Source organism: Chitinophaga sp. GbtcB8, from assembly GCF_019091455.1.
In the GTDB taxonomy this organism is placed as follows: Bacteria; Bacteroidota; Bacteroidia; order Chitinophagales; family Chitinophagaceae; genus Chitinophaga.
The window spans coordinates 88,241-145,911 of the sequence record NZ_JAGXJN010000014.1; the positions used below are offsets into that span (position 1 = coordinate 88,241).

Consider the following 57,671-nt stretch of genomic DNA (forward strand, 5'->3'; position numbering starts at 1 on the left):
GATCCAGGCAACAAATTCACCAAGGGTAGCATAGGAGTACGTATATGCGCTACCGGCAATTGGTATCACAGCAGCAAATTCCGCATAACATAAACCGGCTAAGGCGCAGCCAATAGCAGCTACTATAAAGGAAAGGGTTACCGCAGGTCCGGCGTGTGCGCCGGCAGCAGCCGCGGTACGTACAAACAGGCCTGCACCAATGATAGCGCCAATACCTAACGCAACCAGGGATCCGGCCGTTAACGTTCTTTTTAATCCTTTTTCTGTTTCGGAGGCTTCAGATAATAATTGACCCAGTGGCTTTTTTACAAAGAGTCTACTCATGATAGAAGTATTGTTGGTTGATTTAAGTGGTTTAGTTTGTCGTTTTGAGATCGCCAAATATAACTATCAAAAATCAAATGAGCTTGTTTTATTTTATGGAGTTATGGGTGAATATTGGCTCAGAACCTTATTTTTGGGAAATTTTAAACACGCACAGCAGCAATAAATTAAGCATGGCATGAAGAAATCTAACCGGCTTACCCTGTACATAGTTCTTGGGATGATATTAGGAATTTTAACAGGGTATATCATATTCAACTCATATGCGAACGATGAAGCAGCCATTAAAAAAATTGCAGACAACTTATCTATACTTACCGATGTTTTCCTGCGGCTTGTAAAAATGATCATTGCACCGCTGGTATTCTCTACCCTGGTAACGGGGGTGGCTAAACTGGGGGATATTAAAGCCGTGGGCCGCATTGGGGGCAAAACCATGTTATGGTTTATTACCGCCACATTTGTATCCCTTTTCCTGGGTTTAATACTGGTGAATATATTACAGCCCGGCCATTCCTTAAACTTACCCGTGCCGGATTCGCATGCCAGCGCCGGGGTTTCCGGAACGGATATGACGCTGCGCGGCTTTTTCCGCCACGTATTCCCGGACAGCGTAATTATGGCAATGGCCAATAATGAGATATTGCAGATCGTAATTTTTGCGTTATTCTTTGGGGTAGCTATTGCAGCTATTGGAGAAAAAGGGCTGCCGGTAGTAAAGCTGCTGGATGCCGTAGCGCATATTATGCTCAAGGTAACTTCATACGTAATGAATTTTGCGCCTTTTGCTGTATTTGGCGCTATGGCTGCCATCATATCGCAGAAAGGATTGGGAATTTTGCTAACCTATGGTACGTTTATCATTCAGTTCTATGGAGGGCTGATCCTGTTGTGGATTGTGCTGTCGCTGGCAGGTTTTTTTGTACTGGGCCGCTCCGCATTCAATTTATTGGGCCGGTTAAAGGCCCCGCTGCTGCTGGCTTTCAGCACAGCTACCAGTGAAGCGGCTTACCCGCGTACTATGGAGGAGCTGGAAAAATTTGGTTGTGACAGTAAAATAGTGAGCTTTGTATTACCCCTGGGCTATTCCTTTAACCTGGATGGTTCTATGATGTATATGACCTTTGCCAGCATGTTCATTGCACAGGCTTATAATATGCACCTGGGCCTGGAGCAGCAGATATCCATGTTACTGGTGCTGATGATCACCAGCAAGGGGATTGCGGGTGTGCCCAGGGCCTCACTGGTAGTAATAGCCGGCACTTTATCCATGTTCCACATTCCGGAAGCAGGTTTGCTGCTGCTGCTGGGGGTAGATCATATACTGGATATGGGCCGCTCCGCTACCAACGTTATTGGTAATGCTATGGCCACTGCTGTAGTTTCTAAATGGGAAGGCTCGCTTGCAAAGGAGCCGGAAGTATTACAGGAAGTATAACAATTCAGTAACAGTAAAATTGCTATTTTGGCAATTCGCCATTTTTGGAAAATTTCTCATAACATAGTAGCATGGACCAGATCATAGAGCTTTTTAAACACCTCATTAACCCGCAATGGATCATTGACCACGGGGGTATTTATTTATTGTTGCTGATCATTTTTGCGGAAACGGGGTTGTTTGTGGGATTTTTCCTGCCGGGTGACTCCCTGCTGTTTGTAGCCGGCATTTATGGTGAAAAGCTGAGCGAAAGCTTTTTTAATATGCCATTTGTAGTGGTAATGCTGCTGATAGCTATTGCCGGTGTGCTGGGTAATATGGTAGGCTTCTGGTTTGGCCGTAAGTCGGGCCCGCTGCTGTTTGCAAGAAAGGATACCTTATTATTCAAGAAAAAATATTTATACCAGGCCAGGGAATTTTATGATAAACATGGTGGCGGCGCTGTTTTCCTGGCGCGTTTTTTACCCATTGTGCGCACCTTTGCACCTATTGTAGCAGGGATTGTACAAATGGAAAGTAAAAAGTTCATGCTCTATAATATTGTAGGCTCTTTTTCCTGGGTATTTTCCATGATGCTGGCCGGCCATTACCTGGATAAAATGTTCCCCGGGTTAAAGGAGCACCTGGAGCTGATTATCATTATAATAGTCCTGATCACCACTCTGCCGGTACTGATAAAACTGTTTTTCGGAAAAACCAAACACCCGGAGCACCTGCACCACGAGGATAGCAAAACACCAACCGATACTACGGTTTCCTAAGAAAACGAACTATTTATTTACTAACCATATGAAGAATGCAAATAACCGTTCCACGTCTATCTTCAATATAGCCGTTATAGTGGCTTCACTGGGCTATTTTGTAGATATTTATGATCTGCTGCTTTTTACGATCGTGCGCGTACCCAGCCTTAAATCGCTAGGCGTACCACAAGCGGAAATTGATGCCGGTATTGGCCTGCTGCTCATTAACGTTCAAATGGCCGGCCTGTTAATAGGCGGCATTTTCTGGGGTATTGTGGGCGATAAAAAAGGCCGCCTGAGTGTGTTGTTCGGTTCCATATTAATATATTCCGTAGCCAATATTGCCAATGGTTTTGTGCACAGCACCAACATGTACCTGTTATGGCGCTTTGTGGCCGGCTTAGGCCTGGCGGGCGAGTTAGGCGCCGGCATTACCCTGGTATCTGAAATATTACCCAAGGAAAAACGTGGTTATGGTACCATGATCGTGGCTACTATTGGCGTATTTGGCGCAGTAGTGGCAAACTTTGTGGCCAAAATAGTGCAGGACTGGCGCACCTGCTATTTTATAGGAGGGGCGCTGGGCCTGGCTTTGCTGGTGCTGCGCATTAGTGTGCTGGAATCTCATTTATTTAATGCCATTAAAACAAGCAATGCCAGCCGCGGTAATTTTTTGCAGCTGTTCACGGATAAACACCGTTTTTTAAAATACCTGAAATGCCTGCTGCTGGGAACTCCTACCTGGTTTGTAGTAGGTATACTCATGGCTTTCTCCAATAAATTTGCCATTGAAATGCATGTGCGGGATGCCATTAACCCCGGCGATGCCATTGCCTTTTGTTACACCGGCCTTACCCTGGGCGATTTTGCTACCGGCCTTATTAGCCAGCTATGGAAAAGCCGCCGTAAGGTAATGCTGCTGTTCCTGTTGCTGACGGCTGCTTTTGTAACGCTGTACTTTCAGCTGCACGGGGCTGGTAAATGGAGTTTTTACGCGGTGTGTTTTGGCTTAGGCTTCAGCGTTGGTTTCTGGACCATCTTTGTAACCATTGCTGCAGAAAGTTTTGGTACCAACCTGCGGGCTACCGTGGCTACTACCGTACCTAACTTTGCCAGGGGCCTGCTGCCGCTTATTTCCATGTTGTTTGTGGCTTTACAGGGCAGCTTTACTTACCTGCAAAGCGGTGCTATTGTGGCAGCCATTTCCATAGGCATAGCGCTGGTAACCTCTTATTACCTGGAAGAAACCTTTGGCAAGGAATTGAATTATGTGGAAGAGATATAACCGCGTTTAATACTGCGCCAGCACTTTATCTACCAGGCTATTGAGCTGGGCTATTTCCAGGGGATCCAATGCTTTTTTCAGCACATCATCCAGCTGTGTTACTTCTTCTTCTATTGATTTCAGCAGCTGCAGGCCTTTGGAAGTGATCTTTACATCCACGGCGCGGCGGTCTGATTCACAGCTTTTGCGTTCCAGGAGATCTGCTTTGCGTAAGCGTTCTACAAGGCGGGATACATCGCTCATTCTATCCAGCATCCTTTCTTTCAGCATATTAATGTTGGCGGCTTTGGGGTGTTGGCCACGCAGTATGCGCAGTATATTAAACTGCTGCATGGTAATGTCAAACTTTTTAAAGAATTGCTGGTTACGGCTTACGATCCAGTTGCCTACGAATACCAGGCCTATCATGCCTTTTGTGTATTCATTATCAAAGGCTTTCTGGGAAAGCAGTTTTTCGATGTTTGACATAATGCAGGTACAGATAGATTTTAAGTGTCAATAATACATGGCCCGTACAAAAAACAGGCCGTAAAAGTGGTTGATATTAGCTGCTTGATGTGTTGTTTTTACACGATCCCCTTTAAAAAGTTACGGTGGCTGATCTGCTTTGAGATCAGCCACCGTATTGTATCATATCAGCATCTGGTGTTATGCTGTTACTTTCATATTATCCAGCACGTCCATTACTTCTTTTACGTGTTGTGCGGAAGTAGAGAGCAGCTCTTTTTCTGCTGCGTTCAGCTGCAGCTCAATAATTTTTTCAATACCGGTTTTACCCAATACTACGGGTACGCCCAGGTAAATATCCTTCAGCCCATACTCGCCGGTAAGCCATGCGCAGCAGGGGAAGATGCGTTTTTCATCTTTCAGGATAGCTTCTACCATTTGTGCGGCAGCAGCGCCGGGTGCATACCAGGCAGAGGTGCCCAGCAGGTTCACAATTTCACCGCCGCCTACTTTGGTGCGTTGTATAATAGCTTCCAGCTTATCGGCCGCTACCAGCTCTGTTACGGGAATACCGGCTACAGTGGTATAACGGGGCAGGGGCACCATAGTATCGCCATGGCCACCCATTAATATTGCCTGAATATCTTTAGGGGAACAGCCTATTTCATCGGCCAGGAAAGCGCGGTAGCGCGCTGTATCCAGGATACCGGCCATACCAAATACTTTGCTGCTGTCTTTTTTTGCAGTCAGGAAAGCGCAGTAGGTCATTACATCCAGCGGGTTGCTTACTACAATAATAATAGCATCCGGAGAGTATTTACTAATGTTCTCTGTAACAGATTTTACAATGTTGGCGTTGGTAGAGATCAGGTCATCGCGGCTCATACCGGGTTTGCGTGGTAAACCGGAGGTAATTACTACTACGTCACTGTTGGCGGTTTTAGCGTAGTCGTTGGTAACGCCTGTTACTTTGGTGCTGTAATAGTCAATGGGCGCCTGCTGCCAGGTGTCCAGTGCTTTTCCTTCCGCCGTGCCTTCCTTAATATCCAATAATACTACTTCCCGTAAGAAATCTCTGTGGGCCAGTACATTAGCACAGGTAGCACCTACATTCCCGGCTCCTACAACAGTAACTTTCATTTTATCTAAATATTTTAAGGTGAAGAATGAAGAATAAGGTAAATGTAAGTAAAAAGCGGAAAGCATAAAGCTAATAAAAGCATAAAGCATACAGGAGAAAGCATAAAGCCTAAACAAATGGCAGGCAGCTTTCTGCTTTGAGCTTTCAGCTTAATTCAGGTACTTCAGCACCTGCTCCAGCTTCACGGTGCCTTCAAAGCCCTTTACCAGCGCCTGCTTTTTATTGTATATAAACAGACCGGGGAAATAATGCATGTCGTAAAAATACATGATCTGCCGGGTAGGTTCGCTGGCCATTATAATATTACGGTAGTTCTGGATCTTGTAATGGTCATAATACTCCTTCATTTGATCCGGTTTAAAAGGCGTTACCATCAGGATCTGCGTTTTCTTAAATTCATCAATGTGCTTCAGCAGGTCTTCGGTCAGCGCTTTACAATGGTCACAGTCTACGCTGAACACAAACACCACGGTAGGGATGTTCTTGCGCAGGTCGTTCTTGGTGATCACATGCCCATCCGGCAGGGTGAGCGGGAAAGCAGGGATGACCGGGTATTGCAGGTAAGGTGATTTAGCGGGTTGTGCAGGCGCATTCTGGGCCTGGGCCAGGAAAGTGGAAATGCAAAAACACAACAAAAGTAAATAACGCATGTCTCGGGCTAGTTTTGGATAATGAGTGCTAAAATTAAGGTAGAACGGGCTGAATGAACCCCGTAAATTGATTTTTTTGCAAAAAAATTACTAGATTACCTGTCCTTACCTTATGTTTGCATTCCTAAAAAAAATAATGAGTGCGCATTTTAGCGTTATTTGGATCTAATTAATTCGCGGAATGTAGTACCACAGAGCAGTTCAGAAAGATTTCGGAGAATGATTTATTTTTGCTGTCCTGACCTAAAATTTTTAAACTAAATTAAGTATCCTATTTTATGGCTACCACTGCAGATATCAGAACAGGATTGATCATAAAGCTGGATAACAGCTTATATTCTGTTGTAGAGTTTGGACAGAACAAGACCGCCCGTGCCGCCGCCAAGGTTTGGGCTAAATTAAAAGGTGTAGATAACAGCCGCTCTATAGAGCACACCTGGAACTCCGGCGATAACATTTTCCCTGTACGCGTTGAGAAAAAAGCATTCCAGTTCCTGTACAAGGATGACAGTGGTTACAATTTCATGGATAAAGAAACTTTTGAGCAGATAGCCCTGGCAGAAACCATGGTGGATGCTCCACAGTTCCTGAAAGACGGGGATGAAGTGTTTGTAATGATCAATACCGAAACAGAGCAGCCTATGAGTGTGGAGCTGCCTGATAAAATAGTGGTGAAGGTCACTTATTCAGAGCCGGGCATGAAAGGGGATACTGCTACCCGCACCCTGAAACCCGCTACTATTGAAACCGGCGCTACGGTAATGGTACCCCTGTTCGTGAACGAGGGAGAAACCATCCGGGTGAACACCAAAACCGGTGAATATATTGAAAGAGTAAAAGAATAATCCATATCAACAACGAACATTTCTAAACCAAAAACTGTCTACATGGATTTTAAACAGATTCAGGAGCTGGTAAAAATGGTCAATAAGTCCAATATCAGTGAACTGAGCATAGAGGAAGATAAGTTCAAGATTACCATAAAGCAAAAGGATAACGAGGTACAGCAGGTCTTTACCGTACCGGCGGTAGCACCCGTGCAGGCAGTTGCACAGGTAGCGCCAGCTGCTGTTCCTGTAGCCACTTCCGCTACTCCTCCTGCAGCGGCTGATACTAAAGCCACCAACCTGCTTACTATCAAATCTCCTATGATCGGTACCTTTTACCGCAGCCCTGGTCCTGACAAACCGGCCTTCGTGAATGTAGGTGATGACGTAACTTCCGGCAAGGTAGTTTGCATCATTGAAGCCATGAAGCTGTTCAATGAAATTGAAAGCGAAGTATCAGGCAGGATCATAAAAGTGCTGGTAGATGATGCTTCTCCGGTTGAATATGACCAGCCTTTGTTTTTAGTAGAACCATAAGAGAACCAATGTTTAAAAAAATACTGATTGCCAACCGTGGAGAAATAGCCCTGCGTATTATACGCACCTGTAAGGAAATGGGCATCAAAACGGTGGCTGTTTATAGTACTGCGGATAAAGACAGCCTGCATGTGAAGTTTGCGGATGAAGCAGTGTGTATAGGCAAACCGCAAAGCAGTGAATCCTACCTGAATATCCCTCACTTGATGGCCGCTGCGGAGATCACCAATGCAGACGCCATCCATCCCGGTTACGGTTTCCTGGCAGAAAATGCCCGCTTTGCTGAAATATGCGGCGAGCATGGTATTAAGTTCATTGGCCCCACCCCGGACATGATCCGGAAAATGGGGGATAAGATGACAGCCAAAGAAACCATGATAGCTGCCGGCGTACCGGTAATACCGGGATCTGAAGGTTTGCTGGAAAGCATGGAACAAGCCAGGGAATTAGCCAAGAAAATGGGCCTGCCTGTGATCCTGAAAGCTACAGCCGGTGGCGGTGGTAAAGGGATGCGCGTAGTATGGCAGGATCATGAGCTGGAGAATGCCTATAACATGGCCAAAACAGAAGCCCGCGCCGCTTTCAGCAACGACGGTATTTACATGGAGAAATTCGTGGAAGAACCCCGTCACATTGAAATACAGGTAGCTGGCGACCAATATGGCAAAGTATGCCACCTGAGCGAAAGGGACTGCTCTATCCAGCGCCGCCACCAGAAGCTGGTGGAGGAATCTCCCTCCCCGTTCATGACGCCGGAGCTGCGTGAGAAAATGGGGGAAGCTGCTATTAAAGCCGCCTCCGCCATTAATTATGAAAGCGTAGGTACCATTGAGTTCCTGGTAGATAAGCACCGCAACTTTTACTTCATGGAAATGAACACCCGTATACAGGTGGAACATGGGGTAACGGAAGAGGTGATCAACTTTGACCTGGTTAAAGAGCAGATCAAGATAGCGGCAGGTATTCCCATCTCCGGCAAAAACTATACGCCGCAGATGCATGCCATTGAATGCCGTATTAATGCGGAAGACCCGTACAACGACTTCCGCCCATCCCCGGGTAAAATAACGGTATTGCATATACCGGGTGGCCATGGGGTGCGGGTGGATTCTCATATTTACGCCGGTTATGTAATTCCGCCCTACTATGATAGTATGGTGGCCAAGATCATAACCGTTGCGCAAACCCGGGAAGAAGCCATTAATACCATGGAACGCGCGCTGAGCGAGTTTGTAATTGAAGGGGTGAAAACCACTATCCCTTTCCACCAGCAGCTGATGCGTGATGAGAACTTCCGTAAAGGTAACTTTACCACGAAGTTCACAGAAACCTTTAAGCTGGTATAATTAGCAAGTAGTATACGAATTTATATGTGCCACATCTTTAAGGTGTGGCACACTTTTTTACTCCACTTTTATAACGGTAGTACGCTTACCGACCCCATTTTCATTGAACGGCTCTATACAGAAATAATAGGGTTGATCTTTTTCCATGGCAGAGAAGTAATATTCGTTATTACCATATACCATAATGCTGGTGTACAGCTTATCCGCTGCGGGACCGGTATAAATAGTATAGCCGGTAGCGTTATTACTGCTTTGCCATTTAAGCCAGGCATTCCGCCGCTCACTGTTGCCCCGCAATGCAATAAACTCTTTTACTGTATCCGGCACGCTGCCTTTACCCAGGCCAAACACGCGTAAGCCGCTAATGGCAAACTTACCGGAGGGCATGTGCACATTTTCCATTTTTATATACCGGGCCTGCACGGGCGTTGCAAGGGGAATATAGTCATGCGGTACATCTGTAGTATTGCGGCTTTTATCGGTTAGCAGCTTCCAGGTGCGGCCATCTGTGGAGCTATAGAGCTTATATTGATGGTACAGGCCGGGTTGCTTGCCCATGATGGTAGCATCCTGGTCTGCGTAGTTGATCTGTACGGCGTGTATGGTGCTCAACTGTCCCAGGTCTGTCTGGATCCATTCCCCCTTATTGCCGGTAGCAGCACTCCAGTAGGTTTTAATATTTTCATCTACCGCATTATTGGGGGCATAAGCACCGTAGGTGGAGGATACCTGTACGGGTTTATTATAGTTCAGCAACATCCAGCCGGTAAACAGGCTTTTAGCTGCAGCAGCAGCCGGCAGGTAATGCGGGTAGTCGCCATAAGCAGTGTTACAGAACAATACATCATCCTTATCAAAACCGGCCGGCCATATGCCGATCCTTCTTTCAAAATTATTTTTGGTACCGATCACGATGGTAGATACATGCCACCAGTTACCATACGTATCCTGGTAAGTAGCCCCATGACCGGCGCCCCGTGCAAACCCGCCGGGTTTGTATGAAAAGGGGTTGTGTGATTGATAGGTAAAAGGGCCCAGGGGCTGTTTGCTTACATACACACCATCCCCATACCCGCTGAACTCTGTACCTGGTGCGCCGTATTGCAGGTAATACAGGCCATTGTGCTTATTCATCCAGGCGCCTTCTATAAAGGGTTTCAGGAAAGTATTATCATTATGCTCTCCAAAACGTTCCCAGCCATGCAAAGTATCGTTTAGCCGTATGAGTGACCTGCGCTCGCCAATGGGTTGTAATGTTTTACGGTCCACTTCCTGCCCGTAAACGGGAAACTCGTTGCTGGAGCCATGGTACAGGTACAAACGTCCATCATCATCTGCAAAAAAAGCAGGGTCCCATGCGCCTGCCTGGAAAGAATCTACCGCCTCTTTCCAGCTGTCTATACGGGGATTCTTACTCATCCACAAAGGAAAATTTTTGGAGTAGGTTGATCCGATCACCAACAAACTATCGCCCAGCACTACCGTAGCCGGTGCGCACAGCTCATCGTACACATGGTGCCATGGTTTCAGGAATTTACGGGGTACAAAATGCCATTGCAGCATATCATGACTCCACCAGTAACCCCATTGGTTGGTAGAAAAAAGATAATAATCGCCTTTGAATAACGTAATGGTAGGATCCGCTGTGGCACGGTGTTTACCCTGGGTTACAAAGTTCGGGATAGGGCAGTACCCATAGTCAACATTAATAGGATTGCAGTAAGTTTTTTGCTGGGCCGTTATGCCGGTAAGCGGTATTAAGCACGGCAATAGCAGCACTAATCTTTTTCGCATGGCTGTTCCGTTTTTGTATCTGTAGTATTAAAAGTAAAAAAAATCCCGTTCACCGGAAGATGAACGGGGATACCTTACTTTAACCTAATTGTTCTTTATTGGAATAGTCATGACTGAGACTAAAATGTTATGTTTTGCCGGGTGTGGTTTTGCCCGGTAGCTGCCGGTCCTGCAGGCGCTGGGCGCGCTGCCAGCGCTCCTGGCTTTTAATCATCCACTGCTGGTATTGTACATACTGTGTGGCGGAGAGCAGGGCTTTTACCTGGTCAGCATGTGTTTGCTGTAAGCGGTGCAGCTGTGCATCTTTTTCTGCGCTGCTGAGCGTTTCATTCCGGCGTATGCTTTTGGCCTGGCGGCGGAAGCTGGTTTCAATATTCTGCAGCTGCCTGCTTTGCGGGCTGGTGAGGGCCAGCTCCTGTTTCATTTTGCGGCTTAATTTATGGTGAAGCATGGTGCTGTCCTGCGCAAAGGCAATACTGCAGGTGCTGAGCATTATAAACAAGGCGGGTAGCAGCTTCATATAGATTGATGGTTTACTTTCATATAGACCGGATGGGGCACCAAAGGTTTAAAAACAGAAAAGCCCACGGTGAAAACCGCAGGCTAATCATACACCAAAACAATCTTACGGTTTTATCGCAAGAAAAGCAGCTCTCTGTACTTGGGCAGTGCCCATAGTTTGTCATCCACTAAAAACTCCAGTTTGTCGGAGTGGTAACGGATCACTTCAAAGTACGGCTTAATTTTTTCACAGTAATCTACCGCTTTCTGACGGCTGTCAGTGAGCTTATTTGTCACTTTACGCGCCTCAATCATAGCCTGTACATTCTCACTGATGACATTAATATGTTCAGCTATTTTACCAGCTATCTGTTTTTGTGCTTTTACGGCATCTTCACCTAAACCAATGTCCTTTAATCCGCGGATGTTTTCGATCAGCGTGTTCTGGTAGCTGATAGCAGCCGGCAGAATGGTGTTGGTGGCCAGGTCGCCAATTACGCGGGCTTCGATCTGTACTCTCTTCACATAATCTTCCAGCAGTATTTCGTGGCGTGCATGCAGCTCTTTTTCATTGTAAACGCCGGTTTCCGTGAACAGCTTGGCTGCTTTGGGAGTTACCAGGGCATCCAGTGCCTGCGGTGTAGTTTTAATATTCGGCAAACCTCTTTTTTCTGCTTCTATAGCCCATTCTTCGCTGTAGCCGTCGCCTTCGAATAAAACTTTTTCCGAATCTACAATATATTTCCGAAGAGTTTGCATGATGGCAATCTCTTTTTTCTCGCCTTTTTCGATCAGGGAATCCACTTCTTTTTTGAACACCTGCAGGGTTTTAGCCATGATGGTGTTGAGGGTGGTCATAGCGGAAGCACAGTTTGCAGAAGAACCTACCGCGCGGAACTCAAACTTGTTACCGGTAAAGGCAAACGGAGAGGTACGGTTACGGTCGGTGTTATCCAGCATCAGTTCCGGAATGTGGCGGTGCAGATCCAGTTTCAGGATAGCTTCATCCTGCTCATCAAACTTGTTGTTTACGCGGGTCTTAACTTCCTGCAATACTTCAAACAGGTACTTACCTACGAAAACGGAGATGATAGCGGGAGGCGCTTCGTTAGCACCCAGACGGAAGTCGTTGCTGGCAGAAGCAATGGAAGCACGCATCAGGTCTGCATAGTCATGCACGGCTTTGATGGTGTTCACAAAGAAGGTCAGGAACATGAGGTTGGTCTTGGGTGTTTTACCCGGGGCCAGCAGGTTCACACCGGTATCGGTGGCCATGCTCCAGTTGTTGTGCTTACCTGAACCGTTAATGCCTGCAAAAGGTTTCTCATGCAGTAACGCTTTCAGTTTGTGACGTTTAGACACTTTATTCATTACGTCCATCAGCAGGGAGTTGTGATCCACTGCAATGTTCACTTCTTCAAAGATAGGAGCGCACTCAAACTGAGAAGGAGCCACCTCGTTATGGCGGGTTCTCAGCGGAATGCCCAGCTTGTAAGACTCTTCTTCAAAATCGCGCATAAATGCGTAGGCGCGTTCCGGTATGGAGCCAAAGTAGTGGTCTTCCAGCTGCTGACCTTTGGAAGGTGCGTGACCTACCACGGTACGGCCGCACATGATCAGGTCAGGGCGGGCATTAGCCAGGTTTTCGTCAACCAGGAAGTATTCCTGCTCCCAACCCAGGGTAGCGGTTACTTTGGTTACATTTTTATCAAAATAGTTACATACGTCTACAGCAGCTTTATCCAGCGCAGACAGTGCTTTCAGCAGCGGCGCCTTGTAATCCAGTGATTCACCGGTATAGGCTACAAAAATGGTAGGTATGCAAAGTGTTTTACCATATCCTTGTTCTATAATAAAAGCAGGAGAGGAGGGATCCCATGCAGTATAACCGCGGGCTTCAAAAGTAGCGCGGATACCGCCGCTGGGGAAGCTGGAAGCATCAGGCTCCTGTTGTACCAGTGCATCGCCGTCAAAAGTTTCAATAGCAGAGCCATCGCTTTTAATGGTGAAGAAAGAGTCATGCTTTTCGGCCGTAGTACCGGTAAGGGGTTGGAACCAGTGGGTAAAGTGGGTTACACCTTTTTTCATGGCCCATTGTTTCAAACCAGCGGCAATCTGGTCGGCCATTTTACGTTCGATCTTAGAGCCAGCTTTAATGGAATTCATTAAGCTTTTATAAGCTTCGTCACTCAGATTCTCGCGCAGAACTTTCCCAGTGAAGACATTACTGCCAAACACTTCGGTGATTTTCCCGTTGAATTGTTCGGGTTTAATTTTTAAATCAACACCGGAAAGGTTTTCCAGCGCATTGAAGCGTAAAGATTGCATGCTGTAATTGATTTTATACTAAGTAAAGTAATTTTACACAAAAAAACATCCATTACGTAATATAAACAAGAAGTTTATTGTTTTTTGCTAAAAAATTTCATTTTGACAGTAAAAGAAGTGAATTTTTTAATTTTTCAACAAAAAAATGGGCGAGAAGGTTTCGGAACTGATACATTAAAAAAACAACTATATGAAATTGATTACTTAGGTAATCAGTAAGAAACGATTGATGGAAAAGTGCAATGATCAAATAAGACAAGCCAGGGGTAAGGGTTATGGCCTGTTATATGCTGTAGCAGCCTCAAAAATGACCTTAAATATATAACGTACGTAGTTTTTCTCCCTCAAACGTCGTTCTATCGCCCAAGGCAACATTAACCAGTGCCATAAAAAAGGGGTTAAAGCCACCAGCCACCCCGTTTTACACAGCTGCCTGCCTTTAATCCGGTTATACCTACCCGTTAGCCCCTTGTCAATTGCAGGAAATTTAGCTAGGTTTGCATTTCTTTCATACTACAAGTCTACAATTACCTAAATACATGCAAAGCACTGTAGAAACTTCCGATAAATTAATAAATACCACCGTAGAAACGGCAGAACAATTAGGACTTACCGCAGACGAATTTGAACGTATAAAAACCATCCTGGGCCGTGTGCCCAACTTTACGGAGCTGAGTATGTACTCCGTAATGTGGAGTGAGCATTGCAGCTACAAAAACTCCATTGTATGGCTAAAATCCCTGCCCCGTGATGGCGAACGCCTGCTGGTAAAGGCCGGTGAGGAAAATGCAGGGCTGGTAGATATTGGCGATGGTTATGCCTGCGTATTTAAAATAGAATCACATAACCACCCCAGCGCTATTGAGCCCTTCCAGGGTGCTGCAACGGGTGTGGGCGGTATACACCGCGATATTTTTACCATGGGCGCACGCCCTATTGCCGCGCTGAACTCCCTGCGTTTTGGCAACCTGAAAGATGCAAAAACACAACACCTGCTGAAAGGTATTGTACATGGCATTGGCCACTATGGCAACTGCTTTGGCGTACCTACTGTTGGTGGCGAAGCATATTTTGAAGACTGCTACGGTACCAACCCGCTGGTAAATGCCATGAGCGTAGGTATTGTAAAAGTTGGGCAAACCGTTTCCGCTACTTCCTATGGCCCCGGCAACCCGGTATTCATAGTTGGTTCCGCTACTGGTAAAGACGGTATTGGCGGGGCTTCCTTTGCCAGTGCAGACATTACGGAAGAAAGCGCAGAAGACCTGCCAGCTGTGCAGGTAGGAGATCCCTTCCAGGAAAAGAAGCTGCTGGAAGCCTGCCTGGAAGTAATTAAGACCAATGCCCTGGTAGGTATGCAGGATATGGGCGCAGCCGGTATCACTTGCTCCACCGCGGAAATGAGCGCTAAAGGCGAACATGGCATGAACATTTACCTGGATAAGGTACCTACCCGCCAGGAGAACATGAAAGCCTGGGAAATGCTGCTGAGCGAAAGCCAGGAAAGAATGCTGATAGTAGTGCACAAAGGCCGGGAGGCTGAAGTGCTGAAAATATTTGAAAAATGGGATCTGCACTGTGTACAGATCGGTGAGGTAACCAAAGAGCCGCACCTGAAGTTCTATATGAATGGCGTGCTGGAGGCAGATGTGCCTGCGGAAAGCCTGGTGCTGGGTGGCGGAGCTCCCCAATACCACCGCGCTTATACAGAGCCGGCTTATTTTGAAAAGATCAAAGCATTTGACGTGCAGAACGTGCAGGATACCCTGCACCCGCGTTTTGTAGCAGAAAGGCTGGTAAAGCTGCCGAACATAGCTTCCAAACGCTGGATCTACACTCAGTATGACAGCATGGTAGGTACGGCCAATGCCAGCACCAATGCGCCCAGCGATGCGGCTATTGTGCTGGTAAAAGGAAGCAAGAAAGCGCTGGCCGTTACCACGGATTGTAACAGCCGCTATGTATTTGCCAGCCCGCATATTGGCGGACAGATAGCGGTAGCAGAAGCTGCCCGTAACATTGTGTGCAGCGGTGGAGAGCCGGTAGCCATTACCAACTGCCTGAACTTTGGCAACCCATATGATCCTGAAGTGTACTACCAGTTTGTACATGCCATTAAAGGAATGGGAGAGGCCTGCCGCAAGTTTAACACACCGGTTACCGGTGGTAATGTAAGCTTCTACAACCAGAGCCCGGATGGGCCGGTGTATCCTACACCTACCATTGGCATGTTAGGTATACTGGACAGCCTGGAGCAGCGTATTACCCTGAACTTTAAAGAAGCCGGTCACCTGGTATACCTGGTAGGCCGCAGCCGTAATGATATTAACAGCTCTGAATACCTGCACAAGATCATTGGTATTGAGCACAGCCCGGCGCCGCATTTTCACCTGGAAGAAGAACACCAGCTGCAGGTGGCTATTGCCAAGCTGAATAAAGCAGGTTTGATTCAGTCCGCACACGATGTAAGCGAAGGCGGCCTGTTTGTAACCCTGCTGGAAAGCGCTATGGCCAGTGGTTTGGGCTTTGATGTACACACCAATAATAACTTCCGTAAAGATGCCTACCTGTTTGGCGAAAGCCAGAGCCGGGTGGTAGTTACCGTAAAACCGGAGAATAAGGAGAAGTTTGAGGCTTTACTGCATGGATTGGTAGATGCTACAGACCACTCTGTACGCAGCGAAAAAATAGGTGTGGTAAAAGGTGAGCATGTGGTTATAGACGGGGAAGACTGGGGTAAAGTAGGCGAGTGGAAAGCGTTATATGACACTGCAATAGAAAACCATCTGCAATAAAGGGTTAATAGTAAGTAATACAACAAGGGCAAAAGGCGGTTTAACTGCTTTTTGCCCTTTGTTCTTTAAAAGCTTTTTGGGGCAAATAACACATAGGTTTGTCCCGGTTTATAAAGCGTTTTTATACATACATAGTCAGCAAACAAAGGGGTGTATATGTATGTTATTGTGGATGATTAACTGCTTGAAAATGTGGGGAGTTTCTCGACAGTGGTTGAGTTTCAGCCGCTATAAATGTATTTTACACACTTTTAACCGGGGTGTTTAACACTACAGATACATATTATTTGTTTATACAAATCACAAATTTTAAGCAAACGCGGAACGTTGTAGCTTAGTATTTTATTATAAGCCATTTAACAGGCTATTAACAAAATGACACGTTCGTGTGATCTTTTGTACGTACAGGAGGCCTAATTTTGACAACAGAGAGAAGCAAAATACTACATTTAACACAAGAGAATCATTTACACCTTATTATAAAGTTTATTAGAACCATTTGGTTGTTTCTAATTCTATGAGACCAGTTAGTTCTACCATGTCCTCTGAAAGCTGCAAGCTTTAATTATTTACACCTAGTGAAAGAACTTGATTTGTTGAAAGGGCCGACTGCAGTCGGCCCTATTTTTTAAAGTTACAAAGTACTGCTATTCCATAAACAGAACGTCCCGTAAATCAATTGATCTACGGGACGTTTGCGTTTACAGCAGCGGGTTTTACACCATGGGTATCTCCGCTACTTTATATTCTTTCCTGTCCAGCTTTTGCTTGGTTTCGCTGAAAGCTTTCAGGGTTTGTGCAATATCATCATCGCTATGCGCTGCGGTTGGTATCAGGCGGTAAATGATCTGCCCTTTTGGTATTACCGGGTATACCACAATAGAGCAGAAGATGTTGTAATTCTCCCGCAGATCCAGGCACATGGCCGTGGCTTCGGGAATATCACCCTGCAGGTAGATAGGTGTTACCGGGGAGTTGGTATGCCCGATGTTAAACCCTTTTTCCCGGAGGCCGCGCTGCAGCTTGTTCACATTATCCCACAGCTTTGCTTTCAGGGCAGGCTGGGTGCGCATGAGCTCCACTCTTTTCAAATGTCCTATTACCAGTGGTAAGGGAACGGATTTGGCAAAGATCTGGGCGCGCATATTATAGCGCAGATAGTTAATAATGCCTTTATCGCCGCTCATGAAAGCGCCTATAGAAGCGCCTGATTTGGCAAAGGTGTTGAACAGCAGGTCTATTTTATCCTGTACGCCCTGCTCTTCGCCGGTACCGGCGCCGGTTTTACCCATGGTGCCAAAACCATGTGCATCATCCACCAGCAGGCGGAACTCGTATTTATCTTTCAGCGCGGCAATCTCTTTCAGCTTGCCCTGGTCGCCGGCCATGCCAAACACGCCTTCCGTAACTACCAGTATACCACCACCGGTGGTTTTAATAAGCTCTACGGCGCGGTTCAGCTGCTTTTCACAATCCACTATGTCATTGTGCTTGAACACGTAACGGTGGCCCTGGTGCAGGCGCAGGCCATCAATAATGCTGGCGTGGCATTCCGCATCATACACAATCACATCCCGGCGGTTACATACGGCGTCAATAGCGCTCATAATGCCCTGGTAGCCATAGTTCAGCAGAGTAGTATCCTCTTTCCCCATGTAATCAGACAGCTCTTTTTCCAACTGCTCATGGTAATTGGTGTTACCGCTCATCATACGGGCGCCCATAGGGGCGGCTAAGCCAAAATCTGCTGCAGCCTTTGCATCTGTGGCGCGTACTTCCGGATGGTTGGCCAGGCCCAGGTAGTTATTCAGGCTCCATACAATTTTTTCCCGGCCTCTGAAGTTCATACGCGGGCCAATTTCCCCTTCCAGCTTGGGGAAAGCAAAATAGCCATGGGCTCTTTCAGAATGCTCCCCAATGGGACCTCTGTGCTTCAGCAGCTTCTCAAATATATCCATATGTTAATTAATGATTAATTGTGATCATTAAAAATCGGCACAAAGGTATTAAATAATTACTTTTTGTAATCTTCCATTACTTTTGTTCCCGCTTACCAAAACAATAAAATTTCATTCATCACCAGGAAGCCGCCTGTATACAGTGAACCGGAAAGGCAAACCTGGGGCATCGCTTCATAGAACGGTTTTAAAAAAATAATGTCTCTGTCATGAAATGGATCAACTTACTGGTATCGGCATGTTTGTTTTTATCACATGGGTCTGCAGCTCAAAAAGCCACTTCTCCCCAACCTTTTTATCGCCCTGCTGAAACAGCGGCTAAAACAGCCGGCCGTCCTAAGCTGGTAGTAGGCGTAGTGGTAGACCAGATGCGGTGGGACTATCTGTACCGTTATTACAACCGTTATACCGCTAACGGTTTTAAACGCTTGTTACGCGAAGGATTCTCCTGCGAAAATACGTTAATTAACTATGCGCCCACCATTACTGCCTGCGGGCATACCTGTGTATATACCGGTTCCGTACCGGCAGTGCATGGCATTATCGGGAATGACTGGTGTAATGTACAGCTGCACAGGAACATATACTGCGTGGAGGACAGCACTGTTAGCAGTGTAGGCGGTGGCGCCCTGGCCGGTAAAATGAGCCCCCGCAATTTGCTGGTAACCACTATTGGCGATGAGCTGCGTTTATCCAACAACTTCCAGAGTAAGGTGGTAGGCGTAGCCATTAAAGACCGCGGCGCTATTTTACCTGCCGGGCATAATGCTACGGCTGCTTACTGGTATGATGGTACCAGCGGCAACTGGATCAGCAGCACCTATTACATGAATGCCCTGCCAGGCTGGGTGCAGAACTTTAATGGTCAGCAATGGCCCGGCCGGTACCTGAAAGCGCCCTGGAACACGCTGTACCCTATTGGTACCTATAACCTTAGCACTGCCGATGAAAAGGCCTATGAGGGCAAATACAAAGGCGCGGACAATACCTCCTTTCCGCATGACCTGAGCGCCAATGCAAAATCCCTGATCGCCGCTACGCCCTGGGGTAATACCATGACGCTGGAATTTGCCAAAAAAGCGCTGGAAGCCTATAAATTGGGCAGTGGTGATGTAACAGACCTGCTGGCCATCAGCCTTTCCTCCACCGACTATGTGGGCCACCAATTTGGGCCTAATTCCATTGAAACAGAAGATACTTACCTGCGCCTGGATAAAGACCTGGCGGCCTTTTTTGATTACCTGGATAAAAAAATAGGTAAGGGGCAATATACTTTTTTCATAACAGCAGATCATGGTGTGGCGCACGTACCCGGTTTTATGGAAGAGAACAAAATGCCCGGCAAAACCTTCAATGATGTTACGCTTATTAAAAGCCTGAATGATAATATTAATACCCGTTTTGGCATTGCTAAAGCCATACTGGGCTCCAGCAATTACCAGCTGTACCTGGACCATGCAGCCATTGCCAAAGCAGGTAAAACCCCAAAAGAGGTTGCGGATCTTATTATAGCCCAGGTGATGGAATTACCGGCAGTGGTGAATGCATTTCCTTTACAGGAATTAATGACCACTCCTTTACCGGAACCTATGCGCACTATGCTGTTAAATGGCTTTAATGCCAAACGCGGCGGGGATATACAGCTGGTACTGGCGCCGGGATGGATAGAAGGCGGCCCTACCGGCACTACGCACGGCCTCTGGTATCCCTATGATGCACATATTCCGCTGGTATGGATGGGCTGGGGCATTCCGGCCGGTAAAAGTAACCGCACTATTGGTATGACGGATATTACCCCCACTCTGGCAGCACTGCTGCACATACAAATGCCCAGTGGTAATGTGGGTAAAGTAATTGAAGAAATAACGAAGTAGATAAGTCAAATGTGATCATATGCTGATATGCTATGTGCTGGTATGGGTACCGGTATCGTTAGTATATCAGCATATTGATTTTATACCGTATTGCAGCATAGGGGTTAATTACCTATCTGCACATTTACGTATCCACATATCTGTACACCGGTTTGGAGCGTTTAATTAGTTTGAGATTTGGTCTCAATTTAAGTAAATTGCTTTCCGGCCCCGGCCGGTGTATTTAAAAATGTAACCTTGTCACACAACCTTACAACTACCTTTTCATTCATTACCTATGAGGTGAAGAACCGTATTGCAACGGTTACCCTGAACCGGCCTGAAAAGCGTAATGCACTGAATGGCGCCATGGTAGCGGAGCTACAGCAGGCGTTTAAGCAAGCGGGGGATGATGACGCAGTAAAAGTGATCCTGCTGACAGGGGCCGGTGATGCTTTTTGCGCCGGCGCTGACCTGGAATACCTGCAACAACTACAGCAGAATACTTTTGATGAAAACCTGGCGGATTCCAAGGCCCTGATGCAGCTAATGCAGCAGATATACCATCATGATAAAATAGTGATAGCCCTGGTACAGGGGCATGCCATTGCAGGCGGTTGCGGGCTGGTAACCCTGTGCGACCTGAGCTATGCAGTACCGGAAGCCTTACTGGGTTATACCGAGGTAAAGATCGGGTTTATACCCGCGCTGGTATCTGTATTCCTGGTACGCAAAACAGGGGAGGGCCGTGCGCGGGAGCTGTTATTAACCGGTAAGCTGGTGAGCGCAGACAAAGCACAGGCCTATGGACTTATTAACGAAGTAGTACCCAAAGCAGATATAACCGACTACGTGAACAAGATAGCGGCCGGCTTATGTGAAGAAGCTGCTGCAAATTCTCTGAAAGTTACTAAACAATTGATAGGCATGGTGTTGGATAAGCCGCTGGATGAAGCCCTGGAACAAGCCGCCCGCCTGAATGCACAAACCCGTGAGCATGCGGAGTGCAGGAGGGGGATCCAGGCGTTTTTGAATAAAGAGAAGTTAGCCTGGTAAGGAATTAATAATGAATAATTAAGAATTAATAATTGCAGGAAGTGTGGTGCGAGAGAAAGACCTATGAAAAATAAAAGATAAAAATGCACAGAAAATCACTCAACAAATGGCTGCTTATTTTTTTGATATGCAGTATGGCAGCAGGCCGTCTGTGTGCACAGCGTTTGGTGTCTGACATGAAGATTGTGTACAAGCTGGAGCTGCCGCCCGAGCAGCTGCAGGCCGATGCGATGCTGGAAGGCAGTACTCTTACCCAATACATGCGCGGTCACCTGAGCCGGATAGATATGAACCTGAACGTGGTGCACTATACTTACCTGATTAACAGCAAAGAGCAGTCCCTGATAACATTGATCGATAACCATGGCGATAAATACCTGATCCGTTCTGACAAGGAAGAATATGATAAGGAGCTGAAACAGTACACGGGCATCCGCTTTAAGGACGAAGCAGGTACCAAGGAGCTGCTGGGGTATACCTGCAAAAAAGCCACCGGCATTATGCCGGACGGTAAAACCTTTGAAGTATACTATACCCCCGACCTGATACCGGAAAATAAACATTACAACCGGCGGTTTGTGAACCTGAAGGGAATGCCGCTGCAGTTTGAAATTATTACCCGCACCGGCGCTAAAATGAACGTAATAGCCACTCATATAGACTTACACCCGGTACCGGCCGCTTTATTTGAAACGCCTGTTTCCGGTTATAAAGTGATCAGCAAAGAGGAGCTGCAGAAAATGGGAAGCTGAGTAAGGGGGAGATGAAATAGTTAAGGCCGGCGTTTTTATGGGCAAATGGTTGGTTATGATTTGTAATAAGGCGTTAGGCTGGCTGGGAGAGATTGGCGCAGGGAGGGCAGGGGACGTTAAGAGGGTTTGTACTAATAAAAAGCCCGGAACATGGTTCCAGGCTTTCTTTTTTATAAGTTAAAACTTATTAGCGCTATTTTAAAGGCAACAGGATCCGCAATTTATGGAACTGCTGCATGTTAGTGGGCTGTTGTACCTGCACATTGTACGGCAGTACGAACGTTACATTCCCTTTTTTATAGGTCATTACGGACTTAATGTTCCAGGAAGTGGAGGATGTCAGCTTAAACTCAGAGCTTAAGGTACCGCTGTAGCGGAAACCATCAAGGCTGAGGTTAGTTTTGGGCATGGCCCCCAGTAAAAAGCGGTTTTCCGTCTTTTTAGCCACTTTGTCTTTATCACTGTTAAGCGCCAGGTCGTTTGCCCGTGCGGTCAGCACGCAGCAAATCAACATGCCTGCCAATAAACAGGTCAATGAAAAAGACTGCAATATGAAGGTTCTCGTTTTCATTGTATCTACAAATGTACAAACTTTTCAATATATCATATAACAAATTCTTAACGCAATTTACAACTATTTCCTAAAAATCTGTTAAAAATTCCATGAATGGCGTCCTTTTGTCTGCATTTGCGTGGTTCAATAAAAGTATTATATTTACAATAATGAATCAAGACTTTCCATTATTTAACGAGGATTTTGAGGAGCTTAGAGACTTGTTGCAGCAGTTTGAAAACCTCAGAGCTGGCCAGTCTCATTCCTTTTTAGACGAAGATTCCTTTGAGCAGATCATCGACTACTACGATGAGCATGACGAGCTGCCGAATGCAATTCAGGCGGCAGAAATAGCTATCGAACAGTTTCCCTACTCATCCACCCTTTTACTGAAAAAAGCAAACCTCCTTATAGAAACCAAGAAATACCCGGATGCGCTGGAGCTGCTGGAAAAGGCCGCTATCCTGGACAGTACGGATATTAACCTGTACATCCTGCAAACGGATATTTACCTGGCCCTCAACCAGCACGAAAAAGCTGCTTCGGTGCTGGAGGAGCAGATCAAACAGTTTGACGGGGATGACCGCACAGAGCTGCTGCTGGAGCTCGCGGATGTGTATGATGACTGGGAGGAGTTTGACCGCGTATTTGACTGCCTGAAAATAGCCCTGGAGCATGATCCCAATAACGAGGAAGCCCTCCATAAGATCTGCTTCTGGACGGAATATACCGGGCGCAATGAAGAAAGCATCCGCCTGCATACCCAGATCATTAACGACCACCCGTATAACCAGCTGGCCTGGTTTAACCTGGGTACTGCCTACCAGGGGCTAAAGCTGTATGAAAAGGCCATAGATGCCTATTTGTATGCTGTAGCCATTGATGAAAAGTTCGACTACGCTTACCGCAATATGGGCGATGCGTATATCCGCCTCCGTAAGTTCCAGGAAGCTATTGAAGTGTTGCAGAAACACCTGGAAATAGCCAAACCGGAAGACGTGATCTATGAAGCCATAGGTCACTGTTACGAGAAGATGCGCAAATTTACCCAGGCCCGCTATTACTACCGCAAGGCATCGCACTTAAGCCCGCAGGATGATAAGCTGTATTATAAGATAGCTGTTGCCTATATGATGGAGGCCAACTGGGAAAATGCCGTAAAATCCATCGCCAGCGCGCTTAAGATCAACAAAGGCAGCTCTGAATATTTCATAGCCCTGGGCCAGTGTTACCTGGAGCTGGGCAAGAATAAAGATGCGCTGATCCAGTTTATGAGCGCCCTGCGTATTAAACCGCAAAGTGTTACCACCTGGCAGGAGTTTATCCGCGCGCTGTATGTAGCCCGCTTTTTTGATGAAGCCATAGTGCAGCTGGATGAGGGCGAGCAGAAGCTGGGCCGCAAGCCGGTATTTATTTATTTCCGTGCAGCGGTATTGATCACAACCGGCCGTACCAAAGAAGGCCTGATACAGCTGGAAACCGCGCTGCAGCTGGCCCCCCGTCAATTGAAAAAGATGGTGGAGCTGGACCCTACGCTTTTGCAGCATACCAGCGTGGTAGAGCTGATAGCCCGGTATAGGAAGAAAAAAAAATAAAAGATAAAAATTAAAGATAAGTGCCTGTTCCGATCCATTGGGACAGGTTTTCGTTTTTTTAGGGAAATGTGTTGAAACGGAGTTTAAGGGGCATGCGGGAATGCATAATCATAAATTAATCCTGTTGTTTGGCTGCCCTGCCGAAAAGCAGCTTATAAATTAGAGATAGTTCTTATTTTTGCGCCGGTTTTCCACTTTGGTTTGACTTGGCATAAATAACAGACAGCATGAATTTCAATCTTACTCAGCTCCCGGACCGTACAAAGCAGCCCCGCACCCATGGGTTAACCATGGTAATGGATAAAGGCCTTAGCGTGGAAGAAGCCCGCAACTTTTTGTCAGTGGCGGCACCTCATATGGATATACTGAAGCTGGGCTTCGGCACTTCTTTTGTTACGCCCCGGCTGCGGGAAAAAATAGAACTATACCAATCGCATAACATACCGGTGTATTTTGGGGGCACCCTGTTTGAAGCCTTCCTGATCCGCAACCAGCTGAATGAATATATTAAAGTGGTGCAGGACTACGGCATTACCTACATGGAAGTGTCCGATGGTTCCATTACCATACCGCATGCGGAAAAGTGCGGTTATATTGAAAAGCTGTCCAAACTGGGGCTGGTGCTGAGCGAAGTAGGGTCCAAAGATGCAGAACATATCATTCCTCCCTATAAATGGATAGAGCTGATGCGTGCAGAGCTGGAAGCCGGCGCCACCTATGTAATTGCCGAAGCCCGCGAAAGCGGTAACGTAGGCATTTACCGCGGCAGCGGCGAGGTACGTGAAGGTTTGGTACAGGAAATATTAACACAGATCCCGGCAGAAAAGATCATTTGGGAAGCACCGCAAAAAGCGCAGCAGCTCTACTTCCTGGAGCTGGTAGGCTGTAATGTGAACCTGGGCAACCTGGCCCCGCATGAAGTAATAGCCCTGGAAGCTATGCGTATAGGCCTGCGTGGTGATACGTTCCACCTATTCCTTGATAAAGAATAATTACGAATTGTCAATTACGGATTACGAATTAGGTACTGCAATAAAATAGGTATCTTACTTTTATGCAGGAAACCTGCCTTTTCAGGTACACAATTCGTAATTCGTAATTCCTAATTGAAAATTCATGAAAGTATACGGTCTAATCGGTTACCCGTTGAGCCATTCTTTTTCCAAAGGATTTTTTGCAGAGAAATTCCAGCGGGAAGGGATCACCGGCTGTGTGTATGAGAATTTTCCACTAACCAGCATCAGTGAGCTGCCGGCATTGCTGGAACGTACAGACCTGTATGGCATTAACGTTACCATTCCCTATAAAGAAGCGGTACTGCCTTTCCTGGATGAATTTAGCCCTGCCGCAGAGCAAATAAAAGCGGTGAACTGCATCCGTTTTCATAAGGGTAAAAGAATGGGATTTAATACGGATGTAATTGGTTTTAAAAGATCTTTACTGCCGTTAATAAAACCGCATCATACCCATGCGCTGGTACTGGGCACAGGCGGTGCTGCCAAAGCCGTAATGTTTGTGCTGGAAGAGCTGAACATTCCCTTTACCGTAGTAAGCCGCAGCGCGCAACCCGGCACCGTGGCTTATGAGGCAGTGGATGCCACTGTTGTTGAAATGCATACGATCATCATTAATACCTCGCCCGTAGGCATGTACCCGCAAACAGATGCGGCGCCTGCACTGCCGTATGATGCTATTACCCGTCATCATTTGTTATATGACCTGATCTATAATCCTGCTGAAACATTGTTCCTGCAAAAAGGTGCGGCAAAGGGAGCTGTTACCAAGAACGGCCATGAAATGCTGGTGCTGCAGGCGGAGGCCAGCTGGGAGATATGGAATGAGAAGCCGTAATTAATAATGAATAATTAAGAATTAATATACCGGCATTACTTAATCAGATAGTATACGCAGGTAGTTACAAAGTTCCGCACAAAAGGTAAGTGTGTTACAGGGCCCCACTGGGTGCGGGGTTGCAGCCCGAACTTATATTTATAAATAGGATTAATGAGGTAATGTTTTTTAAGTGTTACCGTAAATCCCTGCTGCTTCACTATTTTCTCAAAACGTTCAATAGAAATACCGGTATCCTTTATTTCCATTAGCTCCTGTATGGTGCTGCTATGCTCACCGCCTGCTTTCAGCAATGCGCGGTATAAAGGGCGTGGCAGCAAATGTATGTAAGGCAGCATGCTTAATACCTTGCTGTTACAAATCTGCTGGTGGCCGCCATGCGGCATATACCAGGGCGGAAATCCAAAGTACACCTGCCCGTTGGGTGTGAGCAGGTTTTTCAGGTAACCAATGATCTTTGACTGATCCGGGATATGCTCAATAGCATCTTTGAGGATGATGAGATCAAAAGAATTTCTGAACTCACCCAGGAAATCAACGTCGTAAATATTTTTGGAGATAAGGCGCAGCTGCCCGCTCTGTACATAACTACTTAAGAAATTATTGGCCAGCTCAATACGGATGGGATCCAGGTCTACCCCTACACACTGGCAGCCCTTTTCCAGCAGGGGTGTTAATACACCGCCTTCCCCGCAGCCTATTTCCATTACGCGCATACCGGGCACTAAAGGCATGGCCTGTTCAATGAACGGAAGTACGTAGGTGCGCGAGTTATCTACCTGTTGCTGGTACCGGAGGTTGGCGTCTTTATGCTGTTGTAAGGCCATAAGGTGCTAAAATAATAAAAAAGCGGCAAGGTGCAAGTTGTGGGCTGGCATGGTTCATTATCTTTGCGCCATGAATCAGAACCAGGAAAAAAATATTTACGAGGAAGGACAGGTGCTGTTGATGAATAAACCCCTGCACTGGACCTCTTTTGATGTAGTGCGCAAGATCCGTAACACCACCAAAGCCAAAATAGGACATGCCGGCACGCTGGACCCGCTGGCCACCGGTTTGCTCATTTGCTGTACCGGTAAAATGACTAAAAAGATCAATGAATACCAGGCGCAGGAAAAAGAATATACCGGCACTTTTACCTTAGGTGCTGTTACTCCTACATTTGACCTGGAATCTGCTCCCGAACAATTTAAAGACACTGCTGGTATTGATGAAGCGCTGTTACACGCCACCACGCAGCGTTTTATGGGACAGCAGCAACAGCTGCCGCCCATCCACTCCGCCATTAAGCAAAACGGCAAACCCATTTATCACCTGGCCCGGCAGGGGGTGGAAGTAAAGGTGGAGCCCCGCAATATTTTCATCAAAGAATTTGAGCTCACTAAAATTGAAATGCCGGTGGTATTTTTTCGCGTGGTGTGCAGCACAGGTACCTACATTCGCTCACTGGCTAATGATTTCGGTGCTGCGCTGGGCTGTGGCGCTTACCTGAGCAGCTTATGCAGAACGCGCATCGGGGAATTTAAGCTGGAAGACGCGGTAGAGGTGAGTGAGTTTATTGAAAACTATAAGAAGTAATTCGTAATTAAAACGGGTACCCGATCGCTACGTTCCAGATAATATTTTCCCTTCTCCATTTGGGATCTGCCAGGTCCCATTCACCAATATACCAGCCGCTTTTCTGGCCGGTATAGTAGGGTACTTTCAGCGGAATGCCCCAGTCAAGCCGCACCAGGAAGAAGGTGAAATCCAGGCGCAAACCCGCGCCGGTACCTACTGCCAGGTCATGATACAGCTTGTTCAGGCGGAACTCGCCGCCGGGGCGCAGGTCATCTTTACTCAACATCCAGATGTTACCAATATCCAGGAAGGTAGCGCCTTTGAGGTTTACGCTGCCGTTGAACATGCGCAGCATATCAAAGCGGAACTCCACATTGCCTTCCAGCTTCATATCACCGGTTTGGTCGGGAAAGATCCTGGCGATAGCAGAAGAGTCTTTATAAGAGCCGGGGCCCAGGGTACGCAGGCGCCAGGCGCGTATGCTCAAAGGACCGCCTGACGTGAACTGCCGTATATAGGGTAGTACATCCGACTTGCCATAGGGGATGCCCACGCCGCCGTATACACGGGAGGCCAGGGTATTGTGCAGATTTATGTTCCAGTAGTGCCGGTAATCGGCCTCCAGCTTTACAAAGTTGGAGATCGTTAACCCGGTTACGGATTCCAGGTTGCTTTTATTACCGGTAATACCGTTCATAATACTGTTAATGCCATTGAGCCACAGGCCTGATTCTTCAATATTAGCACGGAAGTAGGAGTTATGCCACTTATGCAGCACATCGTTATTGCTGAAAATGTAGGTAATGTTCTCACCGCCAATGAATGCCGGTTCAAAGCTCCTTTTCAGGTAAGGGTTCTGGGCTACTACCGTGTCCCGGAAATCAGGGTTCAGGCTTACACCCACGTAGTTAAGCGAAATGGGTTTTACGATCCAGCGTTTGTAAATAGTTTCATTCCACTCATATCCAAAAGAGGCGTTGATGTTATTGATCTTAAAACGGTCTATCCTGGAAAGGTAATCCCAGCCGGCGCTCAGGCGGGTGCGGATGGTGGCGCGGTTGCTGCTGCGGATGCGGAAAGGTGTAATAAACCGCGGAAACATCAGGTCTACCTGTCCGCCCAGCTGTTTGGCCTGTAACACAAAGGCATCATCCTGGTTGCGGATCATTTCCAATCCTGCATTCAAACTTACGCCCAGCTGGTTGGCGGCGCGGTTTACATTCAGGTGCCGGTAGTTGAAGCTTACACCGCTACCCACCAGGTAGTCACTACTGGTGCTTACCTCAAAGTTGGCGCCCAGCTCCTGTTTACGTTTAGGCGTCATGTACAGGAAGGCGTCCAGCTTATTGGCGGTATCCTTTTTTTCTTTGTACTGCAGGGTTACAAACTGCCAGATGTTCAGATCATACAGGCGGTTAATGGCGCTGGTTTGCTGCTGTTGGGAATACAGATCGCCACTGCGTAACAACACAGAGCGCGACAGCACTTTGGGCTGCAGTATTTCCTGTTTAGAGCGGATGGTGATGTATTTACGGTTATCGGTCTTAAAACCGGTATCGGCGGGGTTGCCATTGATCGGAAAATCCGGGTACACGTAAATAGAATCTATGTAATAACGTTCCCAGGCCGTGAGTGTATCTTCGGGGTTCTTGATGCGCACCGTAATATCCATGGTGGGTTTTTCCAGCCCTTTACGCTCATTAAAGATGTTGGTGATGCCTTCAAAAGGGTTCAGCGGGTTGCGGAACAGCGCTTTATGCAGGGTATCTATCTCAAACTCAATGGCATCGCGGCTGAACTTAAAGTAACCGGCATTTTTTACCAGGCGCATCAGGCGTTCCCGCTCACTTACCAGGGCATCCTGCTTATAAGGCGTGTTCTTTTTGATCAGGGAAAAAGCGGCTGCACCTGTTACCAGCTTATGTATGGCAGAATCTTTAACATCGTAGTAAATGTTGTTCACTATAAAGTTCTTACCGGTATTTACATAGTAAGTAACACTGGCTTTCTGGCGTTTGATCTTTTCCGTATAAGTAGCGGTGGCATAGAAGTAACCCTGGTTATTCAGGTAGCTTACCATGCGCTGCAGGGATTCTTTTGTTTTAAGGGAATCGTACACCACCGGCGCTTCCAGGTTGCGCGGAGCCAGGATCAGGCTCCAGAACCAGTTGGATTTTTTTTCGTTATACTTTTCGTTGTACAGGAATGTTTTGATGCGGGTACCTACAAACTTGGTATTGGCCTGTTGCAGCATTAGCTGCTTGGAGCTGAGAGAGCTGCGGAGGTCCTGCCGGTCGGCAGATACCAGGCCTTCCCCTTTTACGCTTACATCACTGGTAACATAAAGGGCCTGATTTTTTTGCAGGTATTTGGTATTGGAGCAGGCGGCCAGCGTTAGCAGGGCAATCAGTAGTACTGTTGTATAGTTCAGGTTAAAAGAATGGGAACTATGTGGCGGCTGCATCTCGGTGAAAACAATTATGATATTTTTTAAATAGTTTTGACACCATGTTGTCAAAGGCGCAAATTAAGCATATTCAATCATTACAGCATAAAAAATACCGCCAAAAATACAGTCAGTTCATGGCGGAAGGCGATAAGATTGTGCAGGAGCTGCTGCAGGCAGGGCTTGTACAGGAGGTATATGCAACGGCTGATTGGCTGGATGAGCAGCATGTTTTAGCGGCCACACTTCCTGCTGCCAAGGTACATGAAGTGGAGCCGCAGTTGCTAAAACAACTGTCTGCACTCACTACGCCTAACCGCGCCATGGCCTTGCTACCTATACCGCCTGCAAAGGCAAAGGGTGATCTAAGCGGTACCGTAGCGCTGGCATTAGAAACTATACAGGACCCGGGCAACCTGGGTACTATTATTCGTATAGCCGACTGGTTTGGTATTCCGCAGGTGATCTGTTCGCCGGATTGCGTGGATGCCTATAATCCTAAAACCGTACAAGCCACCATGGGTAGTATTGCGCGGGTACAGGTAGTGGAGCATGATATTATCCCGCTGCTGCAACAGGCCAATGTACCTGCTTATGCGGCCACTTTGCAGGGAAAGAATATTGTTGAATTTGCGCCCATTAAAGAAGGTATCATACTCATTGGCAATGAGTCGCGGGGCCTTAGCCAGCCGGTAATTGACCTTTGTAAATACCGCATCACTATTCCCAGGCTGGGCGGCGCAGAGAGCCTGAATGCCGCAGTGGCAACGGGAATTATTTGTGGAAGGCTGCTTTTGAATTAATTATTATTTACTTGAACTGGATTGCTTTTACGGGTGTAATACGGCGTATAATGAGAGAGGGGATGAGTAATACCAGTATGCAAATGCCAAAGGTAGAGATGTTAATGAGCATTACTTCCCACCAGCGCAGGTCAATGGCGGCCACAGACATATAGTAGGATTCTTCCGGTAGTTTGAAAAAGCCGGTTGCTTTTTGCAGGAAGGCCAAACCCAGCCCCATCAAGTTCCCCAGCAATAAACCACTTAGTACAATATATCCTGCCTGGTAAATAAATACTTTTTGAATATGCCAGTTGCGCATGCCCAATGCCTTTACAACACCCACCATATTAGTACGTTCCAGGATCAGGATCAGGATGGCGGTGATCATGTTGATCACTGCTACAATGGTCATGATCACCACTATGATCACCTCATTTTTATTCTGTAAGCGCAGCCAGTCGAAGATGTTGGGATATATTTCCCGGATGGTGCGTACAAACAGCTTTTCCGGGATCTGGGAATAGATCACCTGCCCCACATCATCCATATCCTGGTAGCGCTTCACAAAGATCTCGTATCCTCCAATATCCGTGGGGTTCCAGTTATTGAGCTTGCGGATCAGTCCCAGGTCGCCAATGATGTAGGTTTTATCATATTCCTCAATGCCGGTTTTGTATATGCCCGTTACCGTTAGCTTACGTGCACGGGGGGCCTGGCCGCCGCCCTGTATAAAGTATACAATGATCTTATCGTTCAGCTTTAATTGCAGCTCTTTTGCCAGGCTTACGGAAATAATAGCTTCCGGCGCGTAGCTGCTGTCTGTATAATGAATAGGCCGGCCCTGAACCAGGAAACGCTGCAGGTGCTGCCAGTTATAACGGGCATCCACTCCTTTAAAGATCACGCCTTCAATATCCTTCTCTGCTTTAAGGATAGCCGATTTGGTAGCGTAGGCATTTACGGCGGTTACACCGGGTATACGGCTAATGCTATCAGCCAGGGAGCTGTCTGCCATAAAAGGGATCTGTTCTGTAAGCGGTCCTGCATTAACCTGGTACTGCGTTACATGAATGTGGCCCCAGAAGCTGAAGATCTTTTCCTGTATCACCTGCTGAAAGCCATTCACCAGCGCAGTAGCCAGTATCATTACCGCTACGCTGATGGCAGTGGCAATAATGGCAATGTTGATGATGAACCTTGAAAAGGAAGATCCTTTGTTGAATGCGATCCGCCTGGCGATAAAGAAAGATAAACGCATGATGGTACGAAGAAACGGAAAAAAGAGGAGAATTGAGCGGGAAGGTAATGGGGAAATGATGAAGGAATAGTTGTAACTTAAACCCTCTATTTAAGTGTTATGAAGATACAATGCCTTTTCCTGCTGATGATGGCAGGGCAGCTGCTGGCCACCTACCCTGCTGCTGCACAGGAAACGTCCCCCTCACCGGACCATATTTACTACAACAACATTAAATCGGTGAAATTCAGTGCCAACGGCGATCCGCTGAGCCTTCCGGTGATACAGCTTAACTCCAGCGAGAAACTGGAGCTGAGCTTTGATGACCTGGATAATGATACGAAGAACTATTACTACTCCTTTGTTTTATGTAATGCCGACTGGAGCCGGGCGCAGGTGAACACCATTGATTACCTGCAGGGCTTTTCAGAGAACCGCATACAGAACTACCGCTTTTCCAGCATTGCTTTACAGAAATACACACATTATAGTGTATCCGTACCTAACAGCAACAGCTACCCGAAAAAATCAGGCAACTACCTGCTGATGGTGTACCTGGACAGTGATACCAGCCAGCTGGCCTTTACCCGCCGTATGATGGTGGCGGATAATAAGGCAGGCGTAGCCGGTTTTATACAGCAGCCGGTAAGTCCCAAGCTGTTCCGCACCAGCCAGAAAGTAAACTTTTCCATTACTACCGGCGGGCTGAATATCAACAATCCTTTTGACCAGATCAAGATATACATACTTCAGAACTACCGCTGGGATAATGCTATCAGTAATATTAAACCCATGTTCCTGAAGGGATCGGAAATTGTTTATAATACGGAGGTGGACTGCGTGTTCCCGGCGGGTAAGGAATGGCGCTGGATAGACCTGCGCAGCTTTCGCCTGCAAACAGAGCGGGTAGAAAAATCGGACTACCGGCGCAATGGTACAGATATTTATGCCCGGCCGGATATAGCGCGGGCCAACACGATGTACCAGTTTATTAAAGATATTAACGGCCGTTTTCAGCTGGCCACCCTGGATGATTATGATCCTAATTTTGAAGGGGATTATGCGGCGGTGCATTTTACATTCCCTTCCCGGGAGCCGTATGCGGGGTACGACATGTACATTTTCGGGGAGCTAACCAGCTATGAGTTTAATGAGAGCAATAAAATGGTGTACAACCCTGATAAAGGCGCGTATGAAGGCACCCTGTTCCTGAAGCAGGGATATTATAATTATATCTATGGCCTGATCGATAAAACAGTACCCAACAGCAAGTTCAGTACAGAATATACGGAAGGCGACAGCTGGGAGGCCGAAAATAATTATACCATCCTCATATACTACCGCGCTCTGGGCGGCCGTGCTGATGAACTGGTAGGAATGGTGAACCTGAACAGCATACTTAACAGGAAATAAACCTACAAGTGTTCCGGCTGGGGTACTTCAGCTTCCTGCTGCAGCACGCTTTGCCGTAGTTTTACAATATTGGCAGCGCCGCGTTTAATGATGATGCGGGTACCGCGGTCAAACGTAAAGTAGCGGTAAAACCAGTTGATCAATACCACCATTTTATTGCGGAAACCCAGCAGGCTCATAAGATGCACAACTGCCCAGATAAACCAGGCAAAACGCCCGCTTAACTTTGTTTTACCAATTTCTGCTACGGCTTTGTTCCGCCCAATGGTAGCCAGGTTACCAAGATCTTTGTATTTAAAAGGCAGCATGTTGGTGCCTCTTAAACGTTTGGTCAGGTTCTCTGCTACCAGCTTCCCTTGTTGTATAGGCACCTGCGCTACCATGGGGTAACCCCGTGGGAATTTAGGATCATTGGTCATTTGGGCAATGTCGCCAATAGCCAGTATGTTCTCATATCCTTTCACCTGGCAAAACTCATTCACCATAATGCGGCCGTTAGGTAGTATAATATCCTTTTCAAAACCATTAATAGGTACGCCTTTAACACCGGCTGCCCATATGAGTGATTTGGTAGCTATCTTATCACCGTTGCCCAGCAGTAATGTTTGCCCATCATAGTCCTTTACCGTGGTATTCACCAATACCTTAATGCCTATACGCTCAGAACCTTCCTGGGCTTTATTGGATGAGAATTCGCTCATGGCAGGCAGCAGGCGGGGCCCCATTTCTACCAGGTAAATTTCCATGCAGTCAAGCGGCAGCTCGGGGTAATCTTTAGGCAGAATATATTTACGCAGCTCAGAAATGGCGCCTGCCATTTCCACGCCGGTAGGGCCGCCACCAACTATTACAAAGGTGAGCTTGGCTTTTACCTCTGCTTCATCAGTAAGCAGGAGGCTTTCCTCAAACTGTTTTATTACATAGTTACGGATCTGAACTGCTTCTATCAGTGATTTCATACCTATGCCATGCTCTTCTATCAGCTTATTGCCGAAGAAGTTGGTATTGCTGCCGGTGGCCAGCACCAGGTAATCGTAACGGATCTCTCCAATGCCGGTTTCCAGTATATTTTCTGCAGGCCGCACGCCTTTTACTTCGGCCATGCGGAAATGCAGGTTCTTTTGAGTACCAAAAATGCCACGTAATGGGAAAGCAATACTATCCGGCTCTAGCCCGGCGGTAGATACCTGGTATAAAAGAGGTTGAAAAAGGTGATAGTTGTTCCTGTCAAGCAAAACCACCTGTACCGGGGCTTTGCGGAGCTTTTTAGCCAGGTTAATGCCTCCAAAACCACCGCCTACGATCACTACACGGGGTAAGCTGGTTTCCGGAATGTTGGGCTGCATCATAACAAATTATTTATTGATGAGACAATCTTAGCGTATTGCACTACAACAGGCGACAAATGCTGTACCAGCGATAGTGTCTTTCGGATTTAATTACGTATCAAAATTACAAAACTTTCAGAAAATAATGAAAGATATGTTTAGAAAAGGGGGAATGGGGATTGGAGAAAGGGAGTGAGGGGAGCTGGAGAATATTGAAGGATTGAAGAAAGGATAGGTTGGAGGATTGAAAGAGGGATGGACATTAGGGATCTGAAGAAGAAAAATATAAAGGATTGGAGAAAGGATAGGTTGGAGGATGGAAAGAGGGATGGACATTAGGGATCTGAAGAAGAAAAATATAAAGGATTGGAGAAAGGAAAAGTTGGAGGATTAAAAAAGGGGGAATATTGAAGGACTTGAAGATAAGTGGGATCTTGAAAAGAAAGGGTAGCAGGTTATCTCGCTTACCGGCCCGTTAAAGCCCCATTATGGGGCATTAATAATTTGTTTGCTGTTGCGCCTGCCGGGTGGGGGAATGATACAAATGAATAGGGAAACTGAGAAGATGCTGGTATAAACACGCATTTTCCTATATGCGTACCCGTATAAATACGTGCTGCGGGAAATGAGGGGAAATACTGAAAATACCTGTGCAAATGAAGGCACTCATGCCCCCTATTTTTATTTACAGCTGCTCCGCTGTTCCGTCCATGTCTAAGCTGTGTTAATGGCGCGTAACTAATCTTTGTAACTTTTGTGCGTTGCTAAAAAAAAGTCCCGGTACAACTGGCATTGTACCGGGACACCATCCTAAAAAGTATACAATCTTTTACCTGGTTTTCTTGGCATCTTCCAGGAACTTGGCCAGGCCAATATCGGTAAGCGGATGTTTGAGCAGGCCCAGAATTGAATCTAACGGGCAGGTACAAACGTCGGCGCCGGCTTCTGCGCACTTTACAATGTGTAAAGCGCTGCGGATAGAGGCAGCCAGTATTTCCGTTTTAAAGCTCTGTAAGCTGTAAATGTTGGCGATCTGGGCAATCAGGTCCACACCATCCCAGGCGCTGTCATCTATACGGCCAATGAAAGGCGATACATAGGTAGCGCCGGCTTTGGCAGCCAGTATAGCCTGCCCTGCTGAGAACACCAGGGTACAGTTGGTTTTGATCTTATTTTCAGTGAACCATTTAATGGCTTTCACTCCGTCTTTGATCATGGGCACCTTTACCACAATGCGGGGGTGCAGGGCGGCCAGCTTTTTACCTTCTTCAATAATACCGTCAAAGTCGGTAGAGATCACTTCCGCACTTACATCACCCTTTACCATATCGCAAATGGTTACGTAATGTTTCATGATGGCTTCTTCGCCTTTAATGCCTTCTTTGGCCATCAGGGAAGGGTTAGTGGTTACCCCGTCTAAAATTCCCAGGTCGTGCGCTTCCTGTATCTGTGCAAGGTTAGCTGTATCTATAAAGAATTTCATATAATAAAGTGTTTGTCTTTAAATTGAGTTATTGATCTGTTTCACATGATGCTTTTGCAGCAGGATAATACTTTTTCAGGATTAGATGCCTACGTGCATTTGCAGTACAATGATAACAGGAGCAGTTGTTAGATGGATCAGGTCATTGAGCGCCGGTATTGGTCATTAGCGGTGGAGGAAGAAAATAGCCACCGGATGACTATTTGATGGCACTAATGACGCTGGAAGAACTTGGAAAAAAAGGAAAAAAAAAACGGCAAGTTACTTACATCGCACCGCTACAACCGCCTACCCTTGCTACATTCCTGTCCTGGGGGAGTTCAGCAGGAGCTGGTCGTATAAGACTTGCCGGTTGCAAAGGTAAGGGAATTGGGGAAAAATGCAAACTTTCTCTGGAAATAATCATATTGGTTCACACGTAGTTATACGTATATTTTAAAAAATAATATAAATTAGTGAACATTTCCATAGAAATACGGTTTATTTGTGATGTATTCTTTAACCTATTTTAAAACCTCAGTTTAAAAACCAGTTATTTTATGGATTCTGCAATGTCATCCTTCTTCATTGTTTTTGGTATTATCATGCTGGCTATTGTCGTGCTGATAGTTGCCAGTATGTGGAAGATCTTTGAAAAAGCCGGACAGCCTGGCTGGGCCGCCATTGTGCCTATTTATAACTTATACATCCTTACCAAGATCATTGGTAAACCGGGATGGTGGGTTTTATTAATGATCATTCCTTACCTGAACATCATTTTCATGATCTGGGCTTATAACCTGCTCAGCAAAAGCTTCGGTAAGGACACCGGTTTTACCGTTGGCCTGGTATTACTGGGTATTGTTTTCTTCCCGATCCTGGCATTTGACAAATCTATCGTGTACCAGGGACCTGCGGGTAACCCTTCTGCCGGTTTGGGTGATCAGATCCAGAGCATTGGCGCGGACATTAGATAGGTTGGAAAGCTCTTCACAAGGGAAAAGTATTAACTGAAGGTGTTCCGCAAAGGCGGAGCACCTTTTTTTTATCCTGAAAATGCCCCTTTCGGGTCATGGATTTGCGGACCCTTCGCAGTAATTTTAAAAGCCTGAAAAAGGGACATTAAAAAGCTATACCTCTATGGAAACAATTCATCCATCCTCCGGCCAGCAAGATCTCTTGGCCGATCTTGACGAAATTGTAGTCTTAAATCATGCTACACAGGGGCAGCGTTTTGCCAATTACCTGATTGACCTGATCGTTACCTACTTAATTGCTTTTGGCCTCTTATTCCTGCTGGGTGTGGGCATTAGTCTGAGCGGCGGCAGCACGGATGACCTGTCAGATCAAACAGGACTGTATTACCTGGCTGTGTACTCTTCCCTGATCCTTTACACCAGCGTAATGGAAGCCTTTAACAAGGGCCGTACCATTGGTAAGCTGATCACAGGTACCTATGCGGTAAGGAACGACGGGCAGCCGCTGGATTTTGGCACTGCGCTTAAACGCAGCTTTAGCCGCATTGTGCCTTTTGAACCGTTTTCAGGTTTTGGCACGCCCTGGCATGACAAGTGGACGGATACTACTGTAGTAAAAAAGTAAGGTGGGTTAATCTTTTGTAACGTAGTAATTATAATCGTTCAAAAGGGTTTCGAGAAACTGCATATGTTCCATTTCCGTTTCAATCTTAAGCACATCCCTTACCCGGTAGGCTACCCGGGCGCTTAACTCCTGGTTATTGGATTTAAGTGCCAGGTCCATCAGCTCTTTTACTTTATTGAGGTCCTTATCCGAAAGGCGCAGGATCTGTGGAAAATGGGGCTGGTAGTCTGTTTGGGATACTTCCCGGAAAATAGTGTCGCTTAGCTTGCTTTTGTTTTTAGTGTTCACCACAATGGTACCGGCTACCAGGTCGCCCAGGCGCTGGTTGTATTTGGAGCGGATGATAGAAACAATCGGCACTACGCCCCAGATGATCACCGGTGTTTCCAGGATACGGAATAACCAGCGGATCATATGCTGGCTAAAGCTGGGCGGGTTACCCAACAGGCTTACTACTTTGATACCAACAGCTTTTTTACCCGGTGTTTGTCCGCGCATGAACATTTCCATTAACAGGAAGTAAAAGCTAATGGGGATCAGGATGCTCCAGAACGCAAAAATGTTCTTGCCATCGCTGGGCCAGCTAACATTGGACACTACTACCAGCACCAGGCACAGGTAGGCGCCCCGCACCAGCAGGTCAATAAACCAGGCGCCAATACGCTGGCCAATGTCAGAAGCCTCAAATTCCAGGTCAATGTTAAAAGCAGTTGGTATTTTTATAGCAGCCATATTACAAATTTAGTAATTAATGCATATGTTTGTTCGATATGAGAGAATCTACTTTCATTAAAAAGAACCTGGCCCGCTGGAAACAGTATCAGGAGGAGCCCAGTGAAGACCCGGACGTGATGGCGGAGCGGTTCACCAGTTTGCTGGATGATCTTGCCTATGCGAAAACTTTTTACAGTTTCAGCAAAGTAACCCTGTATATTAATGGCATGGCGGCCGCCATTTACCAGTTTATTTACCGCAACCGCCGGGAAGAGGCGGGACGGGTGCGCCGGTTCCTTTTATACGAGCTGCCTTTGCTGCTGCGCAGGCACCACCGCTTGCTGTTGTTCACCTTCTCATATTTTTTACTGTTCAGCATTATAGGCGCTTTTTCTGCTGCGCATGATGAAAGTTTTGTACGTGGCGTGCTGGGAGATGAGTATGTGAACATGACGGAGCAGAACATCAGCAACGGCGATCCGTTTGGCGTATATAAAAGCGGTAATGAATGGGTCATGTTCCTGTCCATTGCCTACAACAATATTAACGTGGCCTTTATGTGTTTTGTGAGCGGGATTATGTTTGCTGCAGGCACTTTATGGCTGCTGTTCAAGAATGGCATTATGCTGGGATCTTTCCAATATTATTTTTTTGCCAAGGGACTGGGCTGGCAATCGGTGCTGGTGATATGGATACATGGTACGCTGGAAATATCGGCTATTGTAATTGCCGGTACTGCGGGCATGATCATGGGCAGCGGTTTGCTTTTTCCCGGTACGCGCAAGCGGGTAGATTCATTAAAAAGAGCTGCCAAAGACGGTGTAAAAGTAATTGTTAGCCTGGTGCCGGTGTTTATTGTAGCGGCTTTCCTGGAAGGGTTTGTAACCCGCCACACGGCTATGCCTATGTGGCTGAGTATCTCCATCCTGCTATTATCACTCACCTTTATTGTGGGCTATTATGTAATATACCCCATACGCGTGCAGCGCAAAGGCTACCGGCTGACGATCGACGGGACATTGATAAAACCTGCGGATAAAAAGGATTGATCAGATCCGGCAGGTTTTCAGAAAAATAACTATATGCGAATAACGGATAGGTATACACGCTACTGTTGGTTAACTGCCTGCATATTGCTTATGCTGCCGGCATTACTGCATGCGCAGGATGCAAAGGATACCATATACGCTCCATTAAGTATAGAGGATATGAAGGGGCCGGCAAAGGAAGCCGCGGTAAATGAGGAAACCTATACTGATCCCCCCGATGCGGATAGCGATACAGAAGATGTAATGGAAGATACCGTTGTGGTACCTCCGCATTACCTGTGGGACCAGGCGGTACCGGCTGATGCCGATACCATGGAGTGGTGGGAGAACAACGGCCTGGTGTTACGCAGGGTACCGGCTACGGTAATGGAAAAACTAAGGGCTGATAAAAAGCTGCAGTACGATAAAAAGATAAAACCACCCTCCGATAATTTCCGCTGGCTGGCCATGGCGCTGGTAGCCCTGGCAGCGTTTTTACAGAGCATTCGTTATATTATTTATATCCTGCTGATAGTGGGCCTGGTACTGCTGGTGCTGTTCTTTATGCGGCAGCAGGGCTTTCGTTTTTCCCGGCGGAAGGGTGGCGGGGAGCTGCCGGAAGTGGAAGCAGAGAACATTGCAGCTACTGCCTATGAAAAGCTGATACAGGAAGCTATCAGCGGAGCGCGGTTCAGGCAGGCCGTGCGGCTGCTGCATTTGCAGGCGCTGCATTTATTGTCAGAGCAGCAGCTGATCACTTTAAGCAAGGATAAAACCAATACGGATTACCTGCGGGTGTTATCTAAAACCCAATGGTACCAGCCCTTTGCGCGCCTCACCCGGGATTATGAGTATATCTGGTACGGGGAAGTGGCGGTGAATGAGGAACAGTTTGCGCTGGTGTACGGGCGGTTCCGGGAATTTCAAAAAGAACTGAATCATCTTTAGTAAAGGCTGGATGGTGAAAACCATGCAGGCCTGCATAAAAATCTTGTTAGTTGAAATCAAAGTTTTTCATAATAATAGTAGTGCTGGTGGTGGTGTGCATCATTCTGCTGCTGGTGGCGGGTACCCGCTCAGTGGAGGATGAGATCCAGGACCTTACCAAGCAAAGCTTTTCCTACAAGGATAAAAAGCCGGGTGGCTGTTATGCGCTGTTCCAGGTGCTGCCGCACCTGTATACCAATGAGCCGGTAAAGGTGGTGACCAAACCCTTTAGCCTTACCTACAAGAAAAATCAATCCTTTGCAAATGGGGAGGAAAGCCTGTATATACTGGTAACGAAAAAATTATACGCCAGCGAGCAGGATGTAACGGATATGCTGCAGTTTGCCGCCAATGGCAACCAGCTGTTCATAGCCATGACAGAGCCTGACAGCCTGCTGCAGGCCCGGTTGGCTGTTGAAGCAGATACGCTGGACCGTGGTTTTAGCATGCCGGTAAGCACCCAGCATTATATAAATCCGAACCTGGCGCCGGATACTGTTTTTTCCCGCAAAGGCATCGCCGGGGGCCGTTATTTTACCAGCTATGATACCAGCGCTACCACTATTTTAGGTACCGGTATTGCACCGGATAGCAGCACCGGCCGGGCAAGGCCCAACTTTATACGTGTCGCTTATGGTAAAGGCGCTGTGTTCCTGCTGCTGAACCCTTCCACGCTTACCAATTATTTCCTGATGCATGAGCCTAACATGGCATCGCTGGAAAAACAGCTGGCTTATACCTATAACATTCCCACTGCTATTTATTGGGATGAATATTATAAATACCTGAATGGCCCCCGGGGCGATTTCAGTGAGTGGCAGGTGCTGATGCGCTACCCCGCTATTCGCTGGGCATTGTGGCTGGTAGTGGCACTGCTGCTGTTATATGTGCTGTTTGAAGGTAAACGCCGGCAGCGTATTATACCGGAAAAAGAAGTGCTTACCAATAACTCGCTGGAGTTTGTGGAAACACTGGGACAGCTGTATTACCAGCAGGGCAATAACCGCAACCTTGCGCATAAAATGGTACTGCACTGGACGGAGTATATCCGTACCCGTTTTTACCTGAACACCACTTACCTGAACCAGGCATTTATAGATACGCTGACGCGTAAGTCGGGCTTACCTTATGCAGAGGTGCGGGAAATTGTGGACAGCATACATCATATACAGCTGTCGGAACAGATCAATGATAAATATTTAGAACAATTTTATAAAAACATACATCAGTTTTACCAAAACACGAAATAGATGGACGTGAATACATTTGAACCCAGGTCAGACCTATCCTCACTGCACCAGTCAGTGGAGGCTATCCGTGCGGAGATCGGCAAGGTAATAGCCGGCCAGCATGAAATGATAGACCTGCTGATCACGGGGCTGCTTACGCAGGGGCATGTGCTGATAGAAGGCGTGCCAGGCGTGGCTAAAACACTTACTGCCAAGCTGCTGGCCCGCTGTGTGGATGCGGACTTTTCCCGTATACAGTTCACCCCGGATATTATGCCGGCCGATGTGCTGGGCACCTCGGTATTCAACCCTCAGAGCCGGGAGTTTGAATACAAGCGGGGCCCGGTTTTCAGCAACCTGATACTGATAGATGAAATTAACCGTGCACCTGCCTAAACACAGGCGGCGCTGTTTGAGGTAATGGAAGAACGGCAGGTAACCAATGACGGTATTACACACCCGCTGCCATTGCCGTTTATGGTAATAGCCACGCAAAACCCTATTGAGCAGGAAGGTACATACCGCCTGCCGGAAGCCCAGCTGGACCGCTTCCTGTTTAAGATAGAGGTGAAGTACCCGGCTGTTGCAGAGGAAGTTGCTATGCTGCAGGCCATGCACCAGCATAACAATATACAGGACATTACACAGCTGGTGAACCGCGTGATCACCGCTACCCAGGTAATGGAATACCAGGCGCTGGTACGCAAGATCCATATTGAAGAAAAGCTGCTGCATTACATTGCAGCGCTGGTACAGGAAACCCGTGTGAATGCCTCTTTATACCTGGGCGCATCGCCACGTGCATCCCTGGCCGTTATGAACTGCGCCAAAGCCGTAGCTGCCATGCGCGACCGTGATTTTGTAACACCGGATGATATTGTTGAAATGCTGCCGCATGTGCTGCGCCATCGTATTATGCTAACACCGGAACGTGAAATGGAAGGTATTGCTACGGATGAAGTGATAGCACAGATTGTTAAGGCTGTGGAAGTACCGAGGTAAGCAGAAAGCTTTTAGCGTTCAGCATAAATTTTAAAGAATGTCCATCAAAGAAATATACCGCGCCTTTTTCTTCGGCAATCGCTTTTACCTGTGCCTGGGTGGGAATGTACTGCTGTTTATAGGAGCCTTCTTTTTCCCGGCGCTGTACGTTATTGCGCAGCTGGTGTTTGCTGTGCTGGTAGTGCTGCTGTTGCTGGATATCAGCATGTTGTTTGGCGCATCAAAGCCCTTGCAGCTGGAACGCGGTATGGCGGCACGTTTCAGTAATGGAGATGATAACGAGGTACGGATAACAGTGCAGAGCGGCTTCCGCTTCCCGGTAAGCCTGTCTGTGATAGATGAGCTGCCCTTTCAGTTCCAGCTACGGGATCATGTATTAAAAACCTGGCTGAAACCCGGCGCCACGCACGTTTTTAACTTTATGTTACGCCCGCTGGAAAGAGGCGTGTATGAATTTGGTAATACCAATGCATTTGCTGCCAGCCCCTTTGGCCTGGTAAAACGGCGGGTGGTGTTTGAAAATGAGCAGGCGGTAAAAACCTATCCATCCTATTTGCAGCTGCGCAATTATGAATTGCTGTCTTTCACCAACCGGCTGAATGAGCTGGGTGTGCATAAAAAACGCACCATTGGCCACAGCATGGAGTTTGATCATATAAAAGAATACAGTCGTGGCGATGATGTGCGCATGTTGAACTGGAAAGCCACTGCACGCCGCGGTAACCTGATGGTAAATACCTATGTGGAAGAACGCTCCCAGCAGGTTTACTGTGTAATAGACAAAGGGCGCAACATGAAAATGCCTTTTGAAGGATTAACGCTGCTGGATTATGCTATTAACGCTACGCTGGTATTCAGCAACGTAGTATTACAAAAAGGCGATAAAGCCGGGTTAACTACACTGGGTGCACAACAGGTAGATATTTTACCGGCCAGCAATAAAAAAACACATCTTAACAAGATCCTGGAAATGCTGTATGCGCAGCAAACCCAATGGCAGGAGAGTGATTATGAGCGGCTGAGCATCAGCTTGCGCAGCGCATTATCCCAACGTTCACTGCTGATCCTCTTCACCAATTTTGAATCTACCACCGGTATGCGCCGGCAGCTGCCTTACCTGCGCAGGCTGGCAAAGTATCACCTGGTGCTGGTAGTATTCTTTGAAAACACGGCGTTGAAGCAGGTTACAGAACAGGAGGCCGCGAATGTAGAAGAAGTATATAAGCAGGTAATTGCACAGCAGTTCACCTATGAGAAGAAATTAATTGCAAAGGAACTATCGCAGTACGGGATTATGTCGCTCTTATGTACCCCCCAGCAGCTTACTATACAGGTTATTAATAAGTACCTGGAATTGAAGGCCAGGATGTTGATATAAGGGGGACTACCCCCGCTTTTTCTTTTTATTATTATTGTAAAGCTGCCGCTCATCGTTGATGATCATGGAATCATCATCCGGTTTTTGTTTTACAGGGATCACGGAATGTATCACCAGGGAAGGGTTATCCCGGTAGGTAGCGGTTACGTTAATGAAACGGGTGGTATCTGTTTTGTTTAATAACAGATCCTGGCCCAGCAGCTGGCCGGCAGAGGTTTCAAACTGTATGCTGGTAGTGTCCAGCGGGTATATTTTACCGGTGTTAAAACGGCCTTCTACATTCAGGTAAAAATGGATATCGCGTTTTAAGCTATCTGCATAATGGTGAAAACGGATGCCGGTAACATAAGGCAGCTGCAAAGCAGTTTCTATGGGCTGCTCCGCATCGGGCAGGGTTACCAATAGCTTTACCTGGTAACGGTTTTGCGCCAGGTAACTGCGGTCAAAGGTGAGCACTCCGTTACGGCAGGTACCATCCGGGGTAGTTACTTTAATATATTTCCAGCGGTAATCGCCTTTCAGGAAACCTTCTGTTGAGCGTATCTCGCCATTGGTATACGTGATCTCCAGCCCAATAGGCGCCTGGTTATACAGCTCCACTACTGCAGTAGTATCATAATAAGCCACAATACTTTTTACTGTATGCTTTTGTGCATGCAGCATAAACGGCAGCCATAAAAAAGTGAGGAACAGGTATCCTTTCATTATCCATTAGCTTACTTATACATTCACCAGCGCTTTGCAGCGGTTTATATTCACATAGGTCCCAGCTGTGACGCGGCTTGCAGCGTTTCGTTCAATTCTTGTACCAGCTTTTGAACAATGGCCTGTGTGGGCACAATATCTTCCACCATCTCTACGCTTTGACCTGCGCTCCAAAGCTGCTGGTAAGTGCCGGGGCGTACGGCCTGTTCCAGCTTTTTCATACCGCGCAGCTGTACCAGCATTTTAAAATATTTGCGGGTACGCGGGTTATGGCTCAGCATTTTTTCCATCCAGTTCTGCTTATAGCCTATTTTTTTTGCAGCAGGAGTATTAATGATATTGCAGGGCGTACCGGACAGGCGCTCTGTAAGCACAATATCCTCCATGCCATATTCCAGGATGGCCTGTTTATACTCATCACTTACGCTGGCTTCCGCACTGGCAATAAAACGGGTGCCAATGGATACGGCCTGCGCGCCCAATATCATTGCACTGGCTATTTGCTGGCCGGTAGCAATACCGCCGGCCGCTACCAGGTATTTATCCGGGAAGGCTTTTTGCAGGGCAGGCACCAGCACATGCATAGGGTAGGGGCCTGCATGCCCGCCTGCGCCTGCACATACGGCAATAAAACCATCGCAGCCTTCTTTAGCGGCCTTTTCTGCGTGTTGCAGGTTGGTTACATCGCACAACACTTTGCCGCCGTAGCTGTGGGCGGCATCAATTACCTGGCGCGGATTGCCCAGGGAGGTGATGTATAAGGGCACTTTTGCTGCTGCGCAAACCTGTAAATGTTTTACGTATAGCGGGTTTGTTTTTTGAACGATCAGGTTTACGCCATAGGTGCCGGCAGGGTTATGGGTAGTAAGATGTTCGTTTAAACGGTCCAGCAGGGCTTTCAGCTCCCCTTCCTTACGGAAGTTGAGGGATGGAAAGGTACCGGCAATGCCATGATCCATGGCGGCTTTAACCATGGCTTCATTACTTACCAGGAACATGGGCGCCTGGATAATAGGGTAGCGGACGTGGAATGCCTGGGTGAAGTTGAGCATGCAATTCGTAATTAATTCTTCGCGGTTACTGCCAGCTGCCTTGCCACATATTTTCCCAGGATATCAAATTCCAGGTTAACGGTATGGCCGGGTGTTATGGCAGATATATTGGTGTGCTGATAGGTGTAGGGGATCACGGCCACGGAAAACTCCCGGTCCGTTACGTTAAAGATGGTAAGGCTGATGCCGTTCAGGCAAATAGAGCCTTTTTCCACCAGCAGGGCGGCAAAATCGGCCGGGTACCGGAAACGGTATTCCCAGCTGCCATTTTGTGAGGTTTTGGACAGGCATTCGCCCACGCCGTCTACATGGCCCTGTACCAGGTGCCCGTCTATACGGCCGTTGAACACCATGGCCCTTTCCAGGTTCACCCGGTCCCCGGGGCTTAGCTGGCCCAGGTTGGATTTTTGCAGGGTTTCAGCCACAGCTACTATTTCGTAGCTATTATCCTGCAGGCCGGTTACTGTCAGGCATACGCCGTTATGGGCAATGCTCTGGTCTACCTTCAGCTCCGGCGCCAGGTTGGATTGTATGCTGATAACCAGGTTGCTGCCTTCCTTTTTGGTGGATACTACTTCTCCTAATGATTCTATGATACCGGTGAACATAACGTTTACTTTAGTATTTAAAAGTAAGCAACTTGGAGGAAAAAGGAGGGAAGAAGTAAGAAGTATGATATTGAAAGATGCTCCCAGCCTGATTATGGACCTGGTTAGATTGACCAGATCAGGGCTCTGACATGGACTTCACCAGGGATGGACTAGGGAAAAACATGGGATCTAGTAGGGAAAGACATGGGAAAGACATGAGAAAGACATGGGAAAAAGGATGAAGGAAGGGGAAAATATGAGGCAGGATGTAGGGTTTTATGTAGGGGGGAGGAGTTGCGCACGGGTTGCACACGGGTTACGGGGCTGTTTTAGGAGGGGAGGGTACCAGTTACACCCGAATAGGAACCTGATTGCATTTGGTATTTTTAAAACATTGATTTATCTTTGCTCTCCCTAAAATTATTAAAGGAGTTTTTACTATGTTAATCATCGATTCTAAAGATTGCGAAAACATTGACAAGGCGCTGAAGAAGTATAAAAAGAAGTTTGAGAAGGCGCGCATTCTGCTGCAGCTGCGCACCCGTCAGTCTTTCACCAAGCCTTCTGTAAAGCGTCGTAACCAGGTGCTGAAAGCTGTTTACAAACAGCAGTTAGCCAGCGGTAAATTTGAAGATTAATCGGATAAAAGTATCCGTTCAAAATACTTGATGATTGTAAGGTTTTGTATAACTTTACAATCATCAAATTTTTTGTATTTGAGCAAGCAGCCACTTCACCCTGCCGTAGCCAAGTTCCTATCTTACATACAGCTGGAGAAACGTTATTCCGATCATACCGCTGTTGCCTACGAGCTGGATCTCCGTCAATTCTTTGATTATTTGCAGACCCAATATGATGGCGTACCTGAACTTACGGCCATTGGGCATTTACATATCCGTTCCTGGCTGGCCAGCCTGATGGCAGAAAAACAGCAGGCCCGCACGGTTAACCGCAAAATTTCCGCACTTAAATCTTTTTTTAAATATACCGTTCGCCAGGGTTGGGTAAAACAAACCCCCATGGTAAAAGTTGCTGCGCCTAAAATAAGCCGGCGCCTGCCCGGGTTTATTGATGAAAAGGGCATGCAGGCCATGGAGGACAATAAAAGCCTGCGCCGTGGCCAGGAAGACACGCCTATTTTCACCGATGACCTGGAAGGGGATACCCACCGCCTTATTTTTGAGCTGCTGTATAATACCGGCATCCGTTTGTCGGAGCTGATCAACCTGCAGGAGCGCAATGTGGATACCGGCAACCTGACCATTAAGGTGCTGGGAAAGGGCAATAAGGAAAGGATCATTCCGGTGAGCCGGGAGCTGCTGCAGCAGGTGCAGGCCTACAATGCCCGCAAGCGCCGGGAGCTGGAGCAGCCGGAAGGGGCGGTACTGCTGGTGCATCCTAAAAGCGGCCGTAAGTTATATCCCAAGTACGTATATAATATGGTGCGGGGTTATCTCACTGAGCACCAGATCACCACTATTACACGCAAAAGCCCGCATGTGCTGCGGCATACCTTTGCTACCCACCTTACCAATGCCGGGGCAGATATTAATGCTATTAAAGAGCTGCTGGGGCACTCCAGCCTGGCTGCTACCCAGGTGTATACGCATAATACCATTGAGAAGCTGAAGAATGTATTTAAACAGGCGCACCCGAAAGCGTGATTTGAGCTGAAAGGATAAAGCAGAAAGCATAAAGCTTTGGCGCGGAGGTTAAAATAGGTGTGGTTAGGGGGTAAAGCCCTGGTTTTCTGTTTTTAAGGATTTTGTACCATGGCCGGGCTTTTGCCTGGTATTCAGCTTTTCTTTTGGCCTCCTTTGCGCTTTCAATTTTCAGTTTTGAGGTACCTTCAGGCTTTCTGCTTTATGCTTTGTGCTTTCTGCTCTAAAGCGCCCCCAGCACTAACTCCAAGCCACCATTTTTTTCGCCGGTATTAACAAATTATTATGCTTTAAAAATGCAAAAGCAGATAAAAAGCATTACATTAGTAATAGAGTTCTTTCCCAACACATTTAAACAAAAAAAGCCTATGAAGTGAATGTTTACCAATTCTAACCGAGATTGTTAAATATTAAAAAATTAAGTGTCATGAACGTTCAAATTCAAACTGTGCATTTCGATGCGGATTCTAAACTGATTGATCATGTTAACAAAAAAGTTCAAAAGCTCTCTAATTTTTATGACCGGATTGTTAGTGTAGATGTTTTCCTGAAACTAGACAATGTAGCACACCAGATCAAAGACAAAATAGCTGAGATTAAGATCCGAATACCCCGCCAAGATCTTTTCGTCAAGTACGAGACAAAATCCTTTGAAGAATCCTTCGATCTCGCCTTCAATGCCGCTGTAACCCAGATCAAACGCCAAAAAGAGAAGAAATTTCAGTAAATCCTGAAAAATATTTTGAAGTTAATAACCTCTTTACTACCTTTGCCATCCCGATTCAAAAAGGGATTGGTGAAGGTAGTAAAGTTCTTTACTGTAGGGCATTTTAGCCAAAACACATCAGGTAGAATTATTGGCGGTTCCGGGTGCTGAAAAAACAATTTTGAGAATTCAACAAAGCTGTTATTTTTGCGCTTCCTTTACGGACAACCTAAGCATAAATACTTGGTATGCCAGCATAGCTCAGTTGGCCAGAGCTACTGATTTGTAATCAGTGGGTCGGGGGTTCGAATCCCTCTGCTGGCTCCTGATAATCTTCCCGCAGCCGGCGGGATGGATTGGGAGAGAATAATTGGGCAGGTTCCAGAGTGGCCAAATGGGGCGGACTGTAAATCCGCTGTCTTTCGACTTCATAGGTTCGAATCCTATCCTGCCCACCGACAAAGGTGAGTTCCGCTTTTGCTTCCCGCAGAGGCGGAACTTAGTTGTTGAAAGGCATTAGTTTTGGAAATAGTTTTTTGAAAATATTTATGCGGGAGTAGCTCAGTTGGTAGAGCGACAGCCTTCCAAGCTGTAGGTCGCGGGTTCGAACCTCGTCTCCCGCTCCCAGGATCTTTTTCAATTACGAATGACGGATTGCCTGAGCGGTTCTTTGATTCACTAATTGAAAATTTGAAATTAATTTTTTCGCTGTTGTAGCTCAGGGGTAGAGCACTTCCTTGGTAAGGAAGAGGTCGTGAGTTCAATTCTCATCAACAGCTCAAGAGTCTTTGATAGCAAATTAGCTGGGGTTACCGCTGGTTGGACGAGCGATGAAACAGGATCGCAGGTTCAGTCTTCTCTAATCCAGGCATCTTTGAAACAGGGTTAAATTTGCGATCTGCGCGCATCCGGTGAGAACCGGAAAATCGTAAGTTCAATTCTTCATCAACCACTCCAACATTGTTTCAGTAATTCCTTACGGCCTGCTGATCAAAGTTTTTATAACTAAGCGTTGTAGCTCAGTGGCAGAGCAAATTCCGGGTCACTCAACCACTCCGGAAAAAGACATGAGTTCAATTCTCATCAACTGCGCAAGTTTGTAAAACAGTTTTTAACAACTATTAATACAATCTTTACAAACCATCTAAAAAGAAAATAAAATGGCAAAAGAAACCTTTAAGCGGGATAAACCCCACGTAAACATTGGTACCATCGGCCACGTGGACCACGGTAAAACTACCTTAACTGCTGCCATTACAACCATTTTGGCAAACAAGGGTCTGGCAGAGAAGAGAGGTTATGACGAGATCGATGCGGCTCCTGAAGAAAAAGAAAGAGGTATTACCATCAATACAGCACACGTTGAGTATCAGACAGCTAACCGTCACTATGCTCACGTTGACTGTCCGGGCCACGCTGACTATGTGAAGAACATGATCACAGGTGCTGCGCAGATGGACGGTGCTATACTGGTGGTTGCCGCTACAGATGGTCCGATGCCGCAAACAAGGGAGCACATCCTGCTGGCTAAGCAGGTAGGTGTACCTCGTATTGTTGTTTTCATGAACAAAGTTGACCTGGTAGATGATCCGGAATTGCTGGAACTGGTAGAGATCGAGATCCGCGAACTGCTGTCTAAAAACGGCTTTGACGGTGATAACGCTCCTATCATTAAAGGTTCTGCAACCGGCGCTCTGGCTGGCGATGCTAAATGGGTAGGTGCAATCGACGAACTGATGGACGCTGTGGATGCTTACATTCCGCTGCCTCCCCGTCCGGTTGATCAACCGTTCCTGATGTCTGTTGAAGACGTATTCTCTATCACTGGTCGTGGTACCGTTGCTACCGGTCGTATCGAGCGCGGCGTTATCAAAGTGGGCGAGAACGTTGAGATCGTAGGTCTCCAGGAAGAAAAAATGAACTCTACCTGTACTGGTGTGGAAATGTTCAAAAAATTACTGGACCAGGGCGAAGCTGGCGATAACGCTGGTCTGCTGCTGCGTGGTATTGAAAAGACCCAGATCCGTCGTGGTATGGTTATTTGCAAACCCGGTTCCATCACTCCGCACACTGAATTCAAATGCGAAGTTTACGTACTGAGCAAAGATGAAGGTGGCCGTCACACTCCGTTCTTCAACAAATACCGTCCTCAGTTCTACTTCCGTACTACTGACGTTACCGGTGAAGTTGAATTACCTGCTGGTGTTGAAATGGTTATGCCTGGTGATAACGTGTCTCTGACCGTTAAACTGATCCAGCCCATCGCTATGGATAAAGGTCTGAAATTCGCTATCCGCGAAGGTGGCCGTACCGTAGGTGCTGGTCAGGTGACTGAAATCATCAAATAAGCATCTAATTCTGATATAGCCGTAAGTTGCAAGTCGTTAGGGGTTAGTTTGTAATTACATAATAATAAATTAACTTACATTTCTAACAATTTGCAACTTACGGCTTCTTACGGGCATAGTTCAATGGTAGAATAGCGGTCTCCAAAACCGTTGATACGGGTTCGAATCCTGTTGCCCGTGCTAAAAAAGGAAGTGAAAGAGTGAATAGTAAGGGGTGAATGGTATGTTGTATCTAACAAAAAACCTTCACTTTTTACCGTTCACTTTTCACCATTACAATAACCCATAACGGTTAACTTTATACCATGAACAAGATCAGAACATATTTCCAGGAATCTTATCATGAATTAGTACATAAGGTGTCCTGGCCTACCTGGCAAGAGCTGCAATCCTCTACTATGATCGTGCTGGTAGCTACGGTTATCATCACTCTGATAGTATGGGGTATGGATGCACTTTCCAATGTAGTGCTAACTCAATACTATAAATTATTTTAACGATGGATGCATCCAATACCAATACCGCACCCACCCAGGAAACAAAGTGGTATGTACTACGTGTTGTTAGCGGCAAGGAAAAGAAAGTGAAAGAGTACCTGGATATTGAGGTGCGCCGTTCCGACTGGGGCAACGTAATTACCCAGGTTTTTCTGCCGGTGGAGAAAGTGTACAAAGTACAGGCAGGGAAGAAAGTGATGCGCGAAAAGAATTTTTACCCCGGTTACGTGATGATCGAAGCCATAGATGGTAAAATGACCGATGAGGTGATCCAGTCTATACGTAATGTATCCGGTGTGATACACTTTTTAGGAAAAGAACATCCTATTGCGCTGCGTAAGGCAGAAGTGAATAAAATGCTGGGTAAAGTAGATGAAATGAGCGACCAGGGTCTTACCATGAGCGAGCCTTTCATTGTTGGCGAAACCATTAAGATCATTGATGGTCCGTTCAACGACTTTAACGGTATGATCGAAGAAGTGATAGAAGACAAGAAGAAACTGAAAGTAACGGTGAAGATCTTTGGCCGTGCTACTCCTGTTGAGCTGAATTTCATGCAGGTAGAAAAGATTAGCTAAAAAAACGAGCTGGAATATTATTTGCAACGCCACAATCAAGCAATTGGTTGTGGCGTTTTGCTATATTTGTATACTGTAGTTATTATTTCCTTTTACCCCGTACCGTTAACCTACAAGCCGAAGACATGCTCGTAAGCAACAAGCATTTTACGCCAGTTATAGGGTTGGATATCCATATCGTTATATTGTTTGGTTTTCCCATACCCTTGCCACACCCATATATTGGATTTGTAGTAGATCCCATGGATTATATTCCTTTTATTGGCGCCACTACCAAGGTAAATCATGTGCCCCGCGGTAAAAGCGATACCAGCGGCATCTTCATTATCCTTTTTCATATTCCCATGGGCGGGCCCTTTCTGCTGGCGCCCATGATAGGCCATGATTCTGTGAACTTTTTTGGCAGTAAGACCACCAAAGTGGAAGGAAACCTCTTCAGCCCTTCCGGCCATATGCTAATGACCTGTAATGATATTGGGATACCCTTATCACTGCAGCCGGGAAAAAAAATGAAACCCATTCCCAGCATGTACCTGCCCACCTCGTTCTCCATCCCATTGTCTTTCGGCAAACCGGTAATGGTAGGCGGGCCCTATGTGCCGGATTGGGCGGGCGCTTTACTGAACCTGGTAATGAGCTTTGGCTTTGGCGCGCTCATGAAAGGTCTGGGCAAGGCGGGCAAAAAGGCGCTCACCAAGTTTAACCATGCGCTGAAAGGAAAAATAGGCAGCAATAAGCTGAGCAGGGCCTTGTGTAAAAAAGGTTTTGAACCGGTTGACCTGGTGCAGGGCATTGTAATTTATGATGGTACTGACTTTGAGCTGCCCGGCCCTATCCCGTTGGAATGGAGCCGCTCCTGGAACAGCGATAGTGCGTATACCGGTGTATTAGGCCATGGCACGCATTTTAACTATGACCTTCGTGTGCAGGAATTTGCTGCAGAAGACGCCACGGTTGTATTGCTGGGGGATGGCCGCAGCGCCGTGTTTGATCAATTGCCGTATGTGGGTAACCGTGAGTATAACCGGCATGAGAAACTAACGCTTACCCGTACTGACATCGGGGAATACGGGATGTTTGATCATACAGAACGTTTGTACTACAGCTTCCGTAAGCTGCATCCGCTGGATGAACAGTACCGTTTGTATTCCATTCGCAGTGAAGCGGGTTTTATGATCAGCTTTCACCACAACCATAAAGGCCAGCTGGTACAGGTAATAGACAGCGCCGGCCGTCACCTGCATGTGGGTAATGACTCCGAAGGCCGTATGATCAGCGTAACGGCCAAACACCGGGGTACTGAACAGGTCATGATCCGTTATGCTTACAATGAAGCCGGCGACCTGTCAGAGATCACTGATGCGCTGAACCAAACCACCCGCATCCAGTACCGCAATCATTTAATGATAGCTAAAACCGACCGTAACGGCCAAAGTTTTTACTGGGAGTATGAACGAGCCGGTGCAAAGGCCCGCTGCGTGCACACCTGGGGCGATGGCGGGTTGCTGGAAGGCTGGCTGGAATACTTTCCGGAGAAGGGGTATAATATTATCACCAATGCTTTAGGCCACTCCACCACTTATTATTACACCCCTGATTTTGTGGTTACACAGATCAAAGACCCGTTGGGAAATTCGCAATTCCTTGAATACACGGAAGATTTTGAAATATACCGGGAGATAGATGAAGAAGCTAACGTTACCGGGTACACGTATGATGAAAGAGGGAACCGTACGGGGATGATACAACCCGATGGCAGTACATATACATTCAGCTACGATGCGGAAGACCGGCTGGTATTGGCTACAGACCCGCAAGGCGCTGGGCGGACGTATATTTATTATAAGAAAGAAGAGCACAAGGGATTGCTGCATACGATCACAGAGGCAGACGGGGCAATTACGATCTTCAGGTATAATAGGGAGAATTTGGTAAGCAGGGTGGAGGATGAGCACGAACGTAAAACGCTGATGACCTATGATCAAGACGGCAACCTGCAAACCCTAACATTGCCCAATGGGAGTATTTCCAGCTGGGAGTATGATGCCTGGGGACATTGCATAAGATCGCGCAACCCTTTACACCAGGAGCAGCATTTTCATTATGATTCTCTTGGACGCGCCACAGACGTAAGCCTGCCGGATGGGAATAATATCCGGCTGCAATACAATGCTTATGATGAAGTGTTGCAGCTTACCGATAAACAGCGTAATGTTCGTTTTGATTATACTCCGTTAGGCAGTTTGAGAATGAGGGAAGAGAACGGGAATAAGATCCATTTTGTTTACAATAAAGAAGAACAATTAACCGGATTAGTCAACGAGCATGGTGAAATGTATCGTTTTTTCCGGAATAACCGTGGGGACATTATACAGGAAACAGCCTTTGATGGTCTGGTACGCCACTATGAACGGGACACTGCCGGAAAGATCATTAAAGTGCAACGCCCTGGCAAACGCTGGACAGAATTTGAATACGATTATAACGGGCGGCTTACCCGCGCTGAATATAGCGACGGCAGCTGGCAAACGTATAGCTATGACCGTGGCGGGCAGCTGACGGAAGCAGTGAATGAGCATAGTACGGTTAAATTTCAGCGGGACATAAAAGGCCGTATAATACAGGAATGGCAAAATGGTTATACCGTAAACAGCGTTTATGATAAACGCGGACAGCGCAGCAAGGTACAAAGCAGCCTGGGTGCGCAAATACAGCTACAGTACAGTACTACCGGGGAAATGACTGATATACACGCACAGGCAGCCGGCATGGATACGCCCTGGGCCGCGCATCTTGAACATAACCTGTTAGGGCTGGAGATAGAACGTACTTTACCCGGTGGCGTTAAAAGCAGCTGGACGTATGATAGATCCGGTATGCCGGAAAGCCACACCATTAATGCAAATGAACGCTGCACCCGGCGTAAGCACTATCGTTGGGATGCCAATCAGCGGCTGAAACAGATCATTAACGGGGTTAGCAACGGTACTGTTAAATTCGGTCATGACGATATTGGTAACCTGGCCTGGGCGCAGTATGAAGATGGCGCCTTTGATTACCGGCTGCCGGATAAGGTGGGCAATCTATATACAACACCCGAGCGTAAAGACCGCAAATATGGACCTGGTGGGAAGCTGCTGGAAACCCCTGATGCAAGGTTTATTTATGATGAGGAAGGCAACCTGGTTAAAAAGTTGGTCAATACTTCCGTTGGAACAGCCTGGGAATACGAATGGTATGGGAACGGCATGCTGAAAAAAGCAATACGTCCTGATGGGAAGCCGGTAGTATTCCACTATGATCCACTGGGCCGCCGCATTGAAAAACAATTTAACGGACAGCTTACCCGCTTTGTATGGGATGGTAATGTGCCTTTGCATGAGTGGAGCTATCCTGTAAAAGATAAGCCGGTTATTACTATTGATGAACTGGGGGACATTCAGCAAAGTCATCCCGAACCGGTACCGGCTGAAACGCTGGCTACCTGGGTGTTTGAAGCAGGGACTTTTATTCCGGCCGCTAAATTGATACAAGGAAAACAATATTCTATTATCACCGATCACCTGGGCACGCCTTGTGAAGCGTATGATGAGGCAGGAAAACAGATATGGAGCTGTGAGTTGGATATTTATGGCAAGGTGCGTAAGTTAGCGGGTGACCGTACCTTAGTGCCTTTCCGCTATCCAGGACAGTATGAGGATGCGGAAACCGGTTTGTATTATAACCGGTTCCGGTATTATAGTCCGGATGAAGGGATGTATATGAGCCAGGATCCGGTGGGGTTATCCGGTGGATGGTCTTTCTATAATTATGTAACCGATCCGAACGTTTTTATAGATGTATTTGGATTTGTGCAGGAAGTGATCCGTACCATGAGCCAGGCAGAAAAGGATCTGACGGTAGATAATAAAGGATTGGTGAGAGGCCCCAATAATTCAAGAGGGGCCAAGTGGGTATCTGTAGGAGAAACATATGATACGGCTAAGAAATCAGATTATAAAGTAGTATTCCATACAGATGATAGCGTAAATGATTTCTTAAAAACCAATACGCTGGATTATGAAGATATGGTAGGTGGTGAAAGCAAGCATACGGATAAAATACTGACGAAGAGTAATGAAAGAGGTGCATTTGGCATAGGCGTGGATAGAATGGAAGGGTTTAATGAAAAGATCCAGAAGATAGAAGTGTTTAAGAAAGAGAAGGGGAAATGGGTTAAAAAGCAGACAATAAAGTGTAAGTAAAAAAAGCTGTTAATGGAACCTAATATCAAAGAACTGTTGTTTTACAGGGATAAAAGAGCAACCGGTATCCGGGAAGAACTGTCAACCAGTGATAACCTGTTAATTAATAAAAAACAAAAAGGAAGCTTCGCATACTATTTTAAAGATGCTCCGGATATTGCTATAGATGATTTTATATCTGCTGAACTATATGATGAAGTAGCCGAATTTTCCCAGGATGATTCTTTTAATGATCTTCTTTTCTTAACTGAAATATTACTGGATGTATTGAAGTATAGTAAAAAACCTTCTGTTATTAACAGAAGGCTGAAGCTGTTTTGCTTCAAGAATATGATGTTTCAGAATGAGCATATTACTGCAGGCCAAAATGAGAACGATCGTGAAGATCTGTTCCGGTTCTTTTTATTTTTTCATCCCTGTGGAGAAGATTTTATAACATCTTTTTCATTCAAAAATGGAGAACCTTTTTACAAGGAGAAAGCTATTAATCTTTATGAGCAGATCAATTCCCTTTTTGATGTGATCATGAATAACAAAGCCCGTTTTGTTGCCTTAAACGAATTTACTGAACCGGCCTTGTCTATAAGCCGGGATATTACGTTAACACTGCTGCAAAGCATATTGCATCCTACAAAGCAGGCAGTTTTTGTTGAAGAGGGTAGCAGGCCGGATCTGCTGACAAAAATTTTCTCTGAACCTCATATTTTCTTTGACCTTTATCAGCATGACCAGAAAAAATTCTTCCGGCTGTTGGAAGAAAATATAGACCAGTATATTGTAAAGAGCTGGGATGATGATGCAAAAGTACAGGCATCCGTATATTACGGCTCTGCTAAAAATGATGCGATTGAGAGCTATTTTGACCGGCCTTCCAGGTTATTCCCCAAAAAGAAATACCTGGTAGAGTTTTTTATAGACCTGTATGTTTTTTATATGCTCCGGCAGCCGGCAGAGCTGGAAAGCATGATCACCTTTTTTGCTGACAAACCCCGTGTACAAGTAAAAATGATTGCTATTCTTTTTTCGCATCCTTTTTATAATGGAGAAGCCAAACTGAAGCTTGTACAGTCTGGAAGGGATACTTTATTACCACATGGTTTTTGGACTGAACGGTTGAAAAAAATGAAAGACAACGTAACGAAGTCATAACATAATGATAGTATTAACCAGAAAAGAAGCACTTACCCTACATGTATATAAAAACATATGAAAGAATCATTAAAACAATATGTTGAATATGTAGAATCAGAAGATGAATTTTCTTACAAAGTAAGAATGGAAAGAGAATGGGATGATGATGAATACCAACGATTTATAACCATGCTACTGGCTGTAATTGATGATT

The 57,671-nt window shown here is 46.5% G+C and carries 50 protein-coding genes, 6 tRNA genes, 1 other RNA gene and 1 pseudogene (1 of these 58 cut by a window edge); 39 read left to right on the plus strand and 19 right to left on the minus strand.

Features of this window, described 5'->3' with window-relative positions; all coding sequences use genetic code 11:
• The coding region (locus tag KVT36_RS32720; protein WP_254640009.1) for an amino acid permease at positions 1-324 on the minus strand (324 nt) is incomplete at its 3' end.
• Here KVT36_RS32720 and KVT36_RS14670 point away from each other — a divergent pair.
• From KVT36_RS14670 to KVT36_RS14685, 4 genes are all read left to right on the plus strand, one after another.
• Positions 323-490: a hypothetical protein gene (locus KVT36_RS14670; protein ID WP_217604235.1), complete on the plus strand. Its 168-nt coding sequence runs from the start codon at positions 323-325 to the stop codon at positions 488-490. The two genes, KVT36_RS32720 and KVT36_RS14670, sit on opposite strands and share 2 nt — an antisense overlap.
• 12 nt (positions 491-502) lie before the next feature.
• Complete coding sequence (locus KVT36_RS14675; protein ID WP_217604236.1) at positions 503-1,762, plus strand: dicarboxylate/amino acid:cation symporter; 1,260 nt, start codon at positions 503-505, stop codon at positions 1,760-1,762.
• 71 nt (positions 1,763-1,833) lie between these two features.
• Positions 1,834-2,523, plus strand: coding sequence for a DedA family protein (locus KVT36_RS14680; protein WP_217604237.1), 690 nt, complete (start codon positions 1,834-1,836; stop codon positions 2,521-2,523).
• 28 nt (positions 2,524-2,551) lie between these two features.
• Positions 2,552-3,790 carry an MFS transporter gene (locus KVT36_RS14685; RefSeq protein WP_217604238.1) on the plus strand — a complete coding sequence of 413 codons (1,239 nt, stop codon included), beginning with the start codon at positions 2,552-2,554 and terminating at the stop codon, positions 3,788-3,790.
• Between the two features lie 6 nt (positions 3,791-3,796).
• Here the strand turns inward: KVT36_RS14685 and KVT36_RS14690 are convergent, their stop codons facing one another.
• From KVT36_RS14690 to KVT36_RS14700, 3 genes are all read right to left on the minus strand, one after another.
• Positions 3,797-4,258: a MarR family winged helix-turn-helix transcriptional regulator gene (locus tag KVT36_RS14690; RefSeq protein WP_217604239.1), complete on the minus strand. Its 462-nt coding sequence runs from the start codon at positions 4,256-4,258 to the stop codon at positions 3,797-3,799.
• Between the two features lie 180 nt (positions 4,259-4,438).
• Entirely contained in the window at positions 4,439-5,377 is a 939-nt protein-coding gene (mdh, locus tag KVT36_RS14695) for a malate dehydrogenase (protein ID WP_217604240.1), read from the minus strand.
• 150 nt (positions 5,378-5,527) lie between these two features.
• Complete coding sequence (locus KVT36_RS14700) at positions 5,528-6,028, minus strand: peroxiredoxin (RefSeq protein ID WP_217604241.1); 501 nt, start codon at positions 6,026-6,028, stop codon at positions 5,528-5,530.
• A 278-nt stretch (positions 6,029-6,306) separates the two neighbouring features.
• Here KVT36_RS14700 and efp point away from each other — a divergent pair, with 278 nt between their 5' ends.
• The 3 genes from efp to accC are packed head-to-tail and all read left to right on the plus strand — an operon-like array spanning position 6,307 to position 8,738.
• A complete protein-coding gene (gene efp, locus KVT36_RS14705; protein WP_089918456.1) occupies positions 6,307-6,873 on the plus strand; it encodes an elongation factor P in 567 nt (188 codons plus the stop codon).
• A gap of 42 nt (positions 6,874-6,915) precedes the next feature.
• Positions 6,916-7,392 (plus strand): acetyl-CoA carboxylase biotin carboxyl carrier protein, encoded by a 477-nt coding sequence (accB, locus tag KVT36_RS14710; RefSeq protein ID WP_217604242.1) that lies wholly within the window; start codon positions 6,916-6,918, stop codon positions 7,390-7,392.
• Between the two features lie 8 nt (positions 7,393-7,400).
• The gene (accC, locus tag KVT36_RS14715; protein WP_217604243.1) at positions 7,401-8,738 is read left to right on the plus strand and encodes an acetyl-CoA carboxylase biotin carboxylase subunit; all 1,338 of its coding nucleotides are present in this window, start codon (positions 7,401-7,403) and stop codon (positions 8,736-8,738) included.
• Between the two features lie 57 nt (positions 8,739-8,795).
• Here accC and KVT36_RS14720 read toward each other — a convergent pair whose 3' ends face one another.
• The 3 genes from KVT36_RS14720 to KVT36_RS14730 all read right to left on the minus strand — a co-directional run bounded on the left by KVT36_RS14720 (position 8,796) and on the right by KVT36_RS14730 (position 13,361).
• Positions 8,796-10,532 (minus strand): family 43 glycosylhydrolase, encoded by a 1,737-nt coding sequence (locus KVT36_RS14720; protein ID WP_217604244.1) that lies wholly within the window; start codon positions 10,530-10,532, stop codon positions 8,796-8,798.
• Positions 10,533-10,659: 127 nt separating this feature from the next.
• Positions 10,660-11,052, minus strand: coding sequence for a hypothetical protein (locus KVT36_RS14725; RefSeq protein WP_217604245.1), 393 nt, complete (start codon positions 11,050-11,052; stop codon positions 10,660-10,662).
• A 113-nt stretch (positions 11,053-11,165) separates the two neighbouring features.
• A complete protein-coding gene (locus KVT36_RS14730) occupies positions 11,166-13,361 on the minus strand; it encodes a glutamine synthetase III (protein ID WP_217604246.1) in 2,196 nt (731 codons plus the stop codon).
• A gap of 539 nt (positions 13,362-13,900) precedes the next feature.
• Here KVT36_RS14730 and purL point away from each other — a divergent pair.
• Positions 13,901-16,156: a phosphoribosylformylglycinamidine synthase subunit PurL gene (purL, locus tag KVT36_RS14735; RefSeq protein ID WP_254640010.1), complete on the plus strand. Its 2,256-nt coding sequence runs from the start codon at positions 13,901-13,903 to the stop codon at positions 16,154-16,156.
• Between the two features lie 716 nt (positions 16,157-16,872).
• Here purL and KVT36_RS14740 read toward each other — a convergent pair.
• Positions 16,873-18,114: a pyridoxal phosphate-dependent aminotransferase family protein gene (locus KVT36_RS14740; protein ID WP_217604247.1), complete on the minus strand. Its 1,242-nt coding sequence runs from the start codon at positions 18,112-18,114 to the stop codon at positions 16,873-16,875.
• A gap of 209 nt (positions 18,115-18,323) precedes the next feature.
• Between KVT36_RS14740 and pafA the strand changes: the two genes are divergently transcribed.
• The 3 genes from pafA (at position 18,324) to KVT36_RS14755 (ending at position 21,775) form a co-directional block, all read left to right on the plus strand.
• Positions 18,324-19,988, plus strand: coding sequence for an alkaline phosphatase PafA (gene pafA / locus KVT36_RS14745; protein WP_217604248.1), 1,665 nt, complete (start codon positions 18,324-18,326; stop codon positions 19,986-19,988).
• Between the two features lie 237 nt (positions 19,989-20,225).
• Complete coding sequence (locus KVT36_RS14750) at positions 20,226-21,023, plus strand: enoyl-CoA hydratase/isomerase family protein (RefSeq protein ID WP_254640011.1); 798 nt, start codon at positions 20,226-20,228, stop codon at positions 21,021-21,023.
• 83 nt (positions 21,024-21,106) lie between these two features.
• Complete coding sequence (locus KVT36_RS14755; protein WP_217604249.1) at positions 21,107-21,775, plus strand: hypothetical protein; 669 nt, start codon at positions 21,107-21,109, stop codon at positions 21,773-21,775.
• Between the two features lie 193 nt (positions 21,776-21,968).
• Here KVT36_RS14755 and KVT36_RS14760 read toward each other — a convergent pair whose 3' ends face one another.
• Positions 21,969-22,346, minus strand: a complete 378-nt coding sequence (locus KVT36_RS14760; RefSeq protein WP_217604250.1) for a hypothetical protein — start codon at positions 22,344-22,346, stop codon at positions 21,969-21,971.
• A 152-nt stretch (positions 22,347-22,498) separates the two neighbouring features.
• Here KVT36_RS14760 and KVT36_RS14765 point away from each other — a divergent pair, with 152 nt between their 5' ends.
• The 3 genes from KVT36_RS14765 (at position 22,499) to KVT36_RS14775 (ending at position 25,774) form a co-directional block, all read left to right on the plus strand.
• Positions 22,499-23,923, plus strand: coding sequence for a tetratricopeptide repeat protein (locus KVT36_RS14765; RefSeq protein ID WP_217604251.1), 1,425 nt, complete (start codon positions 22,499-22,501; stop codon positions 23,921-23,923).
• A gap of 227 nt (positions 23,924-24,150) precedes the next feature.
• A complete protein-coding gene (locus KVT36_RS14770) occupies positions 24,151-24,915 on the plus strand; it encodes a phosphosulfolactate synthase (protein WP_217604252.1) in 765 nt (254 codons plus the stop codon).
• A 124-nt stretch (positions 24,916-25,039) separates the two neighbouring features.
• On the plus strand, positions 25,040-25,774 hold the full coding sequence (locus tag KVT36_RS14775) for a shikimate dehydrogenase (RefSeq protein WP_217604253.1): 735 nt from the start codon (positions 25,040-25,042) through the stop codon (positions 25,772-25,774).
• A 35-nt stretch (positions 25,775-25,809) separates the two neighbouring features.
• Here the strand turns inward: KVT36_RS14775 and KVT36_RS14780 are convergent, their stop codons facing one another.
• Positions 25,810-26,601: a bifunctional 2-polyprenyl-6-hydroxyphenol methylase/3-demethylubiquinol 3-O-methyltransferase UbiG gene (locus KVT36_RS14780; protein WP_217604254.1), complete on the minus strand. Its 792-nt coding sequence runs from the start codon at positions 26,599-26,601 to the stop codon at positions 25,810-25,812.
• Between the two features lie 70 nt (positions 26,602-26,671).
• Between KVT36_RS14780 and truB the strand changes: the two genes are divergently transcribed.
• Positions 26,672-27,352 (plus strand): tRNA pseudouridine(55) synthase TruB, encoded by a 681-nt coding sequence (gene truB / locus KVT36_RS14785; RefSeq protein WP_217604255.1) that lies wholly within the window; start codon positions 26,672-26,674, stop codon positions 27,350-27,352.
• Positions 27,353-27,359: 7 nt separating this feature from the next.
• On the opposite strand, the gene KVT36_RS14790 is transcribed toward truB, so the two are convergent.
• Positions 27,360-29,798, minus strand: coding sequence for a BamA/TamA family outer membrane protein (locus KVT36_RS14790; protein ID WP_217604256.1), 2,439 nt, complete (start codon positions 29,796-29,798; stop codon positions 27,360-27,362).
• Between the two features lie 119 nt (positions 29,799-29,917).
• Here KVT36_RS14790 and KVT36_RS14795 point away from each other — a divergent pair, with 119 nt between their 5' ends.
• The gene (locus KVT36_RS14795) at positions 29,918-30,583 is read left to right on the plus strand and encodes an RNA methyltransferase (RefSeq protein WP_217604257.1); all 666 of its coding nucleotides are present in this window, start codon (positions 29,918-29,920) and stop codon (positions 30,581-30,583) included.
• A 7-nt stretch (positions 30,584-30,590) separates the two neighbouring features.
• On the opposite strand, the gene KVT36_RS14800 is transcribed toward KVT36_RS14795, so the two are convergent.
• Complete coding sequence (locus tag KVT36_RS14800) at positions 30,591-31,823, minus strand: ABC transporter permease (RefSeq protein ID WP_217604258.1); 1,233 nt, start codon at positions 31,821-31,823, stop codon at positions 30,591-30,593.
• Between the two features lie 99 nt (positions 31,824-31,922).
• Between KVT36_RS14800 and KVT36_RS14805 the strand changes: the two genes are divergently transcribed.
• Entirely contained in the window at positions 31,923-33,215 is a 1,293-nt protein-coding gene (locus KVT36_RS14805) for a DUF5103 domain-containing protein (RefSeq protein ID WP_217604259.1), read from the plus strand.
• 2 nt (positions 33,216-33,217) lie between these two features.
• On the opposite strand, the gene KVT36_RS14810 is transcribed toward KVT36_RS14805, so the two are convergent.
• From KVT36_RS14810 to ffs, 3 genes are all read right to left on the minus strand, one after another.
• The gene (locus KVT36_RS14810) at positions 33,218-34,564 is read right to left on the minus strand and encodes an NAD(P)/FAD-dependent oxidoreductase (protein ID WP_217604260.1); all 1,347 of its coding nucleotides are present in this window, start codon (positions 34,562-34,564) and stop codon (positions 33,218-33,220) included.
• 808 nt (positions 34,565-35,372) lie between these two features.
• A complete protein-coding gene (gene fsa / locus KVT36_RS14815; RefSeq protein ID WP_089920834.1) occupies positions 35,373-36,026 on the minus strand; it encodes a fructose-6-phosphate aldolase in 654 nt (217 codons plus the stop codon).
• 251 nt (positions 36,027-36,277) lie between these two features.
• Positions 36,278-36,377: signal recognition particle sRNA small type (gene ffs, locus KVT36_RS14820), an RNA gene on the minus strand.
• A gap of 188 nt (positions 36,378-36,565) precedes the next feature.
• Between ffs and KVT36_RS14825 the strand changes: the two genes are divergently transcribed.
• Together KVT36_RS14825 and KVT36_RS14830 are read left to right on the plus strand one after the other, a co-directional pair.
• A complete protein-coding gene (locus KVT36_RS14825) occupies positions 36,566-36,982 on the plus strand; it encodes a DUF5684 domain-containing protein (RefSeq protein ID WP_254640012.1) in 417 nt (138 codons plus the stop codon).
• Positions 36,983-37,145: 163 nt separating this feature from the next.
• The gene (locus tag KVT36_RS14830; RefSeq protein WP_217604261.1) at positions 37,146-37,607 is read left to right on the plus strand and encodes an RDD family protein; all 462 of its coding nucleotides are present in this window, start codon (positions 37,146-37,148) and stop codon (positions 37,605-37,607) included.
• Positions 37,608-37,613: 6 nt separating this feature from the next.
• Here the strand turns inward: KVT36_RS14830 and KVT36_RS14835 are convergent, their stop codons facing one another.
• Complete coding sequence (locus KVT36_RS14835) at positions 37,614-38,339, minus strand: RDD family protein (protein WP_217604262.1); 726 nt, start codon at positions 38,337-38,339, stop codon at positions 37,614-37,616.
• Between the two features lie 38 nt (positions 38,340-38,377).
• Here KVT36_RS14835 and KVT36_RS14840 point away from each other — a divergent pair, with 38 nt between their 5' ends.
• The 5 genes and pseudogenes from KVT36_RS14840 (at position 38,378) to KVT36_RS14860 (ending at position 43,945) form a co-directional block, all read left to right on the plus strand.
• The gene (locus KVT36_RS14840; RefSeq protein ID WP_217604263.1) at positions 38,378-39,370 is read left to right on the plus strand and encodes a stage II sporulation protein M; all 993 of its coding nucleotides are present in this window, start codon (positions 38,378-38,380) and stop codon (positions 39,368-39,370) included.
• A 33-nt stretch (positions 39,371-39,403) separates the two neighbouring features.
• Positions 39,404-40,297, plus strand: a complete 894-nt coding sequence (locus tag KVT36_RS14845) for a DUF4129 domain-containing protein (RefSeq protein ID WP_217604264.1) — start codon at positions 39,404-39,406, stop codon at positions 40,295-40,297.
• Positions 40,298-40,347: 50 nt separating this feature from the next.
• Positions 40,348-41,586 (plus strand): DUF4350 domain-containing protein, encoded by a 1,239-nt coding sequence (locus tag KVT36_RS14850; protein WP_217604265.1) that lies wholly within the window; start codon positions 40,348-40,350, stop codon positions 41,584-41,586.
• Positions 41,587-42,567: pseudogene (locus KVT36_RS33175) on the plus strand (AAA family ATPase).
• A gap of 37 nt (positions 42,568-42,604) precedes the next feature.
• A complete protein-coding gene (locus KVT36_RS14860) occupies positions 42,605-43,945 on the plus strand; it encodes a DUF58 domain-containing protein (protein WP_217604266.1) in 1,341 nt (446 codons plus the stop codon).
• A 6-nt stretch (positions 43,946-43,951) separates the two neighbouring features.
• On the opposite strand, the gene KVT36_RS14865 is transcribed toward KVT36_RS14860, so the two are convergent.
• From KVT36_RS14865 to KVT36_RS14875, 3 genes are read right to left on the minus strand one after another with little or no spacing between them, the layout of a single operon-like run.
• Positions 43,952-44,650: a hypothetical protein gene (locus KVT36_RS14865; RefSeq protein WP_217604267.1), complete on the minus strand. Its 699-nt coding sequence runs from the start codon at positions 44,648-44,650 to the stop codon at positions 43,952-43,954.
• A 50-nt stretch (positions 44,651-44,700) separates the two neighbouring features.
• Positions 44,701-45,702, minus strand: a complete 1,002-nt coding sequence (locus tag KVT36_RS14870) for a nitronate monooxygenase family protein (protein ID WP_217604268.1) — start codon at positions 45,700-45,702, stop codon at positions 44,701-44,703.
• Positions 45,703-45,713: 11 nt separating this feature from the next.
• A complete protein-coding gene (locus KVT36_RS14875; RefSeq protein ID WP_217604269.1) occupies positions 45,714-46,310 on the minus strand; it encodes a riboflavin synthase in 597 nt (198 codons plus the stop codon).
• Positions 46,311-46,732: 422 nt separating this feature from the next.
• Between KVT36_RS14875 and rpsU the strand changes: the two genes are divergently transcribed.
• The 15 genes from rpsU to KVT36_RS14950 form a co-directional block, all read left to right on the plus strand.
• Positions 46,733-46,930: a 30S ribosomal protein S21 gene (gene rpsU / locus KVT36_RS14880; protein ID WP_089920815.1), complete on the plus strand. Its 198-nt coding sequence runs from the start codon at positions 46,733-46,735 to the stop codon at positions 46,928-46,930.
• 78 nt (positions 46,931-47,008) lie between these two features.
• Positions 47,009-47,956, plus strand: coding sequence for a tyrosine-type recombinase/integrase (locus KVT36_RS14885; RefSeq protein WP_254640013.1), 948 nt, complete (start codon positions 47,009-47,011; stop codon positions 47,954-47,956).
• 424 nt (positions 47,957-48,380) lie between these two features.
• Complete coding sequence (locus tag KVT36_RS14890) at positions 48,381-48,680, plus strand: HPF/RaiA family ribosome-associated protein (protein ID WP_217604271.1); 300 nt, start codon at positions 48,381-48,383, stop codon at positions 48,678-48,680.
• 229 nt (positions 48,681-48,909) lie between these two features.
• Positions 48,910-48,983 (plus strand) — tRNA-Thr (locus KVT36_RS14895).
• 48 nt (positions 48,984-49,031) lie between these two features.
• A tRNA-Tyr gene (locus KVT36_RS14900) sits at positions 49,032-49,114 on the plus strand.
• A 95-nt stretch (positions 49,115-49,209) separates the two neighbouring features.
• Positions 49,210-49,282, plus strand: a tRNA-Gly gene (locus KVT36_RS14905).
• An 84-nt stretch (positions 49,283-49,366) separates the two neighbouring features.
• Positions 49,367-49,438, plus strand: a tRNA-Thr gene (locus tag KVT36_RS14910).
• Positions 49,439-49,668: 230 nt separating this feature from the next.
• Positions 49,669-49,751, plus strand: a tRNA-OTHER gene (locus tag KVT36_RS14915).
• A gap of 68 nt (positions 49,752-49,819) precedes the next feature.
• The gene (gene tuf / locus KVT36_RS14920) at positions 49,820-51,007 is read left to right on the plus strand and encodes an elongation factor Tu (protein WP_217604272.1); all 1,188 of its coding nucleotides are present in this window, start codon (positions 49,820-49,822) and stop codon (positions 51,005-51,007) included.
• Between the two features lie 109 nt (positions 51,008-51,116).
• A tRNA-Trp gene (locus tag KVT36_RS14925) sits at positions 51,117-51,187 on the plus strand.
• A gap of 125 nt (positions 51,188-51,312) precedes the next feature.
• Positions 51,313-51,504 carry a preprotein translocase subunit SecE gene (secE, locus tag KVT36_RS14930; protein WP_217604273.1) on the plus strand — a complete coding sequence of 64 codons (192 nt, stop codon included), beginning with the start codon at positions 51,313-51,315 and terminating at the stop codon, positions 51,502-51,504.
• Positions 51,505-51,506: 2 nt separating this feature from the next.
• Positions 51,507-52,082, plus strand: coding sequence for a transcription termination/antitermination protein NusG (gene nusG / locus KVT36_RS14935; RefSeq protein WP_217604274.1), 576 nt, complete (start codon positions 51,507-51,509; stop codon positions 52,080-52,082).
• 125 nt (positions 52,083-52,207) lie between these two features.
• Positions 52,208-56,326, plus strand: a complete 4,119-nt coding sequence (locus tag KVT36_RS14940; RefSeq protein WP_217604275.1) for a DUF6531 domain-containing protein — start codon at positions 52,208-52,210, stop codon at positions 56,324-56,326.
• A 12-nt stretch (positions 56,327-56,338) separates the two neighbouring features.
• Positions 56,339-57,475: a hypothetical protein gene (locus KVT36_RS14945; protein WP_217604276.1), complete on the plus strand. Its 1,137-nt coding sequence runs from the start codon at positions 56,339-56,341 to the stop codon at positions 57,473-57,475.
• A 57-nt stretch (positions 57,476-57,532) separates the two neighbouring features.
• Positions 57,533-57,671 carry the start of a hypothetical protein gene (locus tag KVT36_RS14950; protein WP_217604277.1) on the plus strand. The gene runs 203 nt beyond the window's last position, so only the first 139 of its 342 coding nucleotides appear in the window; its start codon is at positions 57,533-57,535; the stop codon falls past the right edge of the window.

Coding starts and splice junctions, on each gene's coding strand:
- KVT36_RS14670 (WP_217604235.1), top strand. CDS start 323: ATGATAGAAGTATTGTTGGTTGATTTAAGTGGTTTAGTTTGTCGTTTT.
- KVT36_RS14675 (WP_217604236.1), top strand. CDS start 503: ATGAAGAAATCTAACCGGCTTACCCTGTACATAGTTCTTGGGATGATA.
- KVT36_RS14680 (WP_217604237.1), top strand. CDS start 1,834: ATGGACCAGATCATAGAGCTTTTTAAACACCTCATTAACCCGCAATGG.
- KVT36_RS14685 (WP_217604238.1), top strand. CDS start 2,552: ATGAAGAATGCAAATAACCGTTCCACGTCTATCTTCAATATAGCCGTT.
- KVT36_RS14690 (WP_217604239.1), bottom strand. CDS start 4,258: ATGTCAAACATCGAAAAACTGCTTTCCCAGAAAGCCTTTGATAATGAA.
- mdh (WP_217604240.1), bottom strand. CDS start 5,377: ATGAAAGTTACTGTTGTAGGAGCCGGGAATGTAGGTGCTACCTGTGCT.
- KVT36_RS14700 (WP_217604241.1), bottom strand. CDS start 6,028: ATGCGTTATTTACTTTTGTTGTGTTTTTGCATTTCCACTTTCCTGGCC.
- efp (WP_089918456.1), top strand. CDS start 6,307: ATGGCTACCACTGCAGATATCAGAACAGGATTGATCATAAAGCTGGAT.
- accB (WP_217604242.1), top strand. CDS start 6,916: ATGGATTTTAAACAGATTCAGGAGCTGGTAAAAATGGTCAATAAGTCC.
- accC (WP_217604243.1), top strand. CDS start 7,401: ATGTTTAAAAAAATACTGATTGCCAACCGTGGAGAAATAGCCCTGCGT.
- KVT36_RS14720 (WP_217604244.1), bottom strand. CDS start 10,532: ATGCGAAAAAGATTAGTGCTGCTATTGCCGTGCTTAATACCGCTTACC.
- KVT36_RS14725 (WP_217604245.1), bottom strand. CDS start 11,052: ATGAAGCTGCTACCCGCCTTGTTTATAATGCTCAGCACCTGCAGTATT.
- KVT36_RS14730 (WP_217604246.1), bottom strand. CDS start 13,361: ATGCAATCTTTACGCTTCAATGCGCTGGAAAACCTTTCCGGTGTTGAT.
- purL (WP_254640010.1), top strand. CDS start 13,901: ATGCAAAGCACTGTAGAAACTTCCGATAAATTAATAAATACCACCGTA.
- KVT36_RS14740 (WP_217604247.1), bottom strand. CDS start 18,114: ATGGATATATTTGAGAAGCTGCTGAAGCACAGAGGTCCCATTGGGGAG.
- pafA (WP_217604248.1), top strand. CDS start 18,324: ATGAAATGGATCAACTTACTGGTATCGGCATGTTTGTTTTTATCACAT.
- KVT36_RS14755 (WP_217604249.1), top strand. CDS start 21,107: ATGCACAGAAAATCACTCAACAAATGGCTGCTTATTTTTTTGATATGC.
- KVT36_RS14760 (WP_217604250.1), bottom strand. CDS start 22,346: ATGAAAACGAGAACCTTCATATTGCAGTCTTTTTCATTGACCTGTTTA.
- KVT36_RS14765 (WP_217604251.1), top strand. CDS start 22,499: ATGAATCAAGACTTTCCATTATTTAACGAGGATTTTGAGGAGCTTAGA.
- KVT36_RS14770 (WP_217604252.1), top strand. CDS start 24,151: ATGAATTTCAATCTTACTCAGCTCCCGGACCGTACAAAGCAGCCCCGC.
- KVT36_RS14775 (WP_217604253.1), top strand. CDS start 25,040: ATGAAAGTATACGGTCTAATCGGTTACCCGTTGAGCCATTCTTTTTCC.
- KVT36_RS14780 (WP_217604254.1), bottom strand. CDS start 26,601: ATGGCCTTACAACAGCATAAAGACGCCAACCTCCGGTACCAGCAACAG.
- truB (WP_217604255.1), top strand. CDS start 26,672: ATGAATCAGAACCAGGAAAAAAATATTTACGAGGAAGGACAGGTGCTG.
- KVT36_RS14790 (WP_217604256.1), bottom strand. CDS start 29,798: ATGCAGCCGCCACATAGTTCCCATTCTTTTAACCTGAACTATACAACA.
- KVT36_RS14795 (WP_217604257.1), top strand. CDS start 29,918: ATGGCGGAAGGCGATAAGATTGTGCAGGAGCTGCTGCAGGCAGGGCTT.
- KVT36_RS14800 (WP_217604258.1), bottom strand. CDS start 31,823: ATGCGTTTATCTTTCTTTATCGCCAGGCGGATCGCATTCAACAAAGGA.
- KVT36_RS14805 (WP_217604259.1), top strand. CDS start 31,923: ATGAAGATACAATGCCTTTTCCTGCTGATGATGGCAGGGCAGCTGCTG.
- KVT36_RS14810 (WP_217604260.1), bottom strand. CDS start 34,564: ATGATGCAGCCCAACATTCCGGAAACCAGCTTACCCCGTGTAGTGATC.
- fsa (WP_089920834.1), bottom strand. CDS start 36,026: ATGAAATTCTTTATAGATACAGCTAACCTTGCACAGATACAGGAAGCG.
- KVT36_RS14825 (WP_254640012.1), top strand. CDS start 36,566: ATGGATTCTGCAATGTCATCCTTCTTCATTGTTTTTGGTATTATCATG.
- KVT36_RS14830 (WP_217604261.1), top strand. CDS start 37,146: ATGGAAACAATTCATCCATCCTCCGGCCAGCAAGATCTCTTGGCCGAT.
- KVT36_RS14835 (WP_217604262.1), bottom strand. CDS start 38,339: ATGGCTGCTATAAAAATACCAACTGCTTTTAACATTGACCTGGAATTT.
- KVT36_RS14840 (WP_217604263.1), top strand. CDS start 38,378: ATGAGAGAATCTACTTTCATTAAAAAGAACCTGGCCCGCTGGAAACAG.
- KVT36_RS14845 (WP_217604264.1), top strand. CDS start 39,404: ATGCGAATAACGGATAGGTATACACGCTACTGTTGGTTAACTGCCTGC.
- KVT36_RS14860 (WP_217604266.1), top strand. CDS start 42,605: ATGTCCATCAAAGAAATATACCGCGCCTTTTTCTTCGGCAATCGCTTT.
- KVT36_RS14865 (WP_217604267.1), bottom strand. CDS start 44,650: ATGAAAGGATACCTGTTCCTCACTTTTTTATGGCTGCCGTTTATGCTG.
- KVT36_RS14870 (WP_217604268.1), bottom strand. CDS start 45,702: ATGCTCAACTTCACCCAGGCATTCCACGTCCGCTACCCTATTATCCAG.
- KVT36_RS14875 (WP_217604269.1), bottom strand. CDS start 46,310: ATGTTCACCGGTATCATAGAATCATTAGGAGAAGTAGTATCCACCAAA.
- rpsU (WP_089920815.1), top strand. CDS start 46,733: ATGTTAATCATCGATTCTAAAGATTGCGAAAACATTGACAAGGCGCTG.
- KVT36_RS14890 (WP_217604271.1), top strand. CDS start 48,381: ATGAACGTTCAAATTCAAACTGTGCATTTCGATGCGGATTCTAAACTG.
- tuf (WP_217604272.1), top strand. CDS start 49,820: ATGGCAAAAGAAACCTTTAAGCGGGATAAACCCCACGTAAACATTGGT.
- secE (WP_217604273.1), top strand. CDS start 51,313: ATGAACAAGATCAGAACATATTTCCAGGAATCTTATCATGAATTAGTA.
- nusG (WP_217604274.1), top strand. CDS start 51,507: ATGGATGCATCCAATACCAATACCGCACCCACCCAGGAAACAAAGTGG.
- KVT36_RS14940 (WP_217604275.1), top strand. CDS start 52,208: ATGCTCGTAAGCAACAAGCATTTTACGCCAGTTATAGGGTTGGATATC.
- KVT36_RS14945 (WP_217604276.1), top strand. CDS start 56,339: ATGGAACCTAATATCAAAGAACTGTTGTTTTACAGGGATAAAAGAGCA.